General features: G+C 25.8%; 51 protein-coding genes (1 of these 51 running past the window's edge). 2 read left to right on the top strand and 49 right to left on the bottom strand.

All coding sequences use genetic code 11. The features are described from left to right. Positions 1–196: 196 nt before the first annotated feature. The 22 genes from CLOACE_RS11890 to CLOACE_RS01115 all read right to left on the bottom strand — a co-directional run bounded on the left by CLOACE_RS11890 (position 197) and on the right by CLOACE_RS01115 (position 27,924). Positions 197–1,243, bottom strand: a complete 1,047-nt coding sequence (locus CLOACE_RS11890; protein ID WP_242866359.1) for a hypothetical protein — start codon at positions 1,241–1,243, stop codon at positions 197–199. Positions 1,244–1,973: 730 nt separating this feature from the next. Then, positions 1,974–2,939, bottom strand: coding sequence for an ABC transporter substrate-binding protein (locus tag CLOACE_RS01210; RefSeq protein WP_070109216.1), 966 nt, complete (start codon positions 2,937–2,939; stop codon positions 1,974–1,976). Between the two features lie 15 nt (positions 2,940–2,954). Further along, entirely contained in the window at positions 2,955–3,710 is a 756-nt protein-coding gene (locus CLOACE_RS01205; protein WP_070109215.1) for an ABC transporter ATP-binding protein, read from the bottom strand. Beyond that, on the bottom strand, positions 3,673–4,557 hold the full coding sequence (locus CLOACE_RS01200; protein ID WP_070109214.1) for an ABC transporter permease: 885 nt from the start codon (positions 4,555–4,557) through the stop codon (positions 3,673–3,675). The genes CLOACE_RS01205 and CLOACE_RS01200 overlap by 38 nt, the downstream gene beginning before the upstream one ends. 350 nt (positions 4,558–4,907) lie before the next feature. Then, positions 4,908–5,744, bottom strand: a complete 837-nt coding sequence (locus CLOACE_RS01195; protein WP_070109213.1) for an MBL fold metallo-hydrolase — start codon at positions 5,742–5,744, stop codon at positions 4,908–4,910. A gap of 1 nt (position 5,745) precedes the next feature. Further along, complete coding sequence (locus CLOACE_RS01190; RefSeq protein WP_070109212.1) at positions 5,746–6,156, bottom strand: VanZ family protein; 411 nt, start codon at positions 6,154–6,156, stop codon at positions 5,746–5,748. 133 nt (positions 6,157–6,289) lie between these two features. After that, complete coding sequence (locus CLOACE_RS01185) at positions 6,290–9,637, bottom strand: DEAD/DEAH box helicase family protein (RefSeq protein ID WP_070109211.1); 3,348 nt, start codon at positions 9,635–9,637, stop codon at positions 6,290–6,292. Positions 9,638–9,691: 54 nt separating this feature from the next. Further along, entirely contained in the window at positions 9,692–10,276 is a 585-nt protein-coding gene (locus CLOACE_RS01180; protein WP_242866358.1) for a restriction endonuclease subunit S, read from the bottom strand. A 39-nt stretch (positions 10,277–10,315) separates the two neighbouring features. Next, positions 10,316–11,302, bottom strand: a complete 987-nt coding sequence (gene xerA, locus CLOACE_RS01175) for a site-specific tyrosine recombinase/integron integrase (protein WP_070109210.1) — start codon at positions 11,300–11,302, stop codon at positions 10,316–10,318. Positions 11,303–11,422: 120 nt separating this feature from the next. Beyond that, positions 11,423–11,935 carry a hypothetical protein gene (locus CLOACE_RS01170; protein WP_070109209.1) on the bottom strand — a complete coding sequence of 171 codons (513 nt, stop codon included), beginning with the start codon at positions 11,933–11,935 and terminating at the stop codon, positions 11,423–11,425. Continuing rightward, entirely contained in the window at positions 11,935–12,963 is a 1,029-nt protein-coding gene (locus tag CLOACE_RS01165) for an AAA family ATPase (protein ID WP_070109208.1), read from the bottom strand. Before CLOACE_RS01165 ends, CLOACE_RS01170 begins: the two co-directional genes overlap by 1 nt. 114 nt (positions 12,964–13,077) lie before the next feature. After that, positions 13,078–14,268, bottom strand: a complete 1,191-nt coding sequence (locus CLOACE_RS01160; protein WP_070109207.1) for a restriction endonuclease subunit S — start codon at positions 14,266–14,268, stop codon at positions 13,078–13,080. Between the two features lie 26 nt (positions 14,269–14,294). Next, entirely contained in the window at positions 14,295–16,097 is a 1,803-nt protein-coding gene (locus tag CLOACE_RS01155; protein WP_070109206.1) for a hypothetical protein, read from the bottom strand. 167 nt (positions 16,098–16,264) lie between these two features. Continuing rightward, positions 16,265–17,722: a type I restriction-modification system subunit M gene (locus CLOACE_RS01150; protein ID WP_070109205.1), complete on the bottom strand. Its 1,458-nt coding sequence runs from the start codon at positions 17,720–17,722 to the stop codon at positions 16,265–16,267. Between the two features lie 238 nt (positions 17,723–17,960). Beyond that, the gene (locus tag CLOACE_RS11700; RefSeq protein ID WP_175429418.1) at positions 17,961–18,116 is read right to left on the bottom strand and encodes a hypothetical protein; all 156 of its coding nucleotides are present in this window, start codon (positions 18,114–18,116) and stop codon (positions 17,961–17,963) included. 108 nt (positions 18,117–18,224) lie between these two features. Next, positions 18,225–18,812 (bottom strand): alpha-ribazole phosphatase, encoded by a 588-nt coding sequence (gene cobC / locus CLOACE_RS01145; RefSeq protein WP_070109204.1) that lies wholly within the window; start codon positions 18,810–18,812, stop codon positions 18,225–18,227. Positions 18,813–19,049: 237 nt separating this feature from the next. Next, positions 19,050–19,652, bottom strand: a complete 603-nt coding sequence (locus CLOACE_RS01140; protein WP_070109203.1) for an RIO2 family protein — start codon at positions 19,650–19,652, stop codon at positions 19,050–19,052. Between the two features lie 443 nt (positions 19,653–20,095). Next, positions 20,096–21,763, bottom strand: coding sequence for a ribonuclease J (locus tag CLOACE_RS01135; protein WP_070109202.1), 1,668 nt, complete (start codon positions 21,761–21,763; stop codon positions 20,096–20,098). A 228-nt stretch (positions 21,764–21,991) separates the two neighbouring features. Continuing rightward, the gene (locus CLOACE_RS01130; RefSeq protein ID WP_070109201.1) at positions 21,992–25,099 is read right to left on the bottom strand and encodes an AAA family ATPase; all 3,108 of its coding nucleotides are present in this window, start codon (positions 25,097–25,099) and stop codon (positions 21,992–21,994) included. After that, positions 25,099–26,256, bottom strand: a complete 1,158-nt coding sequence (locus tag CLOACE_RS01125; RefSeq protein ID WP_070109200.1) for an exonuclease SbcCD subunit D — start codon at positions 26,254–26,256, stop codon at positions 25,099–25,101. Before CLOACE_RS01125 ends, CLOACE_RS01130 begins: the two co-directional genes overlap by 1 nt. 145 nt (positions 26,257–26,401) lie before the next feature. Next, complete coding sequence (locus CLOACE_RS01120) at positions 26,402–26,572, bottom strand: zinc-ribbon domain-containing protein (protein ID WP_070109199.1); 171 nt, start codon at positions 26,570–26,572, stop codon at positions 26,402–26,404. A 260-nt stretch (positions 26,573–26,832) separates the two neighbouring features. After that, positions 26,833–27,924, bottom strand: a complete 1,092-nt coding sequence (locus CLOACE_RS01115; RefSeq protein WP_070109198.1) for a D-alanyl-D-alanine carboxypeptidase family protein — start codon at positions 27,922–27,924, stop codon at positions 26,833–26,835. Between the two features lie 636 nt (positions 27,925–28,560). Between CLOACE_RS01115 and CLOACE_RS01110 the strand changes: the two genes are divergently transcribed. Then, the gene (locus CLOACE_RS01110) at positions 28,561–29,109 is read left to right on the top strand and encodes a DUF2953 domain-containing protein (protein WP_070109197.1); all 549 of its coding nucleotides are present in this window, start codon (positions 28,561–28,563) and stop codon (positions 29,107–29,109) included. 18 nt (positions 29,110–29,127) lie between these two features. Further along, the gene (gene ytfJ, locus CLOACE_RS01105) at positions 29,128–29,616 is read left to right on the top strand and encodes a GerW family sporulation protein (protein WP_070109196.1); all 489 of its coding nucleotides are present in this window, start codon (positions 29,128–29,130) and stop codon (positions 29,614–29,616) included. A gap of 277 nt (positions 29,617–29,893) precedes the next feature. Here the strand turns inward: ytfJ and scpB are convergent, their stop codons facing one another. From scpB to spoIIIAE, 27 genes are all read right to left on the bottom strand, one after another. Then, complete coding sequence (scpB, locus tag CLOACE_RS01100) at positions 29,894–30,466, bottom strand: SMC-Scp complex subunit ScpB (RefSeq protein ID WP_070109195.1); 573 nt, start codon at positions 30,464–30,466, stop codon at positions 29,894–29,896. 2 nt (positions 30,467–30,468) lie between these two features. Then, a complete protein-coding gene (locus tag CLOACE_RS01095) occupies positions 30,469–31,212 on the bottom strand; it encodes a segregation/condensation protein A (RefSeq protein ID WP_070109194.1) in 744 nt (247 codons plus the stop codon). Further along, positions 31,209–32,384 carry a tRNA nucleotidyltransferase/poly(A) polymerase family protein gene (locus tag CLOACE_RS01090; protein WP_070109193.1) on the bottom strand — a complete coding sequence of 392 codons (1,176 nt, stop codon included), beginning with the start codon at positions 32,382–32,384 and terminating at the stop codon, positions 31,209–31,211. The genes CLOACE_RS01095 and CLOACE_RS01090 overlap by 4 nt, the downstream gene beginning before the upstream one ends. Before the next feature lie 469 nt (positions 32,385–32,853). Then, entirely contained in the window at positions 32,854–34,077 is a 1,224-nt protein-coding gene (locus CLOACE_RS01085) for a D-alanyl-D-alanine carboxypeptidase family protein (RefSeq protein ID WP_070109192.1), read from the bottom strand. A gap of 568 nt (positions 34,078–34,645) precedes the next feature. Beyond that, the gene (locus tag CLOACE_RS01080) at positions 34,646–35,950 is read right to left on the bottom strand and encodes a pyrimidine-nucleoside phosphorylase (protein WP_070109191.1); all 1,305 of its coding nucleotides are present in this window, start codon (positions 35,948–35,950) and stop codon (positions 34,646–34,648) included. Positions 35,951–36,035: 85 nt separating this feature from the next. Beyond that, positions 36,036–36,851, bottom strand: a complete 816-nt coding sequence (locus CLOACE_RS01075) for a purine-nucleoside phosphorylase (protein ID WP_070109190.1) — start codon at positions 36,849–36,851, stop codon at positions 36,036–36,038. Between the two features lie 43 nt (positions 36,852–36,894). Beyond that, positions 36,895–38,067, bottom strand: a complete 1,173-nt coding sequence (locus tag CLOACE_RS01070; protein WP_070109189.1) for a phosphopentomutase — start codon at positions 38,065–38,067, stop codon at positions 36,895–36,897. A 35-nt stretch (positions 38,068–38,102) separates the two neighbouring features. Continuing rightward, positions 38,103–38,981, bottom strand: a complete 879-nt coding sequence (xerD, locus tag CLOACE_RS01065) for a site-specific tyrosine recombinase XerD (protein WP_070109188.1) — start codon at positions 38,979–38,981, stop codon at positions 38,103–38,105. A gap of 269 nt (positions 38,982–39,250) precedes the next feature. Further along, positions 39,251–39,877, bottom strand: coding sequence for a stage II sporulation protein M (spoIIM, locus tag CLOACE_RS01055; RefSeq protein ID WP_070109186.1), 627 nt, complete (start codon positions 39,875–39,877; stop codon positions 39,251–39,253). Positions 39,878–40,093: 216 nt separating this feature from the next. Then, positions 40,094–40,918: a sporulation transcription factor Spo0A gene (gene spo0A / locus CLOACE_RS01050; protein WP_070109185.1), complete on the bottom strand. Its 825-nt coding sequence runs from the start codon at positions 40,916–40,918 to the stop codon at positions 40,094–40,096. Between the two features lie 228 nt (positions 40,919–41,146). Then, a complete protein-coding gene (gene spoIVB, locus CLOACE_RS01045; RefSeq protein ID WP_070109184.1) occupies positions 41,147–42,385 on the bottom strand; it encodes a SpoIVB peptidase in 1,239 nt (412 codons plus the stop codon). 283 nt (positions 42,386–42,668) lie between these two features. Next, positions 42,669–44,369 carry a DNA repair protein RecN gene (recN, locus tag CLOACE_RS01040; RefSeq protein ID WP_070109183.1) on the bottom strand — a complete coding sequence of 567 codons (1,701 nt, stop codon included), beginning with the start codon at positions 44,367–44,369 and terminating at the stop codon, positions 42,669–42,671. An 11-nt stretch (positions 44,370–44,380) separates the two neighbouring features. After that, positions 44,381–44,833 carry an arginine repressor gene (locus CLOACE_RS01035; protein ID WP_070109182.1) on the bottom strand — a complete coding sequence of 151 codons (453 nt, stop codon included), beginning with the start codon at positions 44,831–44,833 and terminating at the stop codon, positions 44,381–44,383. Then, positions 44,833–45,687 (bottom strand): NAD(+)/NADH kinase, encoded by an 855-nt coding sequence (locus CLOACE_RS01030; RefSeq protein WP_070109181.1) that lies wholly within the window; start codon positions 45,685–45,687, stop codon positions 44,833–44,835. The genes CLOACE_RS01035 and CLOACE_RS01030 overlap by 1 nt, the downstream gene beginning before the upstream one ends. Before the next feature lie 8 nt (positions 45,688–45,695). After that, complete coding sequence (locus tag CLOACE_RS01025; protein ID WP_070109180.1) at positions 45,696–46,508, bottom strand: TlyA family RNA methyltransferase; 813 nt, start codon at positions 46,506–46,508, stop codon at positions 45,696–45,698. Positions 46,509–46,530: 22 nt separating this feature from the next. Further along, positions 46,531–48,387 (bottom strand): 1-deoxy-D-xylulose-5-phosphate synthase, encoded by a 1,857-nt coding sequence (gene dxs, locus CLOACE_RS01020; protein ID WP_070109179.1) that lies wholly within the window; start codon positions 48,385–48,387, stop codon positions 46,531–46,533. 2 nt (positions 48,388–48,389) lie between these two features. Then, on the bottom strand, positions 48,390–48,956 hold the full coding sequence (locus CLOACE_RS01015) for a hypothetical protein (RefSeq protein WP_070109178.1): 567 nt from the start codon (positions 48,954–48,956) through the stop codon (positions 48,390–48,392). Positions 48,957–49,642: 686 nt separating this feature from the next. Then, positions 49,643–50,515, bottom strand: a complete 873-nt coding sequence (locus CLOACE_RS01005) for a polyprenyl synthetase family protein (RefSeq protein WP_070109177.1) — start codon at positions 50,513–50,515, stop codon at positions 49,643–49,645. A gap of 29 nt (positions 50,516–50,544) precedes the next feature. Beyond that, positions 50,545–50,757, bottom strand: coding sequence for an exodeoxyribonuclease VII small subunit (locus tag CLOACE_RS01000; protein ID WP_070109176.1), 213 nt, complete (start codon positions 50,755–50,757; stop codon positions 50,545–50,547). Positions 50,758–50,770: 13 nt separating this feature from the next. After that, entirely contained in the window at positions 50,771–51,970 is a 1,200-nt protein-coding gene (gene xseA / locus CLOACE_RS00995) for an exodeoxyribonuclease VII large subunit (RefSeq protein WP_070109175.1), read from the bottom strand. Further along, positions 51,960–52,808 (bottom strand): bifunctional 5,10-methylenetetrahydrofolate dehydrogenase/5,10-methenyltetrahydrofolate cyclohydrolase, encoded by an 849-nt coding sequence (locus CLOACE_RS00990; protein WP_070109174.1) that lies wholly within the window; start codon positions 52,806–52,808, stop codon positions 51,960–51,962. The genes xseA and CLOACE_RS00990 overlap by 11 nt, the downstream gene beginning before the upstream one ends. A gap of 45 nt (positions 52,809–52,853) precedes the next feature. After that, positions 52,854–53,315, bottom strand: coding sequence for a transcription antitermination factor NusB (gene nusB, locus CLOACE_RS00985; protein WP_070109173.1), 462 nt, complete (start codon positions 53,313–53,315; stop codon positions 52,854–52,856). A 144-nt stretch (positions 53,316–53,459) separates the two neighbouring features. After that, the gene (locus CLOACE_RS00980; protein WP_070109172.1) at positions 53,460–53,852 is read right to left on the bottom strand and encodes an Asp23/Gls24 family envelope stress response protein; all 393 of its coding nucleotides are present in this window, start codon (positions 53,850–53,852) and stop codon (positions 53,460–53,462) included. Between the two features lie 77 nt (positions 53,853–53,929). Further along, a complete protein-coding gene (locus CLOACE_RS00975) occupies positions 53,930–54,454 on the bottom strand; it encodes a SpoIIIAH-like family protein (RefSeq protein ID WP_070109171.1) in 525 nt (174 codons plus the stop codon). Positions 54,455–54,508: 54 nt separating this feature from the next. Continuing rightward, the gene (spoIIIAG, locus tag CLOACE_RS00970) at positions 54,509–55,126 is read right to left on the bottom strand and encodes a stage III sporulation protein AG (protein WP_070109170.1); all 618 of its coding nucleotides are present in this window, start codon (positions 55,124–55,126) and stop codon (positions 54,509–54,511) included. Positions 55,127–55,147: 21 nt separating this feature from the next. Next, complete coding sequence (gene spoIIIAF, locus CLOACE_RS00965) at positions 55,148–55,744, bottom strand: stage III sporulation protein AF (RefSeq protein ID WP_070109169.1); 597 nt, start codon at positions 55,742–55,744, stop codon at positions 55,148–55,150. A 3-nt stretch (positions 55,745–55,747) separates the two neighbouring features. Further along, positions 55,748–56,356 carry the 3' portion of a stage III sporulation protein AE gene (gene spoIIIAE, locus CLOACE_RS00960; protein ID WP_070109168.1) on the bottom strand. 555 nt of this gene lie beyond the right edge of the window, so 609 of the gene's 1,164 nt are visible here — the last part of the coding sequence; its start codon lies beyond the right edge, outside the window — the gene reads right to left on this strand; the stop codon is at positions 55,748–55,750.

Here is a 56,356-nt window from a genome sequence, read left to right as displayed (position 1 = left end):
CTTGACAAACCCATGCACTCCATCTCCTGTTATTATTAAGATGGGCTTAAGGCTGATTTTGACTATTGTCAGTCCTATTCTACATGATTTTTTCACAGGGGTGTTGCATTTAATATTGCAATTTAAGAATATATTATTTAGATAAAAAATGCATTGGCAAAGCTACCAATGCATTTTTTACTCTAATTCCCCATATTTATCTTTGTAAAGCACCCTCTGGTACAGCAATATCATCAATTTCTAAATTTTTAATTTTGCAATAATATTCTAAAAATTCTTTTGAAAATTCTTCATCTACAGTACCTTTTTTTATCTCAAAAATTCTTTTAAGCACTTGAGCTGCTTGAATATCTGTTAAATATCTATGAGTTCCACTTCCAAAAGTAATATTTTTTGGTTTATTAGGATTAAAATAATAGTCCCAAAACTTCAACTTTTTAGCTTCATTAAGGGATAGTTTTAATTTATATTTAGAATCTGAACCTAAATATCCTTTTTCTTTATTATTACCATTATAATTTCCATCTACTAAAAATACAGCAAAAATAAATCTATCTTTATCTTTAGCATTTGGAAATCTTGTTGTAAGCAAAACTAAACTACTGTTAGTAATATTTCTTAACTTCTTTGGATTTCCTTTATTAACACCACTTTGAATAGTACCTGTATAAGCACGCCAATTTTTTAAAATTTGACTTTCTGCACATATAGCTCCATTTTCTTCATAAAATTTATCTAGTTCTTCTCTAGATATTTCACCATTTAAATATTTATAACACTGACACTGTGGATTAGAACACACTTTACGCTTTGATTTTTTAATATTATATTCAATAATTTTATCACTACAAGCACCTTTATATCCTACAATTTCTTCACTATTGCCACCATCACAATAATTACACTTAAAAGCAATATTATTCCTGTTTGAAGCTTTATTATTAGTGTTTTTTGAATGTTTTGCTTCATCAACCATAGCTTTTATCATTTTTTCTTTTTTAAGTTTTTCCTCAATTTTCTTATTTTCAGCTTCCCTTTGAATAATTATATTTTTATCTTTTTCAACTTGCTTTAGAAAAGATTTGTCCTCTAATTCTAAAAATGGACCAAAAGCAGATGGATAAGAAAATTTTTTTTCATCTTCAATATTATCAAATAATACTGTTACATAGTTATTTTCAAGATCTACTATTTGTCCTTTACCAAAAACTTTATGCTTTACTACTTGATCACAAAGGTCCACATCTACACCTCCAATAATAATCTTATGAAATAACTTGTCATGTATTTTAGATTTTCATCCTATGCTAATTAGAAAATCCTATATTTAAATTGAAATTTTTTATGCCATTTATATATTTGTATAAATAATTTTATAATGCTTAATAATATAACTATCTATCTTATTCTGCCATAAATTTTTTCAGGAATATCTATTTCTAATAATTAAAACAACACTGGAAATTTTTTTGAAATGTTCATTTTTTTAACTATATAAAATAACGCCTTTCTGCCTATTAAATATAAACAAATGGGCGTTTTATTTATAAAAATGGATTTCGCTTGATTTGAACCAATTAAAGCTACATTGGTATTTTAAGAAGTAATCTACAAATTCAAGTTAATCACTTGATAAATAGTTAATTTACTAAGATGAGAGTCTCTTATTAACCCTAACTTATAATTATCACATTGTACTAAAATTATAATTTATTATTATTTTATACTCTTAATTCCCCTTATATTAGTATACATTAATTTCTTATTTATGTCAATACAGTTATGAATACTGCTTTTGCAATTAATTCCAACATGCTGTACAAACTTATATATTATCATTCTATATCTCCTGTTTACTAATTATAGTTTAGTATCTTTTATATAACAAAACATATAGGTAGTTATTAGAAAATTAAAAACAAATTGTTTTTAATTTTCTAATATGCTAACTATATGTTTTGTTATATTAAAAATTATTCAGATTTAGTTTTTATATATTTAACATTATTCATTGATGGTTTTTCAATATTCAATTTTTTCAAACTATCTTCATTAATATATACATCTGTTTCATCAGATATTTTAATTGGCATTTTAGAAATATCTTCTCCTTTTAATACTGCCGCTGCCATTTTACCTGTTTGGTAACCTAATTTGTAATAATTAATTCCTACAGTAGCTAAAGCCCCTGCTTCTACACTTCCTTTTTCCGCTGCAATTATAGGTACTTTTGCTTCTAATGTAGTTTTAGCAATTATAGGCATTGATGATACAACTAATTGATCTGTAGGTACATATAATACATCTATTTTCTTTACTAAACTAGCTATATTACTATTTACTTCATTTGTACTTGTTACTCCTGAAGGTATAATTTCATAGCCCTTAGCAACTTTTTTTAATTCATTTAATTGAACTTCTGAATTTACTTCACTTGTATTATATATAAATCCTATTTTCTTTGCATTTGGTACAAGTTTCTTTATTAAATCCAACTGTTTTTCTACAGGTAAATAGTCTGAAGTTCCTGATACATTGGTTTCAGGTTTTTCTATGGATTTAACTAATTCAGCTTTTACAGGATCTGTAACAGAACTAATCATTATTGGTATTTTCTTTGTTGTGTTATATGCTCCTTGTGCTGCAGGAGTACCTATAGCAAAAATTAAATCTTTCTTTTCTGAAGAAAATTTCTTTGCAATAGTTTGAGATACCGCTATATCTCCTTGAGCATTTTGATAATCTATTTTCATATTTTCTCCATCTTTATATCCACTTTCTTCAAGTGCCTTTATAAATCCTTGTCTATTTTCATCTAAAGCAACATATTCTACAATTTGGCTTATTCCTATATTTACTACATTCTTTTTATCTGCTGTTTTTGCACATCCTGTTAACATACCAGCTATTATTAATACTCCAACAATTATTTTTTTCATAATACATTCTCTCCTTTATACTGCATATTCGAATTTTTTTAATATATCTTCTACAGTTATTTTTTTCTTTTCTTCTACATCTAAATCTAAAATAATTTCACCTCTATGCAACATAATAAGTCTATTGCCATACTGTATTGCATCTTTTAAATTATGAGTTACCATCAATGTAGTAATGTTTTTTTCTTTTACAATTTTTTCAGTAAGTTTCATAACTTCATTAGATATTTTAGGATCTAAAGCAGCTGTATGTTCATCTAACAATAATACCTTGGGATTACATATGCTAGCCATTATTAATGACAATGCTTGTCTTTGTCCTCCTGAAAGATATTTAACCTCTACATCTAAAAGCTTTTTTAAATCTAAAGATATTCCATCTAATAATTCTTCTAGATATTCTGTTTTATATCTAAGACAATATTTAAAATTAATTAACTTTCCTTTGTTTAATGCTAAACTCAAGTTTTCTCTTACTGTCATAGAACCGCATGTACCTAAATTTGTATCTTGAAAAACTCTACTTATAATTTTAGTTCTTTTATGTTCAGGCATTTTGGTTATATCCTTGCCTTGAAGTAAAATACTTCCTGAAGTTTCTTCCACTATTCCTGAAATTATATTTAATAATGTGGACTTCCCTGTACCATTGCTTCCAATTATGCTTACAAAATCACCTTTATTAATGTTTAAATTAAGATTTGTAAACAATTTATTTTCTCCCATATGTGCATTATGAAAGCTTTTTGATAAGTTTTGAATTTTTAACATTTAAAACCCTCCTTCCATGTTTTCTGTTTTTAACTCCACCTACAGCTAAAAATGCAATAATTACTAGGGATGTTATCATCTTTAAGTCAACTGGTGTAAGTCCTACATTCATAGCAAAATATATGGTAATTTGATAAATTAATGTACCTAAAATTACAAGAGTTGTTTCTTTAATAAACATTTTCTTTTTAATTATAGATGTTCCAATAATTATGGAAGCTATTCCTAAAACTAATGTGCCAATACCCATAGAAACATCTGCAAATCCTTGATATTGTGCCATTATACTTCCTGAAAGTGATATAAGTGCATTTGAAATCATAAGACCTAATATTTTTATTCCTCCTACTTCTATTCCTAAAGATTTAATCATTTGCGAATTATCTCCAACACCTTTTAATATATATCCTAATCCAGTTTTTAAAAATAAATCCATAATGATTTTAATTACTGCAACAAAAACAAAAGTAATTATTAGTGGATTAAAATCATAAAATATATTTACTTTACTAAAAATAGGGATATTTGCCTTACCCATAATTCTTAAATTCAATGAATATAAAATACCCATTACTAAAATTCCAGAAAGTAAATTTGATATTTTAAGCCTTACATGAAGCACTCCTGTTATTAACCCTGCCATTGCTCCAGCTAATAAAGCAACTAAACTAGCTGTAATAGGGGATACTCCTTTTTTCAACATTATAACTATTATTGCTGCTCCTAATGTAAAGCTTCCATCTGCAGATAAATCTGGAAAATCCAAAATTTTATAACTTATATACACTCCTAGCACCATAATTGATAATATTAAACTTTGTACTACTACACCTGTTAATACTTCCATAAAGATTCTCCTCTCCATTTTTTGTATATAAAAAAAGCCACTGGACATTTCCTGTGGCTTTTAAAAATACATAAACAAAAAAACGTAAAAGCCACATAGATTATCTACGTGGCTTTCTATAAAAATTAACGAAAAACTTATATTTATAGCCAACATAGATACAAACCTTTTAATGCAAATAATTGCTGGGGGTTTGTACCTATGTTAATTTTTTAGGTACAAACCCTATCTAAATTGGCTATTAAAAACAACTTGTACTGGTACGTTTAATAAGTTTTTCATAATTAATTCCTCCTAAAATTTTATTATTAGTAGTTTATCATCTTAATTTATTAATGTCAAGGATTTTTTTAAATTTTAATTATATTACCCGTATTATTATATACAAATTTTTTACCAAATTGTTCTTTAATTTCTTCCATAGCATTTTCTCCTGTACAATGAGATAATCCTAAAACTTTTATGTGTTTTTCTTTTAAAAATTTAATAGTATTATTTAATCTTAGTTCATCACAACCTACTAAATGAGTTCCTCCAACTACAGCATAAATAGGCATATTAGTGCGTTCCATTATAGTTTCTAAAATATTAACTATTCCTATATGTGAACAACCTAATATAATTATTAAACCTTTATCAGATTTAACCCCTAATACAATTTCATCATGAAAATTATCAGGTATATAATTGTCATTTTGTTTTATTTTAAAAATCTTACTTATTGATTCAAAATCATTATATTTTTCAAAATTAGAAAATATCATTATATCCTTAGTAATATAAGCTACATCTTCTTCTATATATTTTATTGGAATATTATTTTGATTAACAAATTCCTCATCAAATGCATTTCCAATATATTTATAATTTCCTTCCTTTGTGGTTTTATATTTACTATTAAAAAATCCTTTACCTAAAATTAATTTATATGGCTTTTTAAACTTATCCACAAATTTTCTAAATCCGCCACTATGGTCATAATGACCATGACTTAATAAAACATAATTTAACTTGCTTAAATCAACTTTTAATAACTGTGCATTTTCAATAAAATCACCACTTTGACCAGTATCAAATAAAATTTTAGTTTTATCAATTTCTATGTAAAGAGATAATCCATGCTCATTATGTAATTTGGAATTAATACTAGGGTTATTTTCTATAAGAGTTGTTATTTTTAAATTCACTTTAATCACCACATTCCATATTTTTTAGTCTATCCTCGCACTCTAAGTTATATTTTTTATTCAAATATTCACATATATAATAACAAATAATTGCTCCTAATATTGTTGCAATTATATCCTTAATATCAAATGTCATACTTGTATAATATTGTTCTAGTTCATAAATAAGAGTACCTGCAGAACAAGCTAAAATTGTAGATTTAATTGCTTTTTTATCTATTTTTTGACTTACATATAAAATAAAAAATACTGCGCCTATAATATAAAAAAAGTTAGGTGCTGAATCCGCTATTCCAAAATCATTTATATTATTGTTGTATATATAATTTCTATAAGATGATTTAGAAATGAAGCCTAGTATAGTATTAATTACTGCTATAATTAAATAAATTTTCTTGATTTTATTTTGCATAAATGTCTCCTTTTTACTTTAAGAACAAATGTAGATTAACCTTAATTAACAATGTCATGTACCAATTATTATACAATAAAATTCAATTAACTTCAGTAAAATTTGTATTAGCAATAAATCACTTTATTTTTTACTAAATAATTCTTTCAGCATTATTTTTAATTTCAGCAACTTTACTCATTATGCTTTTAGCATCATTCATATTATCTTTAAACAATGTAGAAATATTTCCAACTGTTCTAAATGGATCTTCCATAAGAACTCTATTATCATCAATTAATCCATTTTTAACTACATAATTAATTATGAGTTTTACAAAATGTATCTGCTTAGTATTTAAATTTTTATTATTTAAAAATTCAGAAAATAATTCATTTGCAGTATTTCTGTCTAAGCCTACTATTTTTCTTACAAGTTTGTTAACTGGCATATTTCCAAACTCTTTTTCATAGTCTGATTTTGTTCCAAGCTCTTTCCACATAACAAATTCAAGTGTTTCTAAATCTTGCTTTGTTAGCTTCTTATTATTTTTAAGCTTATATATAGCAAGTTCATCTTCATGTTCCTTAAGATAATATTCAACTTTCTTTTTATAATTTTTAAGATTATTAATATTATACATAGCTGCATGAGATTCTTCATTTATTACCATATCTTCAAAATTAGTATAATAAATCTTTTGATTAGTTTTCTCCAAATACTTTAAAAGTTCCCTTAAAGCTTGTCTAACTTCATCTAATTCAAACAAATCCACATCTTCCCAAAATTCAGTTGTTCTAACTTTATCTATAATGTATTTTTGTTCATGAACCTGTGGTATAGTTCCGAGTTTTGATAAACTTTCTGCTGTTTCTATAACACTTTTTATTGGTCTTGTTGCATTATTACATTGAAGATTTGCAATTTCTATTGTATACATTAATATATCAAATCTTTTTGCAAATTCATCATCATTTAATGTTGTTATAAGTGGAGATACATATTCTTTAATATCCCTTGTATTAACAGCTCCAAGACTTTTCCATTCTTCTTTATTTTTATATTTTTGGACATACTTTAAATTCATTTTTACCATGAAATTATCTTCATTTAAGTTATTTACAGCATCAAGTACATCTTTTAATAATTCACTTCTATGTTTAACATACTCTTCATCAGAATATTTCAAATCCTGAAGTTCTTTTATTAAGTCAACTTTAAGATTAAATATTCTTTCACTTAAAGTCTGTGCCATATTAACTTCAAATCCTTTTGGATTCATTCTGAAAAATTCAAAATTATTGCAGAAATCAAATATTAAAAACTTATCCTTATTTTGTCCAATACCTAATAAATCTTCACAAAGTCTTGTGCCTCTTCCTATCATTTGCCAAAATTTAGTCTTAGACCTTACTTTTTTAAAGAAAATAAGATTTAAAATTTCTGGAATATCAATACCTGTATCAAGCATATCAACACTTATTGCTATTTGTGGCAATTTATATTTATCAGAGAAATCATCAATTAAACTTTCTGCATAATTAATTTTATTATCTATAACTTTTGCATAATTTGTACCAAGCTCTGGATATAATTTATCAAATCTTTCTTTAATAGCTTCTGCATGTTTATGGCTTTTAGCAAAAATTATAGTCTTTCCAAGCTTTTCATTTCCTTCAATTCTTAATCCTTTTTCCATAAGCTTATTTAAAACTAAATCTATTGTGTTAGAATTAAACAACCATTGATTAATAGCTGAACTGCTTATTTCTTCACCAACGTTTTCATCCTCATCAAATTTATCTTCATATTCTTCCTTATCCTCATCAGATAATTCATCATATTTAATTCCATCTTCCATTATCTTAGACTTAACTTCTATGGTTTCATAATCTACAAGAAATTCATCTTCAACTGCCTTTTCAAATTCATAAGCATAAGTAGGAACTCCATTTTCCATATCAAAAATAGTATAGGTATTCTTGTCTACTTCATCTTTTGGGGTAGCTGTAAGTCCTACTAAATATGCATCAAAATAATCAAAAATAGCTTTATATTTTTTATAAATACTTCTATGTGATTCATCAACAATAATTAAATCAAAATGACCACAGGTAAATAACCTTTTGCCATCTTTAGATTTAGTATCATCAATGGCATTCATCATTGTTGGATATGTAGAAAAAATCATTCTTGATTCCTCTGGATTATCCCTATTATCTAATAAATTGCATAATGAAAGGTCTGGAAGCAGTTTTGAAAAATTCTTTTTTGCCTGTTTAACAAGAGCTGTCCTATCTGCTAAAAATAATACATTCTTTATCCAATTATGTCTGCTTAGCACATCAACTAATGAAATTGCAGTTCTTGTTTTACCAGTACCAGTTGCCATAACTAATAAAAGTTTTCTCTTTCTTTTTTCTAAATCCTCACAACATGCAGTTATAGCTTCCTTTTGATAATATCTATCTGATATTTCGCCTTTTATATTGATACTTATTAAACTTTTCTTTTGAGTTCTTCTGTCAATCATAAGTTGTAATTCATCTTTTTTAAAGAATCCGTAAACTCTTCTTTCAGAATAGCAATTATAGTCATCCCAAATATATGTTTCAAATCCATTAGTAAAGAAAATTACAGGCCTAATATCATATTGCTTTTCCAAACAATCAGCATATAATTTAGCTTGCTGTTGCCCTACTTTAGGATCCCTGCTTGTTTTCTTTGCTTCAATTACAGCAAGTGGTTTTCCATCATCACCATATAAAGCATAATCAGCATATCCCTTTTCTGCATTATTAGGCATACCAAAAAGCTCTATTTCCTCACCAATATCTTTATTAAAATCCCATCCAGCAAGTTTAAGTTCCACATCTATATAAATCTTTCTTGTTTTAAACTCACTTATTTCATCTATATTAAAATTATAATTTTCTGTATTATCTTTTCTCTTTTGAGTTATTTCTTTTCTAAGTTCCTTATTTTCATTTATAATATCTTCAATTTTTTTATCTTTTGAACTTAATTTATCATATAAATCTTTAAGTTCTTCTGGTCTTACCCTTTTTTCTTCCCCTTGAAGTAAACTATTCTCATCAAATTGTTTTTCTGCATAATCATTACCATAACAATAATCTATCCAATCAATAAATTGATACAAATTATGTAATGACAAAACTGCCTCTTCCCTTGTTATATTTTTATTAGTATGTACCGCTAAATTACCTAATTTAATAACAAACTTTAACAAAGGCAACATTTCACTATGAATAAGTTCTGTAAAACTTCCATTATGTATTAAACTACTTATATTATCTTGATAAGGTAATATTAAATCTTCATCAAAACTATATACCCATTTAACAGCAAGTTCCAAAGCACGTCTACTTAAAATAGCACAAGTAGCTGGACTTACTAATATACTCTTTTCTGCTTCAATGCATGCATTTGAAAAACTATTAAATTCTTTTTTAAATTTTAAAAATTCAAAGTTAGTACACAAAAACCCATACCCCCCTTAATGTGAAAGTATTCCTTATACATATTTTATCATAATTTAAAATATTTTGGCATACAAAAAAGCCTTGGACTTCTCCAAGACTTTCTCCATATTATTAAATTTCAATTTGTCGACTTGTTTAACGAAGTCTGCAAATTGATTTTGATGTGCTAAATCTGGTAAAAGTATTTCTAATCCTTTTAGCATTGATAAGTTTAAATTTTTCTGCCTCACGCCTCTTTGTTGACTCTTATAAAACTCTTTACCTATTTGTATACAATAATATACATAAACTGTATTTACTAAATTCTCATTTAAATTAGCATATGCTATAGCTTGATTACAACTACACTCAATCATATTTATTGTAGATTTTAATGCAGCAGTATCATACATTCCTAATAATAAACTTCCAATTGGAATTATCTTTGCTGAAGATTCTTTTATAGCTGTCTCTGTTATCTTTTCTATACTATCAAAACAGTACATATTGTTTAGTTCACCAGAAGATAGCCAAGGTATCGTTCCATTATAATATTCATTATTAGAACGTGATGGTGTACCACCAGTTTTCCAATCTCCAATTTCGCCTAATTTCACTTTAGGTAAGCCCTTTTTATTGCTAACTGGATATCCAAACATCTCGATAAATCTCGATTTGACTTTATAAACTAAAAAACACTATCCAATATACTTTCTATGTGAAATCTTAACATTATTTTGATTTACCATTGCATATTGAAGGGTTGTATCTATTTTCTGATGTCCTAAAAGTTGTTGTACTTGTTCTATAGGCATTCCTTTATCAATGGCTCTTGTGGCAAGTGTTCTTCTAAATTTATGTGGATGTACTTTATTAATATTAAGTTTTCTTCCAAGTTTTCTTAATCTAATTTCAACCCCACTAATATTTAACCTATTATATGGTTTTATTAGTGATACAAATAATGCTTTATTATCATCAACTCTACTATCAATATAATTTTGTAAATGTATTTTGGTTTTTGCATCAAAATAAACTCTTCTTTGCTTATCACCTTTTCCTTCAACAATACATTCTCTTTCATTGAAATTTATATCATCAATATTTAATTTTACCAACTCACCAACACGTATTCCAGTGGAATTTAGCAAGTCTATAATTGCGAGATCTCGTATTTCTTTGCAATTATCACGCATTATTTCTAAATTTTCATCTGTATATATTTCTTTCACAATCTTTCCAGTTCTTATTTTATGAATACGCCTTACTGGACTCTTTAAAATATAATTTTCGTCCTCAAGCCATGAAAAGAATGTTGATAAAATTCTTCTAATATTATCAATGGTAACCTTACTACAATTGCTTCTTCTATAATATTCTGCTAAATATCCTCTTAAATCTTCTGTTGTAATATGCTTAACTGGTTTATCTAATGTTTTTAACATATTTTCTATGGTGGATTTATAATACTTAAGAGATTTTTTTGAGCATCCTTCTACTCGCTTTGCACAAATAAACAAGTTGCAATAATCTACTTCTTCATTCTCTAAATTTCTAGTATTAGTTTTATTTATAAAAGCTAATCCTTGCAACTTTCTCAATAAAACTTTGTGAAGCTCCTCCATTTGCATATTATTAAGTAAATTTATCATTTCCTGTTCAATTTCAATAATAAGTTTTTCCATTACAATCTTCTCCTTTTAAAGTTTTAGATTGTAATATTATTGACATTTACTGGTTAAAATTATCATTTTATATTAGGAAAGTATGTTATAGAAACCTGTAAGACAACTTAGTTAAAGATATTATTTTACAACACATTTAACTAAATTATATTTATTAGCAATCTCATCATTCATTACAATAACTTCACTTTTCCAAATGGTATTCTGATATGACAATTTCTTTTTTAATGCATCTGATATAGGTAATAACCATTCTATTTCGTGACCTTTAATGACAAGAATAAACTTTAACTTTATTTTACTATTATCTAATTCAAAAAAATTATTATTTATTTCTCCATAATCCTTATTTCTTTTTAATATAGTGGAATAATATAAGTTAAAAGAATGTATAAATTTATCTGAAATTTCTTCTATAAATTCATTAAAACGTATAATATTATGTTTTGTAGGTCTCGGTGAACTTGATTTTGCTTCAATAAAATTTAGCTCATTTTCATTTCTTAAAACAACGAACTCTACAACTTTTATTCCAGCTCCTATTTTATTATGTAGTTTGGACTTTTCAATTTTAAATATTTTATCTTCCTGAAAATCACCAAAAATCATATTGGATTCATTTATTTGTACCATTATTCCATCGCCCTCTCAACTTCATCTTTGTACAATTGAATAAAGGTATCCATAATTGTGTTATTTTTTAAATCTCCAAAATTAATATTATTTTCACATTTTACACCATCGTTAGTTTTGTACAATGAATAATACATAATTTCATCATTTTCAGATCGTTTTACTTCAAAGTACTTTGCAAAAATGTAATCATGTGTAGTTAGAAAAATTTGAACTCCATTTTTCTGTAATTCAATTAATATTTCTACTAAATCTGGAATAAATTTAGGATTAATATTAGCTTCTGGCTCATCCCATAGAAGAATACTATTTTCCGTTATATTTTCATTCATTAAAAGCTGCCATAACAAACCTATTTTCTTTAATCCCTCTGCTTCAACTGCAAAATTAACCATCTCATCATTACTTTTTTTTACATAAAATTCTTCATTTTCAATAACCACTTTACCATCCATCATCTTTTCGAGAATTGGCAATACCTTTAATGCAATCTTAGGAGGTTCTTTTAATTGCCACTGACCAGCTATTTTTATAATATCAATCAATGTTTTGTCAAATGGAAATTCATTAAATTTATCAGCCATTGACACAAGCCCTTTTGAATGCGTAAGCATATCTTTTGCTGGAATGAATGTACAATTGATTTCCTGTGATGGATATGATATTTCATATGAACATTCATCATCACTTCCGAATGTTGAGCTTATTCTATTAATATTAAGATCTAATTTTCCCATTAAATATTTTTTGTCTGATTTATTATCAATATTTGAAGCTTTTACTTCTAAAAATAATGGTTTAAGTTGCTTAACAAAAAAACTATTATTAATATTAACAGATTTAAAATATTTTGAAATATCCTCTATATTTTTGCTTTTAGAAATTTGAATGGCTGCATAAATTGCTTTAAGTAATTGTGTTTTCCCTGTTCCATTTTCCCCCATTATTACATTTATACCTTTTGAAAAATTGACTTTAAGACTTTTAAAAACAGTAAAATTTCTTAATTCAACACTTTCAATACTCACAATCACATCACTCCTTATTACCCATAAGGTATATTATTTATTTTTTCTTATATTATATATTGTAGCCTGCCCATTTAAAATAAAGTTAATAGTGATTATTCCACCATACCATTATTAATTAAATAATTCTCCGTTGAAAGCCTTTTGCATTAGTGAATTAAAGTTGTCCTCTAATTCTTTTAAGCTATTCTCCATTTCAAATTTCAATTTGTCGACTTGTTTAACGAAGTCTGCAAATTGGTTTTGTAGTTCTATTGGTGGTACTGGAATTTCTATATTTTTAAACTTATCCATTGAAACATTATACATAGACCCACTTGTACCTGTTGATTGTGCAGAAAACTCCGCTCTTATAGATGATTCACTCAATATATATTTCATATAAAACACATTTACCCTATCAACAAACAACACCTTCCATAACTTATCAGGAAGCAATAAATCAGGATAATCCTTATGAATAATACAAGTTGCTCCAACCATTTCACGTGTATTCGCTCTACTAAATAGTAAATCACCTTTTTCTGGAAAAACGTACTTTTTAATCTCTACAGCATCACTTATTACTTTGTATTCATCAGATTTAAAATAGCCTTGTGTCACAGCACTAACCTTTAAAACGGCTTTTTCACCTTCTCTTTTTTCTCTTGCTTCACCATTGGCACTCCATCCTGCTGTTATACTTTTTACAATACCTCCTATAGTGTCTTTATTCCACCCTTTAGGATTGCTTGCCGGATCACCAAACATCTCGATAAATCTCGATTTAATCAATTCATCTAAAGCTTCTATTTGAGCTTTTCTCTTATCTATTAAAGATTGTGCTTGCTCTAATACTTCTACTATTTTTTTTTGTTCTTCTTTATCCTCATGTATATCAACCTGAAATTCTGAAAACTGAGTTTTATTTATTATAGGTACTACTGGTGCATTTGCTATTGCCTCAAGTCTTTGTTTATTGACCATAAGCACATATGCCAAATATTTAGATGAAATTATTTTTTTATTATGAATTATTGAATTTATTTGTTGATTAAATGCAGCCTTTTCTTTATTAATTGCTATTTTACCAATACTACCTATACATGTAATCAATAAACTGTCTTTAGGCACAATCCTTGCCTTTTTTTCAGCTTTATTAGAAATATATTGTTTTGAATGTTCTATTTCTGTAATATTATTATTAATATCATCTGGTTTTATAAACATAATATCTTTAGAATCATAAAATTCATTGTTTTTTTTGCTTGGTGTATTTCCAGTTAATATTTCTCCTAATTCATATATTTTATATCTAATAAGCATAGCTATACTCCTCAACCATTTTTTATTTATTCGATAAATAAGTACTTTGGTCTACAAATATTAACCAAATCATTATCCTTTAATTTTTTGCCAATATTATTAATATATTTTTCATATGTATATTCTATTGAATTTAATATTTCTTCAATAGTTAAATACGGATTATTTTTCTTATAATGTATTATCACACCTAAAATATTATTGTTATATTGATACAACCTTAATGTTTTATAATTAATATTTCTAATGTCTCTATTTCTTGAATGTATTAAAATATTTCTATATCGATAAATTCTAATTAAATCCATCTCTACTTCTATAGATACACTTTTTATTAATTTATTTCTGATTTTCTCATTAAATAGTAATGTACCTATTTCAGATATATTTCTCTTTAGAACATCATTAAATGCAAATTCTTCAACTATCTCTTCCCCTTTTTTGCAAATAAACCTTATAAATTTTTCTAGATCATATCTATATTCATCATTATCAATTCTACAATTTTCTATTACTTCACTAATGATTTTATAATTTGAAGCTTTATATTGATTTAAACTATTCCAAAATAAATTTATTTTATCTTTTAATACATACAAACAACAAACCTTGGGAACTATATCTTTTGCTTTAGATATTATACTATCTCCACCGTGAAATGTTAGCATGTACTCAAGAACAGACCAAAGATTTATTAATCTATTTTCTTTAGATTGCTGTTTTTGCCCTTTAATTATATTTATAGTTCTTTGGATATTAGGTATTTCATCAACTCCTATTTTTTTTATATATACCTTGTCCCTATAAGATATAAAATCTTTTATATCTCCCTTTTCCCTTCTCTCTGATTCATGGAAAAGTATATTTTCATCGTACATTTCTTTTCTTAATTTTTCATAAACACCTTCTGATACTTTAACTACTATCTTATCATTTAGAATTATCTCACTATCATCACTTAAATAATTTATCATTTGAAAATATGATACTATAGAATCAATTATTATTTCCAATCCTTTATAATAATCTTTAGCCTTAATTTGTATACTGTAAGCATTAACTTCTTGTCCATATTGAAGATATTTCTTTGTTTCTTTATTATCTTTATCATTTATTAATCGTAATGCACTAAAACTTTCTTTTACCATTATTAAATTACAATTCAAATATATTTTTTCTGGTAATGATGTCTTACTTTTTATAGTTAAATAATACTTAAAATTACTATCTTCTTTAAATAAACTACAAAATAAATCAATTATTTCATCTATATTTTTACCTTTAATTCTAGTTAACTCCTTTGAAATGTAGTAATTATACCATTTTTGTAAGTATTTCAATGAAAAACCATCATACAATAATTCACTAATTATGGCTTCAATAACTTCATCTACTTCTTTATAGCTATAAATATTTTTAATTACTTCCACTAAATATTTATATATATTATCATTATCTATTTTCTTAACTATGGATTTACATTTATTATAAATTTTTATTTCATTAAATTGATTTAAAGTTCCACTTTGAACCTTTTCTAAATCTTTTATTAAAAAATTTATTTCCTCTTTGTATATATTTTTCTTATAAAAAACACTTTCATTTAAATAAAAAATTATAGCTACTATTAAATCTTTTTTAGCCTTTATAAGAAGTTTATTTTCTACATTATGAATAATATCCTCATAAATATTTATATAATCTAGTAATAATTCTCTTATGCTTGGTTGAAACCTTTTGGATAAAATTTTATTTTCATTTGATATATATTTTTTAAATGCAAAAATGAAATATTTTTTAGCTAAAAAATTTTTTTCTTGTATATTCATCTGTCACCTCTAATTATTATACTTTTACCTTTTTATTACATATTCTTGACAAACATAGTATAATATTATATCATAATTCATATACTATTATTAGAGAAGAATGAGTGCCTCTCGCATGAAAATGGGTTACCATGGTAATTCCCCTCATGATGATTGCACTCTTTATTTTATCTTTCTATCATTCTTTCTAACTCATCTATTCCTTCAGTTATCTTCTTCTCTAGCTTCTTTACTCTCTCTAATATAACTTTAGGCTCGTCATAAACTACTTCCTCATATTCTATTTCTTTATATCTATTAATAGATAAGTCATATCCATTTTCTTTTATTTCATCTACTGGTACAAAAAAAGATTGTTCTGTTCTTTTTCTATCTACTTCTTTATCTAAATTATTAAATCTTTCAATTATATCTGGTATATCATTTTCTTCTATTTCATTTCTTTTATCGTCTAATGAATATCCATCTGCTTTCATATCATAGAACCAAACCTTATCAGTGCCACCAGTGCCAGTTTTTGTGAATATCATAATTGCTGTGGATACTCCGGCATAAGGTTTAAATACTCCACTTGGCATAGATATTATGGCTTCAAGTTTATTTTTATCAACTATTTCTTTTCTTATATCCTTATGTCCTTTTGTAGAACCAAATAATACTCCATCTGGAACTATTGAAGCACATCTTCCGCCAGTTTTTAGTATTCTTAAAAATAATGCTAAGAATAATAGCTCTGTTTTCTTTGTTTTAGTAACTTTTAAAAGATCTGCTGATACCGCTTCATAATCTAAGCTACCTTTAAAAGGAGGATTTGCTAAAACTAATGTATATTTTTCATTATCTTTATTAGTTTCTGATAGTGAATCTTTATATTCAATATTAGGGTTGTCCACTCCATGTAGCATCATGTTCATGGCACCAATTCTAAGCATTGTCCTATCCATATCAAATCCATTAAACATCTTATTATTAAAATGTTCTTTTAAACCTTGAACTAAAAATAAATCATTATGATGAGTTCTTAAATATTCTTCAGCTCCAACTAAGAATCCTGATGTACCCATTGCTGGATCCACTATTATATCCTCTGGTGTTGGTTTCATTAACTCTGCCATCATTTTTATTATGTGTCTTGGAGTTCTAAATTGACCATTAGTTCCTGCTGTTGCTACTTTGGATAGTAAATATTCATAAAGATCTCCCTTAACTTCCTTATCATCTATTTCAAGCTTGTCTATTGCATCAACTATTTTTGATAGCATAAGTGGAGTTGGTATTTTAAACATAGCATCGGACATATATTTTGAGTATGCAGATTGTTTGTCTCCATGAATATTTTTTATAAAAGGAAACACTTCTTCTGATACTATTCTATACATTTCCACAGCTTCTTGATTTTTAAATTTACTCCATCTTAAATACTGCTTATCACTTGGAAATATTCCTTCAAATGGTACTCCTAGTAATTCTGCATCTCTTTCTGATGATGTTTCATTGTCATCTAGGTCTTTTATGAATAAAAAATATGTAAATTGTTCTATAACTTCTAATGGATTAGTAATACCGCCTGTCCAAAATATTTCCCAGATTCTATCTATTTTGCTTTTTAGTTCGCCTGTAATCATTGTACTTCCTCCAGCTTTCTACTTTTTATGATAATTTTATTTAACATTTTATCTACTATTATTTTCAAAAATAAAGTCAGATTAACCTTAGTTAATAAGTCTATCTACAAATTATTATACAACAAAATTCAATTAACCCTAAGCGCTTTACAATAAAACTTGCATTGAATATAAATCTATTTTAATTATTCAATCTCTAAATCTATGAACAACAAAAAAAGCAGCATATTCTGCTGCTTTAAAATCCCCTTCTCTTTGCTTCTTCTCCACTTTCATTCGTACCTGGCTCTTCTATAGTTGTATTAAAACTATTCTGTGCCCTTTGATTTTGAGTTCTATGTCCATTAGCTTTATAATTTTCTTTAGTCCATTCTCTTTTATTATGCTTTTTCACAATATCACTCCTCAACTACATTTCTCATAAATAGTATATGTTTTTTTATACTAATTAATCATTGAAGAATGTATTGCTATACTTTTTAAGATTACCTAAGTATTTCAATCATTCCGCATGTACTATAAAATCCACAAACCAATTACCATATTCATACTTTATCAAAGACACATCACCATTTTTAGATGCAAACTTCCAAAACAAATCCAAGTTCTCTCCTAATATGTAAGCATAAATACTTCTTATAACTCCACCATGAGTAATTATTAACACATTTTCTAAATCCAATTTTTCAATAGATTGAATAAATTTCTTTACTCTAGCATAAAAATCCACATAACTTTCTCCTTTAGGTGGAGCGTATTCTTTCCAATCCTCACTCCAACATTTCCATTCTAAAGGATAAAGTTTTTCTAATTCTTTATAAGTTTTTCCTTCAAATATGCCTAAGTCCATTTCATTTATATTATTATCTATTATAAAATCTTTATTATGTTCAATTATAATATTTGCAGTTTGTTTTGCTCTTTTACTATTACTTATGTATACTTTATCAAATTTTATATTTTTTAAATATTCTTTAGCTTTTTTTATTTGCTCTATTCCTTTTTCATTTAAACTGCTATCTAAACTTCCATAATATACTTTTTTATTATTGCTTTCTGTTTCACCATGCCTTAAAAGATATATATTCATATTTATCACCTTTTAAAATTATACCATTAAGTTGTTGAATAAAAAATAATTTTAAATAATCTATACAAAAATAATAATACCATCACCATAAAGAAATTTTGGAATTAATTTGAATGAATTTTAGACACTCTTATAAGAAAAAATAAAAAAACTCCGTAATTCATCACAAGACGTGATGATCCAATTTCCGCACCAAGGACGGTGCATAAATTGGGTAGGAGTTTTTTTACTTTTTATTTAAATGTAACCTAAACTTTTTGCTTCTAAAAACCATTCCTGATACAAATCTGGTCTTTTATATTTTACTATTTTTAAAAACTTTTTTAATACTTTTAATTTACTCAATCCCTTCATTAAATGAGTTGGGTAAGGCTTGTTTCTACTGTAACATCCCTTGGGATCTATTACCAATAAAGAACCATCCTTTTGAACAAATATATCTTTACATCTAATATCTATTTTAGTAAATCCTAATTTTTTAAACTCATCTAAAAGTTCTAATATTTTTAATGCTAGTTCTTCACTCATACCTTTTCTTCTTATATAATTTTTCATATTTTCCCCAGCTACGTAGTCCCTAATCATATAAATGCCCATGCAACTATATACTTTGGGAAAATACTTTGAGCCTTGAACTCTTTCTAATATATAGTATTCTTCCTTACAGCTAACATCAGTTTTACATATTTTATATACTTTCCCATCAGGTCTTAAATACACCTTTCCATTGTGTCCTTCTCCTAAAAACTTACAATTTGTCAAGTCTAAATCTGCATTACTTCTATATAAAAACCTTAAAGCTATTTCTTCTTCTAACTTAAATTTATTTTTTTTACCCATTTTATCATCCTTCTCTATATAATATCATTAATTATTTATATTAATTTCTTCATTTACTTATGTATTTTAAATGTAGCCACTATTTATTTTTATAATAAATTTCTGAATAAAAAATAATTAAATATAATTTTCATAAAAATAATAATACAGTAGCATAAAGAAATTTTGGAAATAATTTGAATGAATTTTAGACACTCTTATAAGAAAAAATAAAAAAACTCCGTAATTCGTCACAGGACGTGACGAGCCAATTTCCGCACCAAGGACGGTGCATAAATTGGGTAGGAGTTTTTTTATTTTTTATTATTAGAGTGTCTTAATGAGATGATTTATTTACAAAATTTCTTTATGCTACTGTATTATTATTTTTATGAAAATTATATTTAATTATTTTTTATTCAACAATTTATTATAAAAATAAATAGTGGCTACATTTAAAATTTCTATATTTCCATTATTATAGATAGTATTATAGGCTTTCTTTTAGTTTTAGAATATAGAAAATCTTTTAAATCATTTTTTATGTTAGATTTTATTACTGCCCATTCTGTAATATTGTTGTCTAAACATCTATTTAAAGATTTCTTAACTATTTCTTTAGATTCTAACATTAATTCTTCTGATTCTCTTATATACACAAATCCTCTAGAAACTATATCAGGACCTGCTAATACATTAAAGGATTCTTTTTCAATAGTTATAACTACTGTTAATATTCCTTCTCTAGATAAAAATCTTCTATCCCTTAAAACTATATTTCCTACATCTCCTACACCTAAACCATCTACAAGTATTTTTCCTGAAGGAACTCTTTTAGCTTTTTTTGCACTTTTATTAGATAGTTCCAGTGTTTGTCCTGTATCCAAAATAAATATCTTTGATTTATTCATTCCCAATTTTTCTGCTAACTTAGCATGTAATTTTAAATGTCTGTATTCACCATGTATAGGTACAAAAAATTTAGGCTTCAATAAAGTGTGTAGTAGCTTTAATTCTTCTACAGAGGCATGTCCAGATTCGTGTATTTTTTCTAGCTCTTTATAAATTACACTAGCACCTTTTTTGTATAATTCATTTATTACCTTAGATATAAACTTTTCATTTCCAGGCACTGGTGCTGAAGATATTACAACTAAATCTCCTTTTTTTACTTGTATTTTCTTATGCACTGAAGAAGCAATTTTATATAAAACTGACATAGGTTCTCCTTGATTGCCTGTAGTTATAATTGTTATTTCATTATCAGGATAATTACGTTCTTCATCTATATTTATTAAGTTTTCTTTAGGAATTTTAATATATCCTAATTCTATGCAAGTATCTGCAATTACTTCTAAGCTTTTACCTGTTATAGCTACTTTTCTATTGTATTTTACTGATGTATTTATAATTTGCTGCATTCTTTGAATATTAGCAGCAAAGTTTGCCACAATAACTCTGCCTTTAGCATTGTAAAAAATTTTATCAAAGACTTCTTCTTCTACACTTTCTGATAAACTATAGCCTTGCTTTTCCACGTTTGTACTATCTGCTAATAGTAGAAGTAGTCTCTTTTTTCCTAATTCTACAATCTTGTTTATATCCATTTTTTTTTCATAAGTGGGTGTATAGTCTATTTTAAAATCCCCTGTATGAAGCACTGTGCCTACAGGAGTGTATATTGCAATAGCACAAGAATCTGGAATACTATGGCTATTTTTTATAAATTCAATTTTGAAATTTTGAAATTTTATAATTTTTTCTGGTTCTACAATGTTTAATTTGCTTTTGCTTAATATTTTGTGTTCTTTTAATTTGTTTTTTACTAATGCAATAGTTAATTTCGTGCTATATACGGGAACATTTATTTCTTTTAATAAATAAGGTATAGCACCTATATGCCCTTCATGTCCATGGGTTAAAAATACTCCTTTAATTTTGTCTTTGTTGTTTTTTAAATAAGTTATATCTGGTATAACTATGTCCACACCTAACATTTCTTCATCTGGAAACATTAGTCCGCAATCTATAACTATTATTTCATCTTCATATTCTATAATAGTCATATTTTTTCCAAATTCGTCTACTCCCCCTAAAGGAATAACTTTCAATTTACTATTAGTTGATGTCAAAGTATTTCCGTTAAATAGGATTTACCAAAACTCATATTGTGTTTTTTACTGCAATTTTTAGTAAATCTATAACGGTTTTCACCTCCTTATTATGAATTTTAAAATATATAAATAATTATATTAAAAGTAACTTTTTGCCAAAGAAATATAAATATATAAATAGTATAACCTATGATTAATAAATTTTGCAATATGATTTATTGTATTTTTTTACATTTAAGATTATTATTACAAAACTTTAAATTCTGCTATGCTGCCTCTTTCTGTAGGGATTACTTCTAATCTAGCGTCTATTCTCTCTTTTAACTCTGGTACATGAGATATTATACCAACAATTCTTCCCTTTTGTTGAAGTTCCATTAAAGTTTTTATAGCATTGTCTAAGGATTCCGGGTCTAAGCTTCCAAATCCTTCATCTATAAACATAGTATTTAAACTAATTCCCCCTGAATAAGACTGTACTACATCGCTAAGACCTAAAGCTAAAGATAAAGAAGCTTTAAAGCTTTCACCTCCTGATAAAGTAGCTACTGGTCTAGCCATACCTGTGTTATTATCAAACACTTCTAATTCCAATCCTCCTTGAGCATTTTTTCTATCCCTTTGCAAAGTTCTATTTAAACTATATCTTCCATCACTCATTTTATTTAATCTATAATTAGCTGCTATAAGTATATCATCTAACAATATACTTAAAACAAATCTTTCAAAAGTCATTCCAAATAAATTTTTTCCATTAGCAGTATCAGATAAATCCCCAATTATATAGTAATGTTTTTCTTTTTTTTCTATTAAACTTTCTAAATTTAATACATCTTTTAATATAATTTCATTATCTTTTATTTTATTTTCATAGTTATTTTTTTCAGATAGTATTTCCATTCTTTCTTTTTCTAAACTGCTATTTCTTTTGTATATTTCTTTTATTTCTATAACTTCTAAACCTTCTGATTCTTTTAAAGCATTTTCATAGTTATCTTTTGCAGCACAAAAAGAAGCATCATAATCTTTAACTTCCTTTTCTAAAGATTTTATATTAGGCATATCTTCTTTAGCCTGAGAATAGCATTGGTATTTTTTAAAACCTTCATTTATCATTCTAGTTTTAAATTCTTCTTTTTCTTTTTTGTACTTTTTATCTATATCTTCAAAAGTTTCTATGGCAGTTTTATATACTGCTTTCAATTGTGCTAACTCTGTATTTAAATTTTGCAGCTCATTTTCACACTTTTCAAAATCACTAATTAATTGGTAACTTTTTTTGTTTAAATCTTTAATAGATTTGTTTAAATCCTTTTCTATTTTAATGTCCTTTGGTATATTTTTATCTATGTAATCTAATTTACCCTTTTTAGAATGATACTCTTCTTTTTTATGGGCATATTCCTTTTGTAAATTTTCTAATTTATTTTTCATGTCTAATATATATTTTTTTTCATCTTCTAATTGAATTTTTAATTTGTCTATTTCTTTTATGCTTTTTTCTAAATTTTTTATATTATTAGATGTTTCTTCTATAGATTTATTTAATGCATCTATACTTAAATTGTAATAATCTTTTAAATCTTTTTTTATATCTATAATAGAATTTTCTAAACTATTTTTATCTACACTTAATTTATCCCATAAATTTTTTTGATTTTCCTTTTTCTTTTCCAATATTTCCATTTGTTCTTTTCTATATTTTAATTTTTCTTCTGTAGGTATATTTTGTTTTTTTTCTGCTTTGTGAGGATGCGATTTAGATCCGCAAACTGGACACGCCTCTCCTGTTTTTAAGTTTTCTGCTAATATAAAAGCTTGACCTTGGCTCCAAAGACTTTGTAGTTCTGTATACTCTGATTTTGCTATAGTATAATTTCTATGTATTTTATCTAATTTTTCTTTTTCTATATTGTAATTTTCACATATTTTTTTATATTCACTTTCTAAATTTTTACAATGCTGTAGCTTTCTTAATATATTGATTTCCTTTTCTAAATTAATATTTAATTCCATTAATTTATTTTCATAATCTCTTAATTTATTTACATTAGAAATTATTTCATCTATTTTATTTTGTTTTTCTTTTATTTCAAATATGCTATATTCCATATTCTTTTCTATATTGTTTAAATCTTTTTCTAAACAGGTAATTTCATCCTTTAAATTATTTAGTGCTTTCACATCATTTTTTAAACTTTCTAATTGCAATATTTTCTTTTGAATTGACTCTACTTCTTTATTTTTCTCTTTTTGCTTATTAAATTCTTTTTCTTTTTCTAATATTTTTTCTTTTAAAATATTAATATTATTATTTGTATCTTTAATTTGTTTTTCCCAATGAGATCTATCCTCACTTCTGTGTTTAGCAATCTTTTCTATTTCAATTAATGTTACAGCTTTTCTAGCTGCTTCAATTCTCTTTCTTTTTATATCTATTTCTTCTTTTAATTTTTCAATTTTTTTTAAAGTTTTTTCTGTATTACCTTTATTTAGTAATTTTTCATTGTTTCTTTTTGCATCTTCTAGTTCTTTTTCTGATTTCTTTAATTCTTTAATTTTAATTTTAAGATTTTCTTCTATATTTTTTAATTTTTCTCTATCTTTTATTAGTAATTTTTCTAAAGTATTAATTTTATCTTTTGTATTTACTTTTTCATTAAATAGAATTTCCTTGTATTCTAAATCATCTTCATAGCATTTAACTCTATTTAAAATAGTGTTTTTTTCTGTTTTTTTATTTTGTATTTCCTGTCTTAATTTTTTTGCTTTATTTCTAAAAAATTCTTCTATATTTTTGTATTCTTCTGTATGAAATATCTTTTCTAAGATTTGCTGTCTTTCTTCACTTTTAGCAATTAAAAGTTCTCTAAATTTTCCTTGAGGTAGCATTATAACTCTTCTAAATTGATTACTTTGAAACCCTATAATTTCTTCAATCTTTTGTGTAACTTTACTTTGTCTAGATTCTACTACTTCCATTTTACCATTAATTTTCTTCCAAAGCACTGCTTCTGCTAATTGAATAGTAGTACCTTCCCCCTGTTTTTTAGCTCTCTCTTGCTCTGGTATTCTTTTTATTTTATAAAAATCTTCTTTTATTTCAAAATCAAATTCTACTTCTGTAATTTCATCTAAGCTTGCAAACTGGCTTCTCATGCTTTTTCCGTTTCTCTCATTTCCGCTAGTTTCACCATACAAAGCATAACATATAGCATCTAATATAGTAGTTTTTCCACTACCAGTAGGTCCATGTATTAAAAACATGCTTCTATTTTTTAATTTTGTAAAATCAATTTTCTGAACACCAGCATAACTTCCAAAAGATTTCATTACTAATTTTAGAGGCTTCACTATTTACTCACTCCCTTTTCACTGTAATATTCCTTAAGTAAATCTTCTAAAACCTGTTCTTTATCTTCTAGAAATTCTTTACCTGTAACTTGTGTATAAAAGGACTTAAATAATTTAATATGGCTCATATTATTAAAATTCTTATCTGGCAGTACTATTTCTTTATTTATTTCCTTTTTTAAATCCTCTCTATCTATTCTAAGCACATTAGGATATACTTGTCTAAGTTTTCCTATAGGATCCAATATAGCTCCTTCATCTAATAAATTAACTAATAAATAATCTTCTCTATTTTCATCTTCTGCTGCATCATTTATTATATCCTTTAAATGACCTTCTATATATCTTAAATCTCTTTTTGGCTTTAAACAAACTTGTTTTGTGCTTATTTCACCTTTTTCATCCATTTCTATAATATAAATGCATTTCTCTTGATTTACTTCTGAAAAAGAATATTTCATAAGAGATCCTGAATATTTTATATTCTCTTTAGTACACTTTTGTGGTCTATGTAAATGTCCTAATGCAGTATAATTAAAACATTCAAAATTATTATAATCTACAGAACTGGCACCGCCTACAGATAAAGGTCTTTCTGATTCACTTTCTTCTCCTCCTGTTACAAAGGCATGACATACTAATACATTTCTTTCATTATAATTTAAATTACATTTTATTTTATCAATAACAGATTTTATAGCATCATTGTGATTGTGAATATTTTCTTCTTTTAATAGTGCTTTTATAACTACTGGTTCAGTATAAGGTATAGTGTAAAAATTAACTTTTCCATAATTGTCTTCCAATGTTATAGGTGCAAAATTTAAATCAAATTTACCTTTTATAAATAACTTTCTTTCCTGTAACAATTTACTTCCAAAGTTTATTCTATCTGGGCTATCATGATTTCCAGATATACATATTATAGGTATATTAAAATCTATAAGTATTTTTGTAAAAACATTATCTAAAAGTTCTACTGCCTCTACTGGAGGAACAGACCTATCATATAAATCACCAGCTATTAATATTGCATCTGGATTTTCATTTTTTATAATATATATAAATTGCTGTAATATATAAAATTGATCTTCTGTTAAGTGTTTTCCATGTAGTATTCTTCCTAAATGCCAATCAGATGTGTGTATAAATTTCAATTTTTCCACCATCCTTTGTTATTTTTTTAATATTTAAAAAAATAGCCACATTATCCTTGGTGATAATGTAGCTACTTTTAGCTATTTTTATATCAAAAAGGGCTATTGCCCATGCAATAGCCGTTGAAAAGAATTAAATATTCTTTTATCTTCTGAAACCTCTATTATTGTTTCTTTCTTGCTTTCTTTTTCTTCTGCAATCTGGGCATCTAACAGGCTCATTTTCGAATCCTTTTTCTTTATAGAATTCTTGTTCTCCTTCGCTGAAGATAAATTCTTTTCCACAATCTTTACATACTATTTTCTTATCTGGCATCTGTACATAACTCCTTTTTTAAAAAAAATTTAGTAACTTAACAACTAAAATAACTAATAAGTATACATCATAAATCAAACTTTTTAGCTATTAAATTCCTCATTACTTGGAAAGTATATCATAGTGGATGAAATTATGCAATATTTTTTTGTTAAATTATTTACTAAATTCAAATAAAATATTAATTTCATATTTGCATAACTATTAATAATTATATTAAATATTATTTACAAATTATTTATAATTTATAATTTTTATTTTTAGCTAAATATATTAATTTTTTTAAAAAATATTTTTGTTTTTATTGAATTTGCAGCATTTAATTTATTACTATATATTTTCTTATGGTTACAATATATATTTATCATACCTATTTTATCATTTTTATTTACACTAAAATCAATGCTTTTTGGTTTGTTTATTTCTACTTTATATTCATTTTTACTACTTACAGGAATAATTACATCTTCATTACATTTAATATTTAAAGTCTGTTTTCCTAAATTCACTTTATCTATTATTTCTTCTTTTGAAAAAAATTTTTTATATTCATAATTTTTTAATACATAATCATAAATTTTTTTAGTTTCTTTCCACCTAGGAGTGGAATTTAAAACTACTATTATTATATCTCTTCCATTATGATTAATAGAAGATACAAGGCATTTTCCTGCTTTTCCTGTATATCCTGTTTTTACTCCATTAGATTCTGGTATCTGCCACAATATTTTATTTATGTTGTGATAACTTCTTGTAAATCCATAAGAATCTCCATCTACATCTTTTGCACTTACTATTTCATTAAATAATATATTTTCCTTTGCTTTAGCAGTAGCCACAGCTAAATCATAGGCAGTAGAATAATGATTTTCACTATCTAATCCATGAGGAGATTCAAAGTGACTATTTAAAATTCCTATACTTATAGCATACTCATTCATTATTTTCATAAATTCATCTACACTACCACTAATTCCTTCTGCTAAAGCTATAGCAGCATCATTTCCCGACCTTAACATAAGTCCATATAGAAGTTCTTTTATAGTTATTTTTTCACCTTTTTTATAGCCTGCTGTAGAACCTCTCACAGAAGATGCTTTTGATGAAATTTCTACTTTTTTATCCAAATCTCCATATTTTATTGCTACTAATGCTGTCATTATTTTAGTGGTACTAGCCATTGGCACAATCATATCTGAATTTTTTTCGTAAAGAGGTATTAAAGTATTAGCATCTAAAGCTATAGCACATTTAGCATCTACATTTAAATCATTTTTTGCAAAAGCAATTGTGTTAAAGGATAAAATAAATACTGTTAAAAAACATATTATTCCAAAGAATTTTTTCTTCACATTTACACCCCATTTAATTATAAAACTTATATTATTATTTATAGTTTCAAATTTATTATTCCATATTTAATATAAATTATTAGTGCAATTACTTATTTTGGGGAACATTAATATAAAATAGCAATGAAAATAACTAAAAATAATTTATATAAAAATAATAAGGCAGCCTCATAAAGGTAGTTTGTAAATAATTAGAATGAATTTTAGACACTCTTAGAATAAAAAATAAAAAAACTCCGTAATTCATCACAGGACGTGATGAGCCAATTTCCGCCCCAAGGACGGGGCATAAATTGGGTAGGAGTTTTTTTATTTTTTATTCTTAGAGTGTCTTAATGAAATGACTTATTTACAAACTACCTTTATGAGGCTGCCTTATTATTTTTATACAAATTATTTTTAGTTATTTTCATTGCTATTTTATATTAATGTTCCCCAAAATAAGTAATTTAACCAAACTCTAGATTTTAATATTACATTTTAATATTATATTTTAATATTATATTTTAATATTATATTTTAATATTATATTTTAATATAATGTTATATTCTAATATAATATTATATTTAGAATTTAATATTATATTTAAGAAAAAAATGGGTATACTATAAATGTTAAATTCTATGGAGGTTACTATGTACTTATTTATAGTGGTACTTTTTTTTATACTTTTTATTCCCTTTCCCATTAAAATTTGTTTTTATTATAATAATGGAAAAATAAATGTTTTTTTATATAAAATAAATTTAAGTAATAATATTAATAAAAAATATAATATAAAAAAAGAAGGTAAAAAAGAATATGATAATAAAGAAAAAGTTTCTTATGTGTATTTAAAAAATACTTATGGAAGTATTTATAAAATTTTTCAAAGCCTTAAATTTAAACCTAAATTAAGCTTTCATATTAGTTTATATTATGGTTTAGGTGATGCTGCTCATACTGCTATATTTTATGGAATATTAAACTCTCTTTATACTGTTATTTATAAAACAATAGATAATTTTTTTAATATTAAACATATTGCCTTTAAAGTAAAACCTAATTTGGAAAATAAAGTTTTAAAAGTTAATATAACTAGTATATTTTATATAAATTTAGCAAAACTTATATATATGCTTATTATATTTTTTATTAAATCACATAAAAATAAAAGTGTGAATTATTCAAAGTCACATAATTAATATAAAGGAGGGCATAAAATGGAAAATCATCCTATTGATAATTTAATAAAGAACACTATGGAAAATTTAAAAGAAATGATAGATGTTAATACTATTGTAGGTAATTCCATACAAACCAATGACGGAAGTTTAATAATTCCTATATCTAAAGTGTCCTTTGGATTTGCTTCAGGAGGAAGTGAATTTGATGGTAATATTCAAAATCCTCCTAATATGAAATATCCTTTTGGAGGAGGTTCTGGAGCTGGAGTAACAGTAAAACCTGTAGCTTTTATAGTTATAAAAGATGGTTCTGTAAGAGTTTTATCTTTGGACCACACTAATACTTACGATAAATTAGTAGACTCTGTTCCTCAAATACTAGATATACTAAAAGATATGAAGAAAGAAAAAAAAGATAATAAAAATAAAGAAAATAATAAAGACAATAAAAGCAAATGCAATGATGATGTTTTTAGCCAGCAAGATACTGCTTTTTATGCTTGCGATAACGAAATAAGGGACTAAATATTTTTACCATATAGCTATAAGACTCCTACTTCTTAGCGTAGAGTAAGTGGAAATAGCTCACAGAAGAAAAAATAAAAAAACTCCGTATTTTATTTTATTGCAGGACGTAATAAGCCAATTTTAGCACCAAGAACGGTGCATAAATCGGATAGGAGTTTTTTTATTTTTTATTTTTAAAGTATATTAATGAAATTATTTATTTACAAACTCACTTTATGACTACATTATTATTTTAAATCATTTTTTATTCAAAAACCTGCATATTTTAAAAATCTTATTCACTTTTTTCTTGTAAAAAACTATCTAAGCTAGGTAATGACTCTATGCTTTCCAATCCAAAATATTTTAAAAATTCATTAGTTGTTCTATAAAGTATGGGTCTTCCTATTACATTTTTTCTTCCACATTCTTCTATCAACTCTTTTTCTAAAAGATTGTTTAATGCCTTTTCACTTTTTACCCCTCTTATATCATCTATTTCTACTCTTGTTATAGGTTGTCTATATACTATTATAGCTAAAGTTTCTAAAGAAGCCTGTGATAGAGATTGTCTTGTATTGGTTTTTAATAGTTTTTCAATGTATTTACTATTTTTAGGTTTTGTCACTAATTGATATTTATTATTGGTTTTTACTAACTTTATACCTCTACTTTCTTCATTGTACTTTTTTGCCATTTCTTTTATAATTTCTTCTGTTGAATTCACTTCTAATTCTATAATGCTGGCAATATCTTTTAAACTTAAAGATTCTCCCGTTACAAATAATAAAGATTCTATTATAGAAAAATACATTTCTTTTAGGGACGTTTCTTCTATTTCTATTTGTTTCATATTTATACTTTTCATAGTTACATCCTTTCTAAGTATATTTCTTTAAATTTATCTTCTTGTAATATTTTAATTTCTCTTAGCTTTGCCATTTCTAAAATAGCTAAGAATGTAACAATTATTTCTATTTTAAAAGAACAATTTCTTATTAATGTTGAAAAAGTTTTTAAATTTTCTTCTTTTAAGATTGTTCTTATTTCTTGAATTTTATCTTCTATTTTAAATTTATCTATAAACACATTTTTTTCTAGTAAAGAAGATTTTTCATTTATTTTATTTTTATAGGTATTAATTAATTTATTATATATATCATATAATTTTAATAAATCTATATTTTTAAATAATTCTTCTAAATTTACTTTATCCTCTTTTATTTCTATAATTTCAGGTTTTTTGTGAAACATTATTCCCACAAATTTTTCTTTTTCTTTAAAAATTTCTGCTACTTTTTTAAATTTTTTATACTCTAAAAGTTTATTTACTAATTGCTCTCTTGGATCTTCTTCTTCTTTTTCTTCTTGCTCTTCTAATTTAGGTTTAGGAATAAGCATTTTTGACTTTATCTCTAAAAGCGAAGAAGCCATAACTATAAATTCAGATGTTACTTCTAAATCCATACTTTTCATTTGTTGTAAGTATATTATATATTGATTAGTAATTTCTGAAATTTGAATGTGATATATATCCATTTTATTTTTCTTTATAAGGTGTAAAAGTAAATCAAAAGGTCCTTCAAAATTATGAATTTTTATATTTAAAGTCATTTAAAATCTCTCCTATAATACTGTTTAAGTATTATTTTTTCTATATCTAAATCTGTATTTAATTTTACTTTAAGTAAATTTTCTAATATACTACCTATAGTTTTTCCTGGCTTTATACCAATTTTTATTAAATCTTTACCATTTACACTTAATTTTACATTATGTAAATTTCTATAATAATTAATTATTTTATATTTAATATAATGATTAAAGGAAAGTAATACTAATTCATCATAATTAATATTTTTCAGTACTTGATATATTTTATAATTATTTATGGTATTTGACAATAATTTTATTATGCTATGTTTATTTTCATTATAATGTTTTAATGAATTTTTCATATTTTTATCTAAAATAGAGTTGTTTATAAATATATCTATATGCTTTATATTATCTATGCTAAAAAATAAATTTAAAAATCTAATTTTTATATTTTCATAATTGCTTAAAATATTATTTATAAATAATTTATCTTTATTTAATTTAAGAATATTGTATTCACATAGGTTTATTAAATTTTTTCTCCAATTTTCTTCTTGGCATAAAGAATATATTTCTTTTATAATTCTATCATTACTTACAGTATTTAATATGTTTTTTTTAATACAATTTTCAATTTCATGTATATCCTCTATTTTAAAAGAATACCTATTACTGTACTTTATTGCTCTAAATATTCTAGTACAATCTTCTTCATAGCTATTTTTATGTATTTTTTTTATTTTTTTATTTTTCAAATCTTCTAACCCATTAAAAAAATCTATTATTTTTTCTTCTATTAAATCATAAGCTAATGCATTTACTGTAAAGTCTCTTCTATATAAATCATCATATATGTTAGATGGGGTTACACAAGGAAGATCACCATTAAATTTATATTCTTCTTTTCTACATCTAATTAAGTCCACTGATACTTTATTTTTAAATACTACATTAGCAGTATGAAAATTGCTATAATATTCAAATTTATCTACTTCTTTTAATAAATTAATTATAATCATAGGTTCTTCTTCTATACAAATATCAATATCTCTTATGTCTTTACTTAATAAGCTATCTCTAACTGCTCCCCCTACTAAATAAGCCTTTATGTTATTTCTATTGCATATATTTTTTATAATATTTAATACTTTTATTTGTTCTTCATTAAAGTTTTTTAAAATATTCATATATATACCTCTTTTGCATACTTAATTAATACTATTATACTACAATTTTTTTAGTTAATAATTTAGATTTTATTTATGTAAAAAAGATTGAGATAATTTGCAGAGAAAAAATAATTAAAAATAATATTAATAAAAATAACAATACCAGCATCATAAATAGAGTTTGTAAATAATTAGAATGAATTTTAGACAATCTTGGAAGAAAAAATAAAAAAACTCCGTAATTCATCACAGGACGTGATGAGCCAATTTCCGCCCCAAGGACGGGGCATAAATTGGGTAGGAGTTTTTTTGTTTTTTCTTCTTAGATTGTCTTAATGAAATGACTTATTTACAAACTCTATTTATGATGCTGGTATTGTTATTTTTATTAATATTATTTTTAATTATTTTTTCTCTGCAAATTATTTCAATCTTTTTTACATAAATAAAATCTAAATTATTAACTAAAATTGCATAGCAATTTTTATTATACAGCTTTATCTAGTATATTTTTAAAATTAGATTTTAAATTTTCAAATACACCTGGTTTTTTTAAATCTCTATCGCAATAAATTTTTACTTTTCCTACACATTCTCCATTTATATAAAACTCACAATGACCTACAATATCACCTTTTTTATACTGTTTTTTATCCATTTTTAGTACTGGTTTTTTAACAATATTGTTTTCATTTCCTTTTTCTATTACTATGTTTACATCTTCTTTTGATTTAGCTATAAATTCCTTTTTACCCTTTTTGTCTAATGTTATCTTTTCTATTGGTTTATCTTTAAAAGCTACTTTTTTATTTTCAAATTTTGAAAAGCCATAATTTAAAAGCATACTGGCTTCTTTATTTCTTATTTTATAAGTAGAAGATCCCATTACTACAGCTAACATTCTTACATTATTTCTAATAGCAGTAGCTGATATGCAGTATTTAGCTTCATTAGTAAATCCAGTTTTTAAACCATCACAACCTTTAAAAAATCTAACTAGTTTATTATGGTTAACAAGTCCTATAGGGGTTTTTCTTCCTTCTTCTATGGTTTCCATATAAGTTCCTGTATATTTTAGTATTTTAGGATGCTTTAAAAGTTCTCTAGACATAATACTTACATCATAAGCAGTAGTTATATGTCCATCCTCTGGCAATCCAGTACAGTTTTTAAAAGTAGTATTTTTCATTCCTAATTCTTTAGCTCTTTTGTTCATTATTTCTACAAAAGCTTCTTCACTTCCAGCTATGTATTCTGCCATAGCTACAGCAGCATCATTTCCTGAAGCAATAGCAATGCCTTTTAATATTTCTTCTACATTTCTTATTTCCCCTGTATCTAAAAGCATAGTGCTTCCACCCATTTTTTTTGCATTTTCGCTGGCAGTTATTTTATCACTTAATTTCATTTTACCTGCATTTATTTTTTCCATAGCTATAAGCATAGTCATTATTTTAGTTACAGAAGCTGGTGCTAATTTTTCATGGGGATTTTTTTCGTATACTATTTTTCCTGTAATAGGTTCTACAAGTAATGCAGATTTAGCTTCTAATTTTAAGCTATCTGAATTCTCCTTTGCTTCTTCCAAATCTTCAGTTTTATTGCTATAGTTTTTTAACTCAGGTGTTTGTGCATTTACAGATGTAACAAATATTTGTGTAATGAATAAAGTTAGTATTAATATAGTAAATATTCTTTTTTTATTTTTCATTTAAAGTTCCTCCCTTCAATTCTATTTTTTCCAAAGAACTTAAATATTATCACTAAATACACTTTGTAATTTATGTTAAAAATAATTCATTATATTCCCACAAAACAACAATACCAAATATTAACATTAGTTAAAATAATTTTTTCCAATAAAGATAGTGTGAATTTCAGAGAAAACAGAATTAAAAATAATACGGATAAAAATAGTAAGACAATAGCATAAATAAAATTTGTAAATAAGTCATTTCATTAAGACAATCTAAGAAGAAAAAATAAAAAAACTCCTACCCAATTTATGCCCCGTCCTTGGGGCGGAAATTGGCTCATCACGTCCTGTGATGAATTACGGAGTTTTTTTATTTTTTCTTCTAAGAATGTCTAAAATTCATTCAAATTATTTACAAATTTTATTTATGCTATTGTCTTACTATTTTTATCCGTATTATTTTTAATTCTGTTTTCTCTGAAATTATCTCAATTTAAAGTTTTTCGTAATGCAATGGAGAAAAATTCTCCAAAACTCTTAACTCTTCCATATTAACTCTCAACTAAAAAAGTTCCAATGCCCATTATTTTATAACTTCATAAATTAAAGGAATTTCTTTTTTATAGTTTTCACCTATTATGTAATTTTCTAATATATCTTTTTCTGCCTTTTGAGCTTTTACTTCATCGTTTGCATATATGTAAGCTAATATATCTCCTTTGCAAACTTTGTCCCCTCTTTTTTTATTTAGCACTATACCTACAGATAAGTCTATAGTGCCCCCTTTTACTGATCTACCTGAACCTAATTCCATAGCTATTACTCCCATGTTTTCTGCATTGATTTCAAATACATATCCTTCTTGTTGAGATTTTACTATTTTTACATATTTAGCTTTAGGAAACTTAGTTACATCATCTACATAGGAGGCATCTCCACATTGCATAGTTATAAATTCTTTGAGCTTTCTTAGTGCTGAACCATTTATTATAGTTTGTTTTAGCATTTTTCTAGCTTCTTCTAAAGTACCAGCTTTTTTACCTAATACTACCATATTACTTCCTAATTCCAAGCATAATTCTAATAAGTCACTAGGACCTCTTCCTTTTAAAGTTTCTATTGCTTCTTTAAATTCTAATGTATTTCCAATAGCATATCCTAAAGGCTCATTCATGTCAGATATTATTGCTACTGTTTTTTTGCCTAAACTATTGCCTATGTTTACCATTTGTAATGCTAATTCTCTAGCAGATACTAAATCTTTCATAAAGGCTCCCTGTCCTACTTTAACATCAAGTACAATGGCATCACAGCCTGCTGCTAGTTTTTTGCTCATTATACTTGAAGCTATAAGAGATGTGTTTTCTACTGTGGCTGTTACATCTCTTAGTGCATATAATTTTTTATCTGCTGGTGCTAAGTTTCCTGTTTGGCTTACTACTGCCATTTTTATGTTGTTTACATTTTCTATAAGTTTTTCTTTTGTAAGTTCTACTGAAAATCCTTTAATAGATTCTAGTTTATCAATAGTACCTCCTGTATGTCCTAAACCTCTTCCTGACATTTTAACTATAGGTATACCTAGTGCCGCTACCATAGGAGCTAATACTAGTGTAGTAGTATCTCCTACTCCACCAGTGCTGTGTTTATCTACCTTTATTCCTTGTATTTTTGATAAATCTAAAATTTCACCTGAATTAAGCATTGCCTTAGTTAAATCTACTGTTTCTCTATTATTCATTTTTTTAAAATATATTGCCATTAACAAAGCAGAAGCCTGATAATCTGGTATTATACCTTTTGTATAATTATCTATAAAAAAGTTTATTTCTTCTGTAGATAGCTCTTTGCCATTTCTTTTTTTTAAAATTATGTCATACATTCTCATAATAGTTCACTTTATAAACACATATCTATAAAGCATTTCACCTCCTATACACTTAATTTATTTCATTACTTAGATAATAATATATTTAAATTTTCTTTATAATATTGCTTATTAATAAAGCAAATTTACCCTTTACTTTATTAGATGTTTCTATTACTTCTTTGTGATTTAAAGGTTTATCTAATATTCCTGCTGCCATATTAGTTATACAAGATATACCTAAAACTTTTATTCCACAGTGATTTGCAGCTATAACCTCTGGCACAGTAGACATACCTACTGCATCTCCTCCTAGTATTCTTACCATATTTATTTCTGCTGGAGTTTCATAAGTAGGACCTGTCATCATTGTATATACTCCCTTTTGTATTTTAATTTTATTTTCTATTGCCACATATTCTGCTAATTTAATTAATTCATTACTATAAGATTGTGACATATCTGGAAAACGTGGTCCTAATTCATCACAATTTTTTCCTATTAAAGGATTATTAAAAGATAAATTTATATGGTCTTTTATTATCATTAAATCTCCAGGAGTATAATTTTTATTTACTCCTCCTGCTGCATTAGTTACTATGATATTTTTTATTCCTAAATATTTCATTATATAAATAGGCATTACTACATCTTTCATTTTATTTCCTTCGTAATAATGAAATCTACCTTGCATCATCACTACTTTTTTGCCATTAAAAATTCCTAATACCAATTGACCTGCATGACCTTTTACTGTGGATACAGGCATATTGGGAATTTCTTCATATTTTATTATGGTTTTTTCTTCTACTTTATCAGCTAATTCTCCTAATCCTGAGCCTAATATAATACCTACTTCTGGAGAATAACTTATTTTTTGTTTTATGTAATTTACACTTTCTATTATTTTGTTAATATCCATATTAAAGTTACTTAAAAAGTAACTTTTCACCTGCCTTTCTATGCTATTTAACTATATCTTTAGCAAAACTTTCTCCAAATAAATTATTTTTAACACTTAATAAATCCAATACTGTTTTTCCTATATCACAATAGCATTTTCTAGTTCCTATGTTTACTCCTGATTTAATATTTTCACCATATACAAGTACTGGTACATATTCTCTAGAATGGTCTGTACTTGGTGTAGTAGGATCGCAGCCGTGGTCTGCTGTAAGTATAATCACATCTTCTTTTTCCATTTCATTTATTATTTCTGGCAATCTATTGTCAAATTCTATTAAGGCATTAGCATAGCCTTCCACATTATTTCTGTGACCATATAACATATCAAAATCCACTAAATTAGTAAATATCAATCCTTTTTTATTGGTTTTCATATACTCTAATGTTTTATCTACACCATCCATATTGTTATCTATATGCACTGCATCAGTTATACCTTTGCCATTATATATGTCATTAATTTTACCTACTGCCATAACGTTACTGCCACTTTCTTTTATATAATCCAGCATAGTTTTTCCAAAAGGATCTAATGCAAAATCTTTTCTATTAGAAGTTCTTGTATAATCACCCTTTTCACCTATAAAAGGTCTTGCAATTATTCTACCTACTGTTCTATCTCCTGTAAGCATTTTTCTAGCTATTTTACACATATTATAAAGTTCTTCTAATTTTATTACTTCTTCATGAGCTGCTATTTGAAATACGCTATCTGCAGAAGTATACACTATAGGGTATCCTGTTTTTATATGCTCATTGCCTAATTCTTTTATTATTTCTGTTCCTGAAGCTACTTTGTTTCCTAAAATATTCCTTCCTATTTTATTTTTAAATTCATCTATTATATCTTTAGGAAAGCCTTTAGGATAAGTTTTAAGAGATTTTTTTAATACTAATCCAGCTATTTCCCAGTGACCTGTTACTGTATCTTTTCCTTTAGACATTTCTGCACATTTTCCAAAAGCTCCTGTAACATTATTTTGTTTTTTTATTTCTTTTACTCCATTTATATGTCCTAATCCTATACTTTCCATATTAGGCAAACTTAATCCTCCTAATTTTCTTGATATATTTTCTAGAGTATTGCTGCCTTCATCGCCATATTCCGTTGCATCTGGTAGTTCTCCTATACCAACACTATCTAAAATAATTAATATAACTCTATTTATCATATATATAATTTCTCCTTCCTATAGATAAAATTAATTCAGGCTCTAGGGTGGGCTTTTTTATAAACTTCTGCTATTTTACTTTTTTTAGTTATCATTGAATATATTTGTGTGGCAGACATATTGCTATGACCTAAAAGCTCCTGTACGGATTTCATGTCTGCTCCATTTTGCAATAAATGAACTGCAAAGGAATGCCTAAGTGTAAATGCATCTACTGATTTTTTTATTCCTGCTTCTTTTGTATATCTTTTTACTATTTTCCAAAAACCTTGTCTTGTCATTTTAGTTCCTTTTAAGTTTAAAAATAAATAATCTAAATTATATCTATTTAAATCTGGTCTTACTTTTAGATATTCTTCTAAGCAATTTACTGCATAAGAACCTATAGGTATAATTCTTTCTTTATTTTTAGAACCTCTGCATTTTATATAAGATAATTTTAAGCTTATATCATATATAGTTAAATTTAAAAGCTCTGTTACTTTTACTCCTGAAGCATACATAACTTCTAACATTGATTTATCTCTTATACCCTTTAAAGTTTTTCCATCTGGTGCAGATAATAGTGAATTTACTTCATCTACTGTTAATATTTGAGGAATATTTCTTTTAATTTTAGGAATTTCATAATACAACAAAGGGTTTTCTTTTATTATAGAATTTTTTGATAAATATTTATAAAATTTTCTTATAGATATAATATTTCTAGCTATAGAAGAACTGGCTCTCTTATTTTGATGTAAATATTGAACATATGCCATAATTGTAACATTATCTACTTCTGTTATTTTTTCTTTTCTTTCCTTTACAAATTTACTAAATCTATTTATATCTCTAATGTATGCATCTAAAGTATTTTTACTAAAGTTTTTACTTTTTAAATCTGTTATATACCTTTCAACTAATTCATCCATATTAATTCTCCTAATTTTAAAATTATAATGATAAAAATTGCTTAAAAATATAAATATAATTATAAATGAAGTTTATATTTCTATTAATTACATTATATACAAAAATACTATTTTTATAAATATTTGTATTGTTTATTAATTTATATAATGCATAATCTATAATTTTAGGCAAAAATAGTCCTAATAATAAAAACACAGCAAAGCACTTTATAATAGTTATATTAAATTCTATTACTTCTTGTTTATTAATCAAAAATGCCACCTCTACTCTAAATTATGATTTTTATCATACCTGGAGTAACATATGCTTCTACAAAAAATCCTAAAAACATAAATAAAGATAAAAATATAAAAGTAAAAGAATATCCTAACATTCTATTCCATACATTTATTTTCATTTTATTATTTATTTTATTTTTTAAAATTTCCAATGAAAATTCCATAGATAAAACGCACATTAAAATTATACAAGGTATATACACCATATTTTGAGGCACTATTCCAAACATTACTACCCAAATACCTTTTATGCCTAGAGAATTTATTATAAAGCTAATGGTAAAACCTATTGTGAATCCCTTTATTAAGCTTATTATTAGCACAATAGGTATACCTATCATTGTAAGACCTAAAAACCATATAGCTAATATAATAGGTATATTATTTTTTAATGTTTGTATAAAAACCAATCTTACGTCTATATTATTAGAAGTTACATTTTTAGTAAAACTTTTTAAGTAATTTAATAAATCACTATTTTCAAAACTACCCATATATTTTACTGTATAAATACCTAATACTATGCCTATACATATACAAAATATATTAATTATATAAAGTAAAAAATTATTCCTAATATGTTCTCCTAAATTATTAAACAGTTTGTTTTCTAACATAATTTAGCCTCCTTAGTTAATCACTTTACTTATCTTTTAATATTTATGATTAACTTGAAGGTTATATGAAAAAATATTATTGAGTTTTTTTATATTATAAAATAAAAATAAGACCTACAATACACATATTTTAATATGTAAGGTCTTATTTTTATTTTTTTAAATAATATAATTTTGCATTTATTGGTTTGAAAATTAATTCATAAAATACACTATTTATTGTTGTTGTGCAACTTTATTCTTTAATCTTAACTTATCTGCTACCATAGCAATAAACTCAGAATTTGTTGGCTTACCTTTATCGTTATGTACAGTATAACCAAATATTCTATTTATTGTTTCTATTTGACCTCTTGACCAAGCTACTTCTATGGCATGTCTTATAGCTCTTTCTACTCTGCTAGATGTAGTATTGTATTTCTTAGCTATATTAGGATATAATTCCTTTGTTACTGCTGATAAAAGCTCCATATCGTTAACTACCATACTTATAGCTTCTCTTAAATACATATATCCTTTTATGTGAGCTGGTACACCTATTTCATGAATTATATTTGTAATTTCTGCTTCTAAATCTGTTATTTCATTATGATGATTGATTTCAATTGGACGATTTTCAAAGGATATAACGGATTTCTTTATAGGTTCGCTTCCAACTACACCATTGAACATTTGTCTTATTCTCTTAGTAAACACATCCATATCAAAAGGTTTTACTACGTAATAATCTGCACCTAAGTTTATAGCTCTTTGAGTAATTTTATCTTGTCCTACTGCTGATAATACTATAACTCTTGGCATAGGATTTGTATCTGTGCTATTCAATCTTTCTAAAACCCCAAGCCCATCAAGGTGAGGCATTATTATATCTAAAATAACTAAATCTGGTTTTTTTTCATCTATTAACTTTAAAGCCTCTACCCCATCTTTTGCAACTCCTGTTACTAATATGTCTTTTTGACTTAGTAGATAATCATTTAGAATATTGCAAAATTCCTTATTGTCATCTGCTATTACAATACTTATCTTCTTATTTTCCATATTAAAACTCCCCTTTTTTTATTATTTTGCCATATCTTAACAAATAAGTATTTCGACAAAAGTAATATAATTCCTTCTTTTATTCAAAAAAAATTTTTATAAATTTAAAATTAAACTACTTACATATTCATTATACAAAATTTTTTCATTTATTTCTATATATATATATAATATACAATATTATTATATAATATATTATATAATAATATTGCATATAATTTATATTTACTAATTTTCTAACATATTTCCATCCTTCAGCATCCACTCTATATATATTCCATACCCTATATCCGGTTTATTTATTAATACATGAGTAACTGCACCTATTAATTTATTATTTTGAATTATAGGACTTCCGCTCATTCCTTGTACTATGCCTCCTGTTTTATTTAACAATTCTTTATCTGTTATTTTAATAATCATGCTTTTAGGACCTGGTACATCTTGCTTTAACAATTTTTGTATTTCTATATTATATAATTTAGGTTCTTCCCCATTTATTGTAGTAAGTATTTTTGCTGGTCCTTCTTTAATTTCGTTTCTTAGTGCTATTTTTATAGGTTTTGTTTTAGAATTTCGTAAATTTAAATTACTTTTTCCAAAAATTCCACAATGTGTATTTTTATATATTTGACCTAATACAATATCTTCATCCAAAAATACTCCTTTTAATTCTCCAGGTTTTCCTTTTTCTCCTTTTCTAACAGATACTATGGAAGAAGAAACTATTTCTCCATAATTTATATTTAAAATTGTGCCTGTATCTAAATCTATTATAGGGTGACCTAATGCTGCAAAAGTTTTTGTTTTTTCATTATAAAAAGTCAATGTACCTACTCCAGCAGTAGAATCTCTAACCCAAAGTCCTATTTTGTATTTGTTATCTTCACTACTTTTTACTGGAACTATTTCTCGTTTTAAATTTTCACCACGTCGATTAAAAACTATTTCAATGTTTTTTCCATTAGAATTATTTATTTCTTGGCTTAGTTGTTCTGCTGTTTTTATATCCTTATTATTTACTTTTAATATGCTATCTCCAATTTGCACTCCTACCTGTGCTGCTGGGCTAGCTTTTTTGCCTTTTGCAGTTTCTATGTCAGATAAAGCTATTATTAAGACTCCTTTAGTATTAAGTTTTACTCCTATAGGCTGTCCTCCAGGGTAAACAGACATTTCAGAAGGTATAGATTCAACTGAAACAGATTTAATAGGCAACATGCCAAATAAAGTAACATGTGCATTTTTATTTCTATTTTTAATATTACTTTCACTAGCTTTAACATTATTTTTTAATATTTTATTTTCTTTGTTAATTATTTTTATTATAGGAGTAGATTTTATACTGTGTCCTTCTCTTACAAAAATAGTATTAGGTATACTATTTATTTTTGCAAAAATAAAAAACAAAAATATAGCTATAGGAGTTAAAATATAGCATATTTTTCTTTTTTTCATTTTTATCATGCTTTTACCTCCTATTTTTCATTTTTAAGTTTTTTATATATTTAAATTTGCACTTTTAATTCTTTAGCTTCATAATTAAGTTGCCCTTCTAAATAATTTATTATGCTATTATATTGTTTCATAAAAGTTAAAGGTTTTGCTATTAAACAAATAAATAGAAAATAAAAAAATTACTGCTAAAAATCATATAAATATAGTGTAGATAGTACTTAAGAGTAAAATTCACTTTTTAGTACCAATTTATAGTTATATAACTTTTAGCAGTAATTTTTTTATTTTCTATTTATTTGTTTAATATTTCACATTTTTTATTATTTGACATTATTATCATTTCTTTTGAATGTGCTATGGTTAATTTAGTAACTTCTGCTCCACCTATCATTCTTGCTATTTCATATTGTTTTTCTTTTTCATTTAAAGGCTTAACTTTTGTATATGTCTTTTTATTTTCTACTTCTTTTTCTATTAAATAATGATTATCAGAAATACAAGCTATTTGAGGTAAATGAGTAACACAAAATACTTGATGCCCCTTTGATACCTCATACATTTTTTCCGCTACACTTTGAGCCACTCTACCACTAATTCCTGTATCTATTTCGTCAAATATTACTGTTGGAATTTTATCTTTATCTACAAATACAGTTTTTAATGCTAACATTATTCTAGACAACTCTCCTCCTGAAACAATTTTTTCTAAAGGTTTAAGAGGTTCTCCAGGATTTGTAGATATATTAAACTGAACTTTATCCATACCTTTTTCATTTGGAATTTCTTCCAAATCCACAGATATTTTAAATGTGCTTTTTTCTAATCCTATGTAATTCAACTCTTTTTTAACTCTTTTTTCTAGTTCCTCTGCAGCTTTGCATCTATTATGATGAAGAATTAAAGCTTTTTCTTTAATTAATTTTATTATATTTTCTCTCTGTTTTTTCAATTCCTCTACTATAGCAACACTATTTAACATTTCATTGTATTCATTTTCGATTTTATCCCTGTATTTTAATATATCAATAATGGTTTTTCCATATTTCTTTTTTAGTCCATCTATAGCATATATTCTACTATTTATATATTCTAACTCATTACTATCATAATATACATTATCTTTTATATCTCTAATTTCTCTTATAGCTTCCTCTAAATTATAGTAAATAGATTGCAAAAATTTAGAAATTTCTTTTATTTTATCATAAGAATCTTCTATGGCATTTATATCTTTTATTATAATACCAATGCTATCGTATACGGAAGGTACATTTTGTTTTCCGTTATACAATATTTCATAAGCACTAGATAGTGTATTATTTATTTTTTCTGCATTTGATAAAACAGCAAACTTTTCTTCTAGCTCTTCATATTCTTTTTCTTTCAAATTTGCATTATTTATTTCATTTATTTGGTACTTTAGAAAATCTATAATCTTGTCTCTTTCTCCTTCTTTTCCCTGAATTTCTTCAATTTTCTTGTCAATATCATTCAATTTATTGTAAATTTCTCTATATTCTTTTAAAAAATTATGTAATCTTTTGTCAGCAAAATAATCTAAGTAAAGTATGTGATTTGATAAATTTAATAAATTTTGATTTTCATGTTGACCATGTATATCTACTAATGTTTCACTTATTAATTTTAAATTAGCAAGTAGTATTGACTTTCCATTAACTTTAGTAATAGTTTTTCCAGATTGAAAAGTTTCTCTACTTATTATTACCATATCTTCATATTCTATTTGCTGATTATCTAAAACTTCTTTTGTTTTTTTATTTTCTATAGTAAATATTGCTTCTACAAAAGTTTTTTTCTCTCCAGTTCTTATTAAATCTTTATTAAATTTGCTTCCTAATACATAATTTATAGCATCTATTAGTATGGATTTTCCTGCACCGGTTTCTCCTGATAATACATTAAATCCTTTGTCAAAAGATATGGTTAATTCTTCTATTAAAGCAAAGTTTTTTATATTTAGCTGAAGAAGCATATAAAAGCCTCCTAATCATTTAACATTCTTTTCATTTTGTTTGCAATTTCTATAGCTTTTTCCTCTCCTCTAGTCAATATAAATATTGTGTTATCTCCTGCAATAGTTCCAGCTATACCTTCAAAGTTTAATGAATCTATAGCTTCACCAGCTGCAGAGCCTGAACCAGATAAAGTTTTAACCACAACAAAATTATCAACATTTTCAACACTTATTACAGTTTGAGTAAAAATATTTACTAATTTATTAGATAAAAAACTTCCATTATGAGTAATATTAGCATATTTATATCTTCCATTATTAGATAAAACTTTTATTAACTTTAATTCTTTTATATCTCTAGATACAGTAGCTTGGGTAACATCCATTCCTGATTTTCTTAGTTCCTCTGCCAATTCTTCTTGAGTTTCAATATCTTTTGAATTTATAATTTCTAATATTTTTGCGTGTCTTGTTACCTTCATTATTTATCATCACCTTCACATTCTTTAGTCATAAATATTATTTTTTCTCTTAATATATTAAAATAATTTTCTTCTTTTAGTTTTATAAGTTTACATCTATATATAGATTGATTTACGTTTACTTCTTCAACATCTTTTAAAGAACCTATTTGTCTGCCGTCTATAGTTAAAAGAGTATCATTGTATTTTTTATTTACTTTTATTGATATTTTATCTTTAGAATTTAATATTATAGTTCTAGCTCCTAAAGAATGAGGACATATAGGTGTTATACATATAACATCTAAAGTAGGATATATTATAGGTCCTCCAGCAGATAAAGAATAAGCAGTAGAACCTGTAGGTGTGCTTATAATGGCTCCATCGCCGGTAAATGTAGAAAAAAATTTGTCATTTATATATATATCTGCTTTTACTATTCTTCCTGGAGTACTTTTTGATATAACTATATCATTTAAAGCTGTATGACTTTTTTCAAAATTATGGAGTTTATAGTTGCATTGAAGCATTAATCTTTCTTCTATAGTATATTGACCATTAAATAAATTTTCTAACACATTTTCAAATTCTGAAATTTTAATTTCTGCTAAAAATCCTAAATGACCAATATTTATGCCTAGTATAGGTATTTCATATTTAGCAAGCACCCTTTGAGAATTTAATATAGTTCCATCTCCACCTAATACTATAACAAAGTCTAAATTTTTTGTATATTCTTTTTCTAATCCTAGGGAATCCTTATAAGTTAAAATTTTCACATTTTTTATTTTTTTATGTATAATTTTTATTATAGACTCTAACAATTTTCCTTGTTTATCTTTGCTTGAGTTTACGTTTATTCCTATAGTTTTCATAATGCCTCCTAGTTTAAGCTGTTATGTGCTTGTGATACAATTTCTTCTATATTTTCCTTATGAAATATTTCTTCAAAACTTTCTTTTTTTGTAATATAAAGCAAATATTCTATATTTCCTTCTGGCCCTTTAATAGGAGAATGATCTAATCCTATTATTTTTAAATTTAGTTCTTTTGCAAAGTCTACTACTTTATTTATTACTTCCATATGGGTACTTTTTTCCCGTACTACACCCTTTTTACCTACTTTATCTCTACCTGCTTCAAATTGAGGTTTTATCAAAGCTACAATGCTTCCATTTTCATTTAATATATTTAGTATAGGTGGTATTACCTTTGTAAGAGATATAAAAGATACATCTATACTGGCAAAATCAGCATATTCTCCTATATCTTCAAAAGTAACATATCTAACATTTGTTCTTTCCATACAAACTACTCTTTTATCTATTCTAAGTTTCCAAGCAAATTGTCCATAGCCTACATCTATAGCAAATACTTTTTTGGCTCCATTTTGAAGCATACAATCAGTAAATCCTCCAGTAGAAGCTCCTATATCTAGACAGACTTTATCTTTTAAATCTATACTAAAGCTTTTTATTGCTTTTTCTAACTTATAGCCTCCTCTGCTTACATAAGGCATTTTTTCTCCTTTAAATTCTATATTGCTATTTACTTTTACTTTATCTCCACATTTATCAATTCTTTTTCCATCTGAAAATATTTCTCCTGCCATAATACTGGCTCTTGCTCTTTCTCTAGAAGAAAATATTCCTTTTTGTACTAATAAAACGTCTATTCTTTCCTTTGCTTCTGACATTTTAAATAGCTCCTTTTCTATATTAAATTATCTTCACTATATTTTTAATTATTCCATCTACATCTAATTCATAAACATTGTAAAGAGTATTTACACTGCCATGAGGAATAAATTCATCTTTAAATCCCAAATTTAACACTTTTGTATTTTTGTTTAATGAGTTTACATATTCTAATACTGTAGAACCAAATCCACCACGAATTACATTATCTTCTATAGTTATTATTTTAAAATCTTCTTCTACTAAATTTTTTATTAAAGATTTATCTATAGGTTTTACAAAGCAAGCATTTACTACAGATACTTTTATGCCTAAAGAATTTAATTTTTCTCTTACTAATTCAGCATGCTGTACCATTTTTCCTGCTGCTATTAAAGCTATATTACCTTCTTTATGAATTATTTCCCACTTACCTACTTTAAAATCTTTCAATGGAACTAAATTTATATTATCTCCACCTCTAGGATATCTAAGAGCTATTGGGAAGTTTTGTTCTACTGACCATTTTAACATATTTTTTAATTCACATACACACTTTGGCGTCATTATAGTTAAATTAGGCATGTGTGAAAGATAGGATAAATCAAAAACTCCTTGGTGGGTTTCTCCATCTTCTCCTACAATACCTGCTCTATCAATAGCAAAAATTACAGGTAATTTTTGAATACATACATCATGTAATACTTGATCATAAGCTCTTTGTAAAAAAGTAGAGTACACTGCAAATATAGGTTTTAATCCCACTTTTGCCATACCTGCAGCTAATGTTACAGAGTGTTGCTCTGCTATTCCCGTATCAAAAAACCTATTTGGATATTTTTTTGAAAATTCTCTAAGTCCAGTTCCATCTCGCATTGCTGCAGTTATTGCTACTATATTTTTGTTCTTTTCTGCTAATTTTATAATTTCACTTCCAAAAGCTTTTGAATAAGTTTTATTTGAAGATTTATTAATATTTCCATTTGCACAATTAAAAGGTCCTATACCATGAAATTTATCTGGATTTTTTTCTGCAAATTTGTAACCTTTTCCTTTTTTTGTTATAGTATGTATTAATACTGGTCCTTTTATATGTTTTGCTTTAGAAAATACTTTGCTTAATTCTTTTATATTGTGACCATCTATAGGTCCCAGGTACTTTATACCTATATCTTCAAAAAACATGCCTGGCACTACTAATTGCTTTATTCCATTTTTTAATTTCGATACAGATTTTGCCATACTCTCACCTATGTTAGGTATCTTTTTTAATGCATTGTCGAATTCTTCTTTAAATTTATTATATTTAGGTTCTACTCTTATTTTACTTAAATATGTGGATAATCCCCCTACATTTTTAGCTATAGACATTTGATTATCATTTAAAACTATTATTATATTTGTCTTTCTATCTCCTACATCGTTTAAAGCTTCTAATGCCATACCCCCAGTTAATGCTCCATCTCCTATAACAGCTACTACATTGTATTTTTCTCCTTTTATATCTCTAGCTCTTGCCATACCTAATGCTGCAGATATAGATGTGCTACTATGACCTGTTTCAAACATATCATATTGACTTTCACAAGCTTTAGGAAAGCCACTTATTCCCTTGTATTGCCTTAAAGTGTCAAATTTATCTTTTCTTCCTGTTAATATTTTATGCACATAGGCTTGGTGACCTACATCCCATATTATTTTATCTTTTTTAAAGTCAAATACATTATATAAACTTATAGTAAGTTCTACAATTCCCAAATTAGAAGCTAAATGTCCTCCAGTTTTAGATACTTTTTCTATTAAAAATTCTCTTATTTCTTTAGAAAAAATATTTAGTTCTTCTATGGACATGCTTTTAATTTGATTTTCATATTTATATTTGTCCAATAATTTAAACATTATCATCTATCCTTTTTAATTAAGTATATTATTTGTGAAACTTTTAAAACTATTTTGTTACTATTATTTATTGCCACACTTTTACCTATGGCTTTACCTCCTATGGTGAAAGCAGCTATTAATGCTCCAATTATTGTACTAAAAATCACAGGATCTACATTAGGACTTTTTAATACTATTTTTCCAATAATAAGTGCTCCTATAGAACCACTTATTATACCACAAACATCTCCTATAACATCATTACAAAAATTAGATACTTTATCTGCATTTTTTACAAGTTTAATAGCTAATTTAGAGCCATTAACTTTTTTAGAAGCTGCACAGTGTATTGGAACTTCATCTGCTGCTGTTACCGCTACTCCTATTATATCAAAAATTATACCACAAACTATAATTAAAATAAGAATAATAAAAGCTACTAATATATTAACATTTCTTAGTAGCAAATCTGACAAAAGAGAAATACTTCCTGAAATTAAAATAGTCCAAAACACTATGGTAATGACCCACTTATTTCTACTTTTGTTTTTATTTTTATTTTTTTTACTATTTTTATTATTACTCAAAAAACACTCCTCCAAAGTATAAAAGTGAAAATTAAGTGGTAGCATATTGAGTAAACTTTGCGGCTTAGGTCCAGTAGGATTTCCCATAAAGCAATCAAAATGTCGCCATTTTGACGGTTTCCCTTTAATGCCTTATCTACTTTGTCGCCAAGTAAGCAGAACTGGATCACCACTTAGTCCACACTGTAATCCCCAATATGCCTATTAAAAAATAACAGTCTAGGAGATTTCCTCGACAGTTAGGCATTTCCTTAGCCTCTTTTGCAAAAAAGGTTTCAGTGAGCAAAATCTAAAAATTTTGGCCAAATTTTTATTTAGATCGCCACCTCACCTCTACCCCTTTACTCAAGGCAGGCTACACTGCACATAACTTTTTTTGCCACAATGCAGGTTTAATCCACTGTCGTATATACGGCAGCTAACCTTATATACAAGCAGAGGTCTCCACGGATATAGGGTCAATTGCGCATGCCATTGCGGTTGCCCCATTCTCCTTTACTCCCAGCACCAGCCCACAACTGGGCGTCGTAAGCCAGCACAAGAAGCTTCATCGATATGCCCTTTAGCGGATTTTTAGCCCCGCCCTGGGGAAATGCTTACCTGACTAGAATACTGTACCACCTTTTCACGTGATATTATATCATAGCATGTATATATATTCAAAAGCATTATTTCCTCGTTTTTTGTTACTTCTTTCTATATAAAAGCGTATTTGTTATTTCTTTTAATTTGGATGTGTCTTTTGGTATTTTATTTAATATATCTATACATTCATCTGTTAACTTCTCACATAAGTATTGGCACTTTTCCAAACCATATACTGTTATATAATTTGTTTTTTCATCTATTTCATCTTTTTTAGCTTGTTTACCTAATTCTTCTGTAGTTCCTATTACATCTAAAATATCGTCCCTAATTTGAAAAGCTAATCCTAGTTTTTCTCCATACAAAGATAAATCATTTATATCTTTTTTAGGTGCCTTTCCTAAAATAGCTCCTGCAATTATAGAACTTTTAATAATTGCTCCAGTTTTCTTTTTATGCATATATTGTAATTCTTCTTTAGATATTTCTTTATTTTCGCTTAAAATATCTACAGTTTGACCTCCTACCATTCCTTCAGTACCAGCTGCATTAAAAATAACTTTACAAGCTTCTATAGCTTCAATATCTTTATAACTGCAATAATTTATAATTACATTCATAGCTTCACTTAAAAGACCATCTCCAGCTAATAAAGCTATAGCTTCTCCAAAAACTTTGTGATTAGTAGGCTTACCTCTTCTTAAATCGTCATTATCCATACAAGGTAAATCATCATGTATTAATGAATAAGTATGTATCATTTCTACAGCACCAGCTACAGGAATAATTTCTTTATAATTATCCTTATACATAGAGTAAGTAAGAATCATTAATAAAGGTCTAATTCTTTTTCCTCCAATATTCAAACTATAATTCATAGCTTCATATATTTTTTTATTATAGGTTCCTTTATTTTCAAAATAATTTTCTAGCCACATATCAATATTACTTTTTATTTTTTTAATACATGTCATATAAAAAATCTCCTATCTAATCTAAAATATTATTCTTCTATGAAATTCTTTTCTCCATCTTCTGTTAATACTTTTATTTTTCCTTCTGCTTCATTTAAAATTTTATATATTTTATTGGATAGTTTAACTCCTTCTTCATACTTCTTTATAGAATCTTCTAAAGATAATTCCTCTTTTTCCATATCTTTTACTATTTCTTCTAGCTTATTTAACATGCCTTCATAAGTTTCTTTCTTAGGCAAAACATTCACCCCTTTATTCTTCTAATATAAATTTTCCCAATGCAGTACCATCTTTTAATGTAATTTTAATTTTATCTACTTTTTTAATTTTATCTATTTTGCTAATTACATTATTCTTTTCATCTTGTACTACTGCATATCCTTTATTTAAAATATTTAAAGGATTATTGGCTGAAAGTAAAGCATTTATTTTACCTAAATTTTGTTTTTCTCTTTCTAGTTTATTTTTTACTGTGTAATTTAAATTTTGAATTAATTTATCTATATAAGTATATTGATTTACAATATAGCTTTCAGGGCTATTAAGTCTTAATGAATTTTTTATATTGATGAAATTGCTGTATTTATCTTTTAGCATAGATTTAATATTATTATTTAATAAATTAGTGTAATTTTTTATTGTATTATTAAATTCATTTAAGTCAAACACAGCTATTTCTGCTGCAGCAGAAGGTGTAGGAGCTCTTCTGTCGCTTACAAAATCTGCTATAGTAAAATCAATTTCATGACCTACTCCTGTTATTATAGGTTTTTTACAATTATAAATTGCTTTAGCTAAATTTTCATCATTAAAAGACCAAAGCTCCTCTATAGACCCTCCCCCTCTAGCTAATATAATTATATCTATATCTTTAATATTATCTAATGTTTTCAATGCTTTTATTATATCTTCACTAGATTTTGTACCTTGTACTAAAGTAGGATAAATTAAAATGTCTATGTTTTTATTTCTTCTTTTAGTAACATTTATAATATCCCTTATAGCTGCTCCTGTAGGAGAAGTTATTACACCTATTTTTTGTGCATATTTAGGTATAGGTTTTTTATGACTTTCATCAAATAGCCCTTCTTTTTCTAGCTTTTCTTTAAGCTTTTGAAAAGCTATATAAAGTTCCCCTAAGCCCTCTGGTTCCATTTCATCACAATAAAGCTGATAAGCACCTTCTTTTTGATATACAGATACATGACCTTTTACAACTACCTTCATTCCCTCTTCTGGAATAAATTTTAAGTTCTTTGCATAACCTTTAAACATAACACACTTTATTTTGCTATATTCATCTTTTAAAGAAAAGTATATATGTCCACTACTATGCCATTTAAAATTTGATATTTCCCCTTTTATATAAGCATTATTTAATATAAAATCATTATCTAATACTTTTTTTATGTAATTGTTTAAAGAACTTACTGATAAAGTTTTAATATACATTTCTATTTAATGCCTCACAAGTATTTAACATTAGCATAGTAGTAGTCATTGCACCTACTCCTCCAGGCACAGGTGTAACATAATCTGCTTTATTTATTACTTTTTCAAAATATACATCTCCTACTACTTTTCCTTCCACTCTATTAGTACCTACATCTATAACTACTGCTCCTTTTTTTACAAATTCTTCATTTATAAAATTAGGTTTACCTATTGCAGCAATTAATATATCTGCAGATTTGCACACTTCTTTTAAATTTTTAGTTTTAGAGTGACATATAGTAACTGTAGCATTTTTATTTAATAAAAGATGAGCTATAGGCTTTCCTACTATATTACTTCTTCCTACTACTACTGCATTTTTTCCTTCTATATTAATTCCAGTACTTTCTATAAGCTTTACTATTCCCTTAGGTGTACAAGGTATAAAGCATTTTTCACCTTTATAAAACATGCCTGTATTTATATCTGTTAATCCATCTATATCTTTTTTATAAGATATTTTTGAAGTTATATATTTTTCATTTAAATGTTTAGGTAGTGGAAGCATAAGTATTATTCCATCTACATTATTGTCACTATTTAATCTTTCTATATTATCTATAATTTCTTTTTCTTTTGTATTTTCTTCAAAAGTATTTAATATATATTTTAATCCTAGTTGTTCACATATTCTCTTTTGATTTTTAGCATAAAGCATAGAACCTGCATCATTTCCAACTAATATAGTGGAAATACAAGGTACTCTTTTAAATTCCTTTTTTCTATTTTCTACAAAATCACTTATTTCTTTTTTATATTTATTAGCTATTTCTTTACCCTTTATTATTGTTCCCATTATTTATTGCCTTACAGAAAACTTGCTGTAAGACTACCCCCTCTCTTAATTGTTTTTATTAATATTCTCCTTATTATTTAAAACATTGTTAAGCACTCCATTTATAAAAGCAGGCGTTTTATCTCCAGCAAATTTTTTAGCTAATTCTATAGCTTCATTTATTGATACTTTGTCTGGTATGCTATCTTCAAATAATATTTCATAAGTACATAATCTCATAATTGAAAGGTCTACTTTAGATAGTCTATCTATTTTCCAGTTTTTCAAATATGGTTTTAAAACATTATCTATATATTCTAAATTTTCAAAAACACCTTTAAGTATTTTCAATATATATTCCATATCTACATCATTTAAATTAATACCTTCTTCATCTTTTATTTTATTTTCTAAATCTATATCTATATTTTCTTTTAAATTTTGTATTACATCTATAAAACTATCCCCTTTTATAGTTGTTTCAAACAATAATTGCATAGCTATTTCTCTTGATTTTCTTCTATTCATTTTAGTCCTCCATCTTCTACATTTATTATTTATAATTCTTAACATATTAATTATAATTATTCCTAAATAAATTACCAAGTATAATTTAAAAATTTTTATATTAAACTTAACGCAGAAACACCCTCTGAATTCAGAGGGTGAAAGTTATTCTTCAATTTCTTCTAAGGTTTCCTCTAATTGGGGAATCATAACATTTTGCACATGAATGTTCACTGATGATACTGTAAGACCAGTCATAGATTCAACACTCTTTTTTACATTTTTCTGAACCTTTTCCGCTACTTCTGGTATTTTTACTCCGTACTCTACTACTACATATAAATCAATTATAGCACTGTCTTCTCCTACATTTACTTTAACACCTTTTGATAGATTTTTTTTACCTTTTAATATTTCAGTTATGCCCCCTACTAAGCTAGCACTCATTCCAATTATACCTTCTATTTCTGTAGTAGCAAGTCCAGCAATAACCCCTACAACTTCATCTGAAATCTTAACTACTCCAATATCTGTCTCTTTATTTAAATTTTCTTCCATATACGCTTACCTCCTTGCTTTACAAGCAAAAGCTTTATCTTATGTACCATTATATCAAATAGCTTAATATTTTACAATTATTGTTTAGTTTGAATTTCAACATCCTTTATTTTAGCTACACTCATTACTACATTTTGTATATCTTTTAATTGCTTGTCTGTTAATTTTTCACTAGTTTTAACTATTATTCTTGCTTTATCATTTTCTATAGAGCATACTACATCTTCAAATCCTTTAGCTTTTAAATCTGTTTCTATTCTTGATTCATAATTTATGTTCATAGCTAATTCAGTGTACTTTTCTGCAGCACTATCTTTTTTTTCTTTGGATATATTTTTATTATCAATAATAGATTTTAAATTTTGAAGAGTTTGGGAATTTTTATGATCCCTTGTTAATATAGCCTCACTAAAAAATTCTGATGATTTTGACACCTGTTCTTTTTCTTTGGATTTTTCTACATTATTAAAAGATATAGTGCTTTTTCCTTGATTTTCAACTCCATTAACATATAATGGGTTGTTTAATTTTGCAGCAAGCACTCCTACACACACTATAAGAGCTAACAAACTAACAATAATTACTGCTTGTTTCTTATTCATATTTATTCCTCCTTTATTATTCTAGAAAATTATATGCTAAAAATATGATTAATATTACTTTTTCATTGGATAAACGTTAACTTTTTCTTCTGGCACATTAAATAAATCTACTACTGCTTTAGTTATTCTAAGTTCTGTAACTTTTTCTTCAGCTCCTTCTGCTACTACTACCACTCCTGTAACTTTAGGTTTGATTTTTTTTACTATTAAAGGTTTAGAATCACTGCCACTATTAGTTATTACTACAGTAGATCCATTATTTTTTTGAGTTGTATTTCTTTTTCCACCTTCATTGTCATTTTCTTCTGTGGAATTTATAGAATCATTTATATTCATAGCTGGAACTTGTTCTTCACCACTTTCAAAATATATCATTACTTCTACAATACCTACACCCTGTATTTTAGATAATATGTTTTTTAATTCATTTTTTACAGTATTTTCGTAATCTCCTTCACTTTTAATTGTTTTTTCATACTCATTGTCTTCTGATTTTTCATTCTTATCCTTAGAATTAAACGCTAATCTAGATATATCTTTTTTAGGAGATGGTTTTAATAAATTACTTCCAATAATAAGCAATATACCTAATAAAAACAATATAATCATATTAGATGTATTTTTATTAAAGTTTATTTTTTTTATTTTTTTCATAATATTTTTAAAATTCATCTATTTAACCCCCTCTAAAAATTAGAGTTTACGGACAATTATAATATCTTTGGATACTTTAAGTTCATCACTTAAATATTTTTTTATGTTTTTTCCTTTTTCATTATTTAAAATTTCTGTATTATTAGATGTGTTAGCTAGTCTATCTTTGGAATCTATTTTAACTTTTTTTATTTTTTCTATTTTATTGCTTTTAACTAATACATCTATTTTATTTATAAAAAACTTTTCTTTGCCTTCATCAAACTGAACTTTTGCACTTACTTTATATTTTTCATTAGGGTATTTTTCTTTTAGTTTATTTTCACATAAAGATTCTATATTGCTTTTAAAAACTTCTACAGTATTATCTAAAGTATTTTTTTTATATTCTTGTAAGTCTTCTTGATGTTTAGATTTATCAAAGTTTTCATATATATTTTTAGAATAAACATTTATGTCAAAATTTTTATGAAATATTTTTATAATAGGATTTATAAGCACTGTTATTAAAATTAATCCTAAAACAAATTTAGCATATTTTTTTAAAGAATTATTGGGCAATATCATTTCTACTGCTGTTATAAAAAATACAGCTGTGCAAATATTTATAATCCACTGTTTTAAACTTTCAATCATATACTACACCCCTATCATTAACCGACCTGCAGAAGCTATTATGGCTATCATTATAAAAAACATTACACAAACGCATATAAGACAAGACATTATAAGTATTAAAGAATCTCCTGCTGAACTAATACAATTTACTAATCTGCCGTCGCTTATAGGCTCTATTAATGCTGCAGTAAGCTTATACATTAATACCATAGCTAGTATTTTAATTAAAGGAAAAGAAATCATTATAACTAACATAAAAAGTCCTAAACTACTTATGACATTTTTTAAAAGCATAGAGTATCCTGCTACAGTACCTATAGCATCAGATAAACATTTTCCTACTATAGGTACAAAATTATCTACAGCAAATTTAGCTGTTCTAGATGTAACTTCATCAATAGTTTGAGATGAAATTCCCCTTATAGTAATAATGCCTATAAATACAGTCATTATTATACCTTGAGACCAAAGTGCTATTTGATTTAAAAGTTTAGTTAATTTGTCTACTTTATAATCACTGGATATGTTATTTGCAAATTGAAGTACAAAAGTTATTATTATTATAGGAATAATTATTTTTACAAAAATTTGAGAACTTATATTTATGGCTCCTATTATAATTGGATCTAG

The sequence above is a fragment of the Clostridium acetireducens DSM 10703 genome, from assembly GCF_001758365.1.
In the GTDB taxonomy this organism is placed as follows: Bacteria; Bacillota; Clostridia; order Clostridiales; family Clostridiaceae; genus Clostridium_C; species Clostridium_C acetireducens.
The sequence above is the reverse complement of the archived record's forward strand: the minus strand, read 5'-3'. Positions and strand labels throughout refer to the sequence as shown.

What these genes read in the sequence shown, in the direction of transcription:
- CLOACE_RS01210 (WP_070109216.1), bottom strand. Translation starts at nt 2,939, where the DNA reads ATGAAAAAAATAATTGTTGGAGTATTAATAATAGCTGGTATGTTAACA.
- CLOACE_RS01205 (WP_070109215.1), bottom strand. Translation starts at nt 3,710, where the DNA reads ATGTTAAAAATTCAAAACTTATCAAAAAGCTTTCATAATGCACATATG.
- CLOACE_RS01200 (WP_070109214.1), bottom strand. Translation starts at nt 4,557, where the DNA reads ATGGAAGTATTAACAGGTGTAGTAGTACAAAGTTTAATATTATCAATT.
- CLOACE_RS01190 (WP_070109212.1), bottom strand. Translation starts at nt 6,156, where the DNA reads ATGCAAAATAAAATCAAGAAAATTTATTTAATTATAGCAGTAATTAAT.
- CLOACE_RS01180 (WP_242866358.1), bottom strand. Translation starts at nt 10,276, where the DNA reads ATGTTTGGATATCCAGTTAGCAATAAAAAGGGCTTACCTAAAGTGAAA.
- xerA (WP_070109210.1), bottom strand. Translation starts at nt 11,302, where the DNA reads ATGGAAAAACTTATTATTGAAATTGAACAGGAAATGATAAATTTACTT.
- CLOACE_RS01170 (WP_070109209.1), bottom strand. Translation starts at nt 11,935, where the DNA reads ATGGTACAAATAAATGAATCCAATATGATTTTTGGTGATTTTCAGGAA.
- CLOACE_RS01160 (WP_070109207.1), bottom strand. Translation starts at nt 14,268, where the DNA reads ATGCTTATTAGATATAAAATATATGAATTAGGAGAAATATTAACTGGA.
- CLOACE_RS01155 (WP_070109206.1), bottom strand. Translation starts at nt 16,097, where the DNA reads ATGAATATACAAGAAAAAAATTTTTTAGCTAAAAAATATTTCATTTTT.
- CLOACE_RS01150 (WP_070109205.1), bottom strand. Translation starts at nt 17,722, where the DNA reads ATGATTACAGGCGAACTAAAAAGCAAAATAGATAGAATCTGGGAAATA.
- cobC (WP_070109204.1), bottom strand. Translation starts at nt 18,812, where the DNA reads ATGAATATATATCTTTTAAGGCATGGTGAAACAGAAAGCAATAATAAA.
- CLOACE_RS01140 (WP_070109203.1), bottom strand. Translation starts at nt 19,652, where the DNA reads ATGGGTAAAAAAAATAAATTTAAGTTAGAAGAAGAAATAGCTTTAAGG.
- CLOACE_RS01120 (WP_070109199.1), bottom strand. Translation starts at nt 26,572, where the DNA reads ATGCCAGATAAGAAAATAGTATGTAAAGATTGTGGAAAAGAATTTATC.
- CLOACE_RS01110 (WP_070109197.1), top strand. Translation starts at nt 28,561, where the DNA reads ATGTACTTATTTATAGTGGTACTTTTTTTTATACTTTTTATTCCCTTT.
- ytfJ (WP_070109196.1), top strand. Translation starts at nt 29,128, where the DNA reads ATGGAAAATCATCCTATTGATAATTTAATAAAGAACACTATGGAAAAT.
- scpB (WP_070109195.1), bottom strand. Translation starts at nt 30,466, where the DNA reads ATGAAAAGTATAAATATGAAACAAATAGAAATAGAAGAAACGTCCCTA.
- CLOACE_RS01095 (WP_070109194.1), bottom strand. Translation starts at nt 31,212, where the DNA reads ATGACTTTAAATATAAAAATTCATAATTTTGAAGGACCTTTTGATTTA.
- CLOACE_RS01090 (WP_070109193.1), bottom strand. Translation starts at nt 32,384, where the DNA reads ATGAATATTTTAAAAAACTTTAATGAAGAACAAATAAAAGTATTAAAT.
- CLOACE_RS01085 (WP_070109192.1), bottom strand. Translation starts at nt 34,077, where the DNA reads ATGAAAAATAAAAAAAGAATATTTACTATATTAATACTAACTTTATTC.
- CLOACE_RS01080 (WP_070109191.1), bottom strand. Translation starts at nt 35,950, where the DNA reads ATGAGAATGTATGACATAATTTTAAAAAAAAGAAATGGCAAAGAGCTA.
- CLOACE_RS01075 (WP_070109190.1), bottom strand. Translation starts at nt 36,851, where the DNA reads ATGGATATTAACAAAATAATAGAAAGTGTAAATTACATAAAACAAAAA.
- CLOACE_RS01070 (WP_070109189.1), bottom strand. Translation starts at nt 38,067, where the DNA reads ATGATAAATAGAGTTATATTAATTATTTTAGATAGTGTTGGTATAGGA.
- xerD (WP_070109188.1), bottom strand. Translation starts at nt 38,981, where the DNA reads ATGGATGAATTAGTTGAAAGGTATATAACAGATTTAAAAAGTAAAAAC.
- spoIIM (WP_070109186.1), bottom strand. Translation starts at nt 39,877, where the DNA reads ATGTTAGAAAACAAACTGTTTAATAATTTAGGAGAACATATTAGGAAT.
- spo0A (WP_070109185.1), bottom strand. Translation starts at nt 40,918, where the DNA reads ATGGAAAATAAGAAGATAAGTATTGTAATAGCAGATGACAATAAGGAA.
- spoIVB (WP_070109184.1), bottom strand. Translation starts at nt 42,385, where the DNA reads ATGATAAAAATGAAAAAAAGAAAAATATGCTATATTTTAACTCCTATA.
- recN (WP_070109183.1), bottom strand. Translation starts at nt 44,369, where the DNA reads ATGCTTCTTCAGCTAAATATAAAAAACTTTGCTTTAATAGAAGAATTA.
- CLOACE_RS01035 (WP_070109182.1), bottom strand. Translation starts at nt 44,833, where the DNA reads ATGAAGGTAACAAGACACGCAAAAATATTAGAAATTATAAATTCAAAA.
- CLOACE_RS01030 (WP_070109181.1), bottom strand. Translation starts at nt 45,687, where the DNA reads ATGAAAACTATAGGAATAAACGTAAACTCAAGCAAAGATAAACAAGGA.
- CLOACE_RS01025 (WP_070109180.1), bottom strand. Translation starts at nt 46,508, where the DNA reads ATGTCAGAAGCAAAGGAAAGAATAGACGTTTTATTAGTACAAAAAGGA.
- dxs (WP_070109179.1), bottom strand. Translation starts at nt 48,387, where the DNA reads ATGTTTAAATTATTGGACAAATATAAATATGAAAATCAAATTAAAAGC.
- CLOACE_RS01005 (WP_070109177.1), bottom strand. Translation starts at nt 50,515, where the DNA reads ATGACATGTATTAAAAAAATAAAAAGTAATATTGATATGTGGCTAGAA.
- xseA (WP_070109175.1), bottom strand. Translation starts at nt 51,970, where the DNA reads ATGTATATTAAAACTTTATCAGTAAGTTCTTTAAACAATTACATAAAA.
- CLOACE_RS00990 (WP_070109174.1), bottom strand. Translation starts at nt 52,808, where the DNA reads ATGGGAACAATAATAAAGGGTAAAGAAATAGCTAATAAATATAAAAAA.
- nusB (WP_070109173.1), bottom strand. Translation starts at nt 53,315, where the DNA reads ATGAATAGAAGAAAATCAAGAGAAATAGCTATGCAATTATTGTTTGAA.
- CLOACE_RS00980 (WP_070109172.1), bottom strand. Translation starts at nt 53,852, where the DNA reads ATGGAAGAAAATTTAAATAAAGAGACAGATATTGGAGTAGTTAAGATT.
- CLOACE_RS00975 (WP_070109171.1), bottom strand. Translation starts at nt 54,454, where the DNA reads ATGAATAAGAAACAAGCAGTAATTATTGTTAGTTTGTTAGCTCTTATA.
- spoIIIAG (WP_070109170.1), bottom strand. Translation starts at nt 55,126, where the DNA reads ATGAATTTTAAAAATATTATGAAAAAAATAAAAAAAATAAACTTTAAT.
- spoIIIAF (WP_070109169.1), bottom strand. Translation starts at nt 55,744, where the DNA reads ATGATTGAAAGTTTAAAACAGTGGATTATAAATATTTGCACAGCTGTA.